Source organism: Exiguobacterium alkaliphilum 12/1 (assembly GCF_000714435.1).
GTDB classification, from domain to species: Bacteria; Bacillota; Bacilli; order Exiguobacteriales; family Exiguobacteriaceae; genus Exiguobacterium; species Exiguobacterium alkaliphilum.
Genome location: NZ_JJMW01000058.1, coordinates 1 through 56,423 on the forward strand (window position 1 = coordinate 1; position 56,423 = coordinate 56,423).

56 protein-coding genes, 1 pseudogene, 2 riboswitches and 2 other annotated features (1 of these 61 running past the window's edge) are annotated in these 56,423 nt (G+C 53.9%); of the genes and pseudogenes, 36 read left to right on the forward strand and 21 right to left on the reverse strand.

Features of this window, described 5'->3' with window-relative positions:
- Together RT52_RS16420 and RT52_RS11470 are read left to right on the forward strand one after the other, a co-directional pair.
- Positions 1–203, forward strand: a pseudogene (locus RT52_RS16420) (UDP-N-acetylmuramoyl-L-alanyl-D-glutamate--2,6-diaminopimelate ligase); the annotation flags it as partial.
- Between the two features lie 96 nt (positions 204–299).
- The gene (locus RT52_RS11470; RefSeq protein ID WP_034807698.1) at positions 300–644 is read left to right on the forward strand and encodes a YflT domain-containing protein; all 345 of its coding nucleotides are present in this window, start codon (positions 300–302) and stop codon (positions 642–644) included.
- A gap of 282 nt (positions 645–926) precedes the next feature.
- On the opposite strand, the gene RT52_RS11475 is transcribed toward RT52_RS11470, so the two are convergent.
- Positions 927–1,922 (reverse strand): MDR family oxidoreductase, encoded by a 996-nt coding sequence (locus RT52_RS11475; RefSeq protein WP_034817668.1) that lies wholly within the window; start codon positions 1,920–1,922, stop codon positions 927–929.
- A 143-nt stretch (positions 1,923–2,065) separates the two neighbouring features.
- Between RT52_RS11475 and RT52_RS11480 the strand changes: the two genes are divergently transcribed.
- A complete protein-coding gene (locus RT52_RS11480; protein ID WP_034807695.1) occupies positions 2,066–2,485 on the forward strand; it encodes a hypothetical protein in 420 nt (139 codons plus the stop codon).
- Positions 2,486–2,503: 18 nt separating this feature from the next.
- Here RT52_RS11480 and RT52_RS11485 read toward each other — a convergent pair whose 3' ends face one another.
- The 3 genes from RT52_RS11485 to RT52_RS11495 all read right to left on the reverse strand — a co-directional run bounded on the left by RT52_RS11485 (position 2,504) and on the right by RT52_RS11495 (position 3,907).
- Positions 2,504–2,713 (reverse strand): hypothetical protein, encoded by a 210-nt coding sequence (locus tag RT52_RS11485; protein WP_034817471.1) that lies wholly within the window; start codon positions 2,711–2,713, stop codon positions 2,504–2,506.
- Positions 2,714–2,801: 88 nt separating this feature from the next.
- Positions 2,802–3,503: an SDR family NAD(P)-dependent oxidoreductase gene (locus tag RT52_RS11490; RefSeq protein ID WP_034817474.1), complete on the reverse strand. Its 702-nt coding sequence runs from the start codon at positions 3,501–3,503 to the stop codon at positions 2,802–2,804.
- An 11-nt stretch (positions 3,504–3,514) separates the two neighbouring features.
- Entirely contained in the window at positions 3,515–3,907 is a 393-nt protein-coding gene (locus RT52_RS11495; RefSeq protein WP_245175530.1) for a GNAT family N-acetyltransferase, read from the reverse strand.
- Positions 3,908–4,051: 144 nt separating this feature from the next.
- Here RT52_RS11495 and RT52_RS11500 point away from each other — a divergent pair, with 144 nt between their 5' ends.
- Positions 4,052–4,966 carry a GGDEF domain-containing protein gene (locus RT52_RS11500; RefSeq protein WP_034817480.1) on the forward strand — a complete coding sequence of 305 codons (915 nt, stop codon included), beginning with the start codon at positions 4,052–4,054 and terminating at the stop codon, positions 4,964–4,966.
- Between the two features lie 8 nt (positions 4,967–4,974).
- Here RT52_RS11500 and RT52_RS11505 read toward each other — a convergent pair whose 3' ends face one another.
- The gene (locus tag RT52_RS11505) at positions 4,975–6,756 is read right to left on the reverse strand and encodes a solute:sodium symporter family transporter (RefSeq protein ID WP_034817483.1); all 1,782 of its coding nucleotides are present in this window, start codon (positions 6,754–6,756) and stop codon (positions 4,975–4,977) included.
- Positions 6,757–6,892: 136 nt separating this feature from the next.
- Positions 6,893–8,251, reverse strand: coding sequence for a magnesium transporter (mgtE, locus tag RT52_RS11510; RefSeq protein WP_034817485.1), 1,359 nt, complete (start codon positions 8,249–8,251; stop codon positions 6,893–6,895).
- A 301-nt stretch (positions 8,252–8,552) separates the two neighbouring features.
- Here mgtE and arcA point away from each other — a divergent pair, with 301 nt between their 5' ends.
- The 8 genes from arcA (at position 8,553) to cydC (ending at position 20,255) form a co-directional block, all read left to right on the forward strand.
- The gene (gene arcA, locus RT52_RS11515) at positions 8,553–9,815 is read left to right on the forward strand and encodes an arginine deiminase (protein ID WP_081852706.1); all 1,263 of its coding nucleotides are present in this window, start codon (positions 8,553–8,555) and stop codon (positions 9,813–9,815) included.
- 17 nt (positions 9,816–9,832) lie between these two features.
- The gene (gene argF / locus RT52_RS11520) at positions 9,833–10,861 is read left to right on the forward strand and encodes an ornithine carbamoyltransferase (protein ID WP_034817486.1); all 1,029 of its coding nucleotides are present in this window, start codon (positions 9,833–9,835) and stop codon (positions 10,859–10,861) included.
- A gap of 49 nt (positions 10,862–10,910) precedes the next feature.
- The gene (arcD, locus tag RT52_RS11525) at positions 10,911–12,386 is read left to right on the forward strand and encodes an arginine-ornithine antiporter (protein WP_034817488.1); all 1,476 of its coding nucleotides are present in this window, start codon (positions 10,911–10,913) and stop codon (positions 12,384–12,386) included.
- Positions 12,387–12,400: 14 nt separating this feature from the next.
- Entirely contained in the window at positions 12,401–13,363 is a 963-nt protein-coding gene (arcC, locus tag RT52_RS11530) for a carbamate kinase (RefSeq protein WP_034817490.1), read from the forward strand.
- Between the two features lie 176 nt (positions 13,364–13,539).
- Positions 13,540–15,882 (forward strand): glycoside hydrolase family 31 protein, encoded by a 2,343-nt coding sequence (locus RT52_RS11535; RefSeq protein WP_034817492.1) that lies wholly within the window; start codon positions 13,540–13,542, stop codon positions 15,880–15,882.
- 121 nt (positions 15,883–16,003) lie between these two features.
- Complete coding sequence (locus RT52_RS11540; RefSeq protein ID WP_034817495.1) at positions 16,004–16,693, forward strand: Crp/Fnr family transcriptional regulator; 690 nt, start codon at positions 16,004–16,006, stop codon at positions 16,691–16,693.
- Between the two features lie 125 nt (positions 16,694–16,818).
- Complete coding sequence (gene cydD / locus RT52_RS11545) at positions 16,819–18,543, forward strand: thiol reductant ABC exporter subunit CydD (RefSeq protein WP_034817498.1); 1,725 nt, start codon at positions 16,819–16,821, stop codon at positions 18,541–18,543.
- Positions 18,540–20,255, forward strand: coding sequence for a thiol reductant ABC exporter subunit CydC (cydC, locus tag RT52_RS11550; protein ID WP_034817501.1), 1,716 nt, complete (start codon positions 18,540–18,542; stop codon positions 20,253–20,255). The genes cydD and cydC overlap by 4 nt, the downstream gene beginning before the upstream one ends.
- Positions 20,256–20,506: 251 nt before the next feature.
- Here the strand turns inward: cydC and RT52_RS11555 are convergent, their stop codons facing one another.
- The 3 genes from RT52_RS11555 to RT52_RS11565 form a co-directional block, all read right to left on the reverse strand.
- A complete protein-coding gene (locus RT52_RS11555) occupies positions 20,507–21,031 on the reverse strand; it encodes a hypothetical protein (RefSeq protein WP_051690351.1) in 525 nt (174 codons plus the stop codon).
- A gap of 145 nt (positions 21,032–21,176) precedes the next feature.
- Entirely contained in the window at positions 21,177–22,247 is a 1,071-nt protein-coding gene (locus RT52_RS11560) for a GGDEF domain-containing protein (protein WP_034817503.1), read from the reverse strand.
- An 82-nt stretch (positions 22,248–22,329) separates the two neighbouring features.
- Positions 22,330–22,665, reverse strand: a complete 336-nt coding sequence (locus RT52_RS11565) for a hypothetical protein (RefSeq protein WP_034817506.1) — start codon at positions 22,663–22,665, stop codon at positions 22,330–22,332.
- Positions 22,666–22,750: 85 nt separating this feature from the next.
- On the opposite strand from RT52_RS11565, the gene RT52_RS11570 reads away from it, so the two are divergent.
- From RT52_RS11570 to RT52_RS11590, 5 genes are all read left to right on the forward strand, one after another.
- Positions 22,751–22,930, forward strand: coding sequence for a hypothetical protein (locus RT52_RS11570; RefSeq protein WP_034817509.1), 180 nt, complete (start codon positions 22,751–22,753; stop codon positions 22,928–22,930).
- 82 nt (positions 22,931–23,012) lie between these two features.
- Positions 23,013–23,963: a peptide-methionine (S)-S-oxide reductase MsrA gene (gene msrA / locus RT52_RS11575; RefSeq protein ID WP_034817512.1), complete on the forward strand. Its 951-nt coding sequence runs from the start codon at positions 23,013–23,015 to the stop codon at positions 23,961–23,963.
- Positions 23,964–23,976: 13 nt separating this feature from the next.
- Positions 23,977–25,269, forward strand: a complete 1,293-nt coding sequence (locus RT52_RS11580; protein WP_034817514.1) for a DUF2252 domain-containing protein — start codon at positions 23,977–23,979, stop codon at positions 25,267–25,269.
- Between the two features lie 56 nt (positions 25,270–25,325).
- Positions 25,326–25,610: a DUF5327 family protein gene (locus RT52_RS11585; RefSeq protein WP_034817517.1), complete on the forward strand. Its 285-nt coding sequence runs from the start codon at positions 25,326–25,328 to the stop codon at positions 25,608–25,610.
- A 104-nt stretch (positions 25,611–25,714) separates the two neighbouring features.
- On the forward strand, positions 25,715–26,083 hold the full coding sequence (locus tag RT52_RS11590) for a rhodanese-like domain-containing protein (RefSeq protein ID WP_034807647.1): 369 nt from the start codon (positions 25,715–25,717) through the stop codon (positions 26,081–26,083).
- Between the two features lie 39 nt (positions 26,084–26,122).
- Here the strand turns inward: RT52_RS11590 and RT52_RS11595 are convergent, their stop codons facing one another.
- Positions 26,123–27,451, reverse strand: a complete 1,329-nt coding sequence (locus tag RT52_RS11595) for an alkaline phosphatase (RefSeq protein ID WP_245175532.1) — start codon at positions 27,449–27,451, stop codon at positions 26,123–26,125.
- 204 nt (positions 27,452–27,655) lie between these two features.
- Between RT52_RS11595 and RT52_RS11600 the strand changes: the two genes are divergently transcribed.
- Positions 27,656–28,288 carry an HAD family hydrolase gene (locus RT52_RS11600; protein WP_034808734.1) on the forward strand — a complete coding sequence of 211 codons (633 nt, stop codon included), beginning with the start codon at positions 27,656–27,658 and terminating at the stop codon, positions 28,286–28,288.
- Positions 28,289–28,324: 36 nt separating this feature from the next.
- Here RT52_RS11600 and RT52_RS11605 read toward each other — a convergent pair whose 3' ends face one another.
- Both RT52_RS11605 and RT52_RS11610 read right to left on the reverse strand, forming a co-directional pair.
- Entirely contained in the window at positions 28,325–29,737 is a 1,413-nt protein-coding gene (locus RT52_RS11605; RefSeq protein WP_034817519.1) for an NAD-dependent succinate-semialdehyde dehydrogenase, read from the reverse strand.
- Positions 29,738–29,850: 113 nt separating this feature from the next.
- Positions 29,851–31,488 (reverse strand): ABC1 kinase family protein, encoded by a 1,638-nt coding sequence (locus tag RT52_RS11610; protein ID WP_034817522.1) that lies wholly within the window; start codon positions 31,486–31,488, stop codon positions 29,851–29,853.
- Positions 31,489–31,582: 94 nt separating this feature from the next.
- Between RT52_RS11610 and RT52_RS11615 the strand changes: the two genes are divergently transcribed.
- The 3 genes from RT52_RS11615 (at position 31,583) to RT52_RS11625 (ending at position 34,584) form a co-directional block, all read left to right on the forward strand.
- Positions 31,583–32,188, forward strand: coding sequence for a trimeric intracellular cation channel family protein (locus tag RT52_RS11615; RefSeq protein WP_034806933.1), 606 nt, complete (start codon positions 31,583–31,585; stop codon positions 32,186–32,188).
- Between the two features lie 13 nt (positions 32,189–32,201).
- Positions 32,202–32,567 (forward strand): DUF423 domain-containing protein, encoded by a 366-nt coding sequence (locus RT52_RS11620; RefSeq protein ID WP_034806934.1) that lies wholly within the window; start codon positions 32,202–32,204, stop codon positions 32,565–32,567.
- A gap of 451 nt (positions 32,568–33,018) precedes the next feature.
- The gene (locus RT52_RS11625; protein WP_034817524.1) at positions 33,019–34,584 is read left to right on the forward strand and encodes a murein hydrolase activator EnvC family protein; all 1,566 of its coding nucleotides are present in this window, start codon (positions 33,019–33,021) and stop codon (positions 34,582–34,584) included.
- An 87-nt stretch (positions 34,585–34,671) separates the two neighbouring features.
- Here RT52_RS11625 and RT52_RS11630 read toward each other — a convergent pair whose 3' ends face one another.
- Positions 34,672–36,045 carry an amino acid permease gene (locus tag RT52_RS11630; protein ID WP_081852703.1) on the reverse strand — a complete coding sequence of 458 codons (1,374 nt, stop codon included), beginning with the start codon at positions 36,043–36,045 and terminating at the stop codon, positions 34,672–34,674.
- Between the two features lie 197 nt (positions 36,046–36,242).
- Positions 36,243–36,472: a binding site (T-box leader), on the forward strand.
- A 47-nt stretch (positions 36,473–36,519) separates the two neighbouring features.
- Positions 36,520–36,749 (forward strand) — a binding site (T-box leader).
- A 55-nt stretch (positions 36,750–36,804) separates the two neighbouring features.
- On the opposite strand from RT52_RS11630, the gene trpD reads away from it, so the two are divergent.
- From trpD to trpA, 5 genes are read left to right on the forward strand one after another with little or no spacing between them, the layout of a single operon-like run.
- Positions 36,805–37,794 (forward strand): anthranilate phosphoribosyltransferase, encoded by a 990-nt coding sequence (gene trpD / locus RT52_RS11635; protein WP_034817527.1) that lies wholly within the window; start codon positions 36,805–36,807, stop codon positions 37,792–37,794.
- Complete coding sequence (trpC, locus tag RT52_RS11640) at positions 37,791–38,552, forward strand: indole-3-glycerol phosphate synthase TrpC (protein ID WP_034817530.1); 762 nt, start codon at positions 37,791–37,793, stop codon at positions 38,550–38,552. Before trpD ends, trpC begins: the two co-directional genes overlap by 4 nt.
- Positions 38,528–39,100 (forward strand): phosphoribosylanthranilate isomerase, encoded by a 573-nt coding sequence (locus RT52_RS11645; protein ID WP_034817533.1) that lies wholly within the window; start codon positions 38,528–38,530, stop codon positions 39,098–39,100. The genes trpC and RT52_RS11645 overlap by 25 nt, the downstream gene beginning before the upstream one ends.
- Entirely contained in the window at positions 39,082–40,263 is a 1,182-nt protein-coding gene (trpB, locus tag RT52_RS11650) for a tryptophan synthase subunit beta (RefSeq protein ID WP_034817536.1), read from the forward strand. Before RT52_RS11645 ends, trpB begins: the two co-directional genes overlap by 19 nt.
- Positions 40,263–41,039: a tryptophan synthase subunit alpha gene (gene trpA, locus RT52_RS11655; RefSeq protein WP_034817539.1), complete on the forward strand. Its 777-nt coding sequence runs from the start codon at positions 40,263–40,265 to the stop codon at positions 41,037–41,039. Before trpB ends, trpA begins: the two co-directional genes overlap by 1 nt.
- A 22-nt stretch (positions 41,040–41,061) precedes the next feature.
- Here trpA and RT52_RS11660 read toward each other — a convergent pair whose 3' ends face one another.
- Together RT52_RS11660 and RT52_RS11665 are read right to left on the reverse strand one after the other, a co-directional pair.
- A complete protein-coding gene (locus RT52_RS11660) occupies positions 41,062–41,505 on the reverse strand; it encodes an Hsp20/alpha crystallin family protein (RefSeq protein WP_034817544.1) in 444 nt (147 codons plus the stop codon).
- Between the two features lie 115 nt (positions 41,506–41,620).
- A complete protein-coding gene (locus RT52_RS11665; RefSeq protein WP_034817547.1) occupies positions 41,621–43,117 on the reverse strand; it encodes a potassium/proton antiporter in 1,497 nt (498 codons plus the stop codon).
- Positions 43,118–43,276: 159 nt separating this feature from the next.
- On the opposite strand from RT52_RS11665, the gene RT52_RS11670 reads away from it, so the two are divergent.
- Positions 43,277–44,212 carry an ATP-grasp domain-containing protein gene (locus RT52_RS11670; RefSeq protein WP_034817550.1) on the forward strand — a complete coding sequence of 312 codons (936 nt, stop codon included), beginning with the start codon at positions 43,277–43,279 and terminating at the stop codon, positions 44,210–44,212.
- Between the two features lie 233 nt (positions 44,213–44,445).
- Here RT52_RS11670 and hemQ read toward each other — a convergent pair whose 3' ends face one another.
- Complete coding sequence (gene hemQ, locus RT52_RS11675; protein WP_034817553.1) at positions 44,446–45,225, reverse strand: hydrogen peroxide-dependent heme synthase; 780 nt, start codon at positions 45,223–45,225, stop codon at positions 44,446–44,448.
- Between the two features lie 334 nt (positions 45,226–45,559).
- On the opposite strand from hemQ, the gene pta reads away from it, so the two are divergent.
- From pta to RT52_RS16475, 3 genes are all read left to right on the forward strand, one after another.
- Positions 45,560–46,549: a phosphate acetyltransferase gene (pta, locus tag RT52_RS11680; RefSeq protein ID WP_034817556.1), complete on the forward strand. Its 990-nt coding sequence runs from the start codon at positions 45,560–45,562 to the stop codon at positions 46,547–46,549.
- Positions 46,550–46,663: 114 nt separating this feature from the next.
- Positions 46,664–46,963, forward strand: coding sequence for a rhodanese-like domain-containing protein (locus tag RT52_RS11685; RefSeq protein ID WP_034806958.1), 300 nt, complete (start codon positions 46,664–46,666; stop codon positions 46,961–46,963).
- Positions 46,963–47,127 carry a hypothetical protein gene (locus RT52_RS16475; RefSeq protein ID WP_034817679.1) on the forward strand — a complete coding sequence of 55 codons (165 nt, stop codon included), beginning with the start codon at positions 46,963–46,965 and terminating at the stop codon, positions 47,125–47,127. Before RT52_RS11685 ends, RT52_RS16475 begins: the two co-directional genes overlap by 1 nt.
- 37 nt (positions 47,128–47,164) lie before the next feature.
- On the opposite strand, the gene folE2 is transcribed toward RT52_RS16475, so the two are convergent.
- On the reverse strand, positions 47,165–48,073 hold the full coding sequence (gene folE2, locus RT52_RS11695) for a GTP cyclohydrolase FolE2 (RefSeq protein WP_034817558.1): 909 nt from the start codon (positions 48,071–48,073) through the stop codon (positions 47,165–47,167).
- Positions 48,074–48,326: 253 nt separating this feature from the next.
- Between folE2 and RT52_RS11700 the strand changes: the two genes are divergently transcribed.
- The 3 genes from RT52_RS11700 (at position 48,327) to RT52_RS11710 (ending at position 50,258) form a co-directional block, all read left to right on the forward strand.
- Positions 48,327–49,157 (forward strand): TerC family protein, encoded by an 831-nt coding sequence (locus RT52_RS11700; protein WP_034806965.1) that lies wholly within the window; start codon positions 48,327–48,329, stop codon positions 49,155–49,157.
- A gap of 101 nt (positions 49,158–49,258) precedes the next feature.
- On the forward strand, positions 49,259–49,828 hold the full coding sequence (locus RT52_RS11705) for a PadR family transcriptional regulator (RefSeq protein ID WP_034817560.1): 570 nt from the start codon (positions 49,259–49,261) through the stop codon (positions 49,826–49,828).
- A complete protein-coding gene (locus RT52_RS11710) occupies positions 49,800–50,258 on the forward strand; it encodes a DUF4188 domain-containing protein (protein ID WP_034817561.1) in 459 nt (152 codons plus the stop codon). Before RT52_RS11705 ends, RT52_RS11710 begins: the two co-directional genes overlap by 29 nt.
- A 32-nt stretch (positions 50,259–50,290) precedes the next feature.
- Here RT52_RS11710 and RT52_RS11715 read toward each other — a convergent pair whose 3' ends face one another.
- The 4 genes from RT52_RS11715 to RT52_RS11730 are packed head-to-tail and all read right to left on the reverse strand — an operon-like array spanning position 50,291 to position 53,256.
- Complete coding sequence (locus tag RT52_RS11715; RefSeq protein ID WP_034806970.1) at positions 50,291–50,824, reverse strand: 1,2-dihydroxy-3-keto-5-methylthiopentene dioxygenase; 534 nt, start codon at positions 50,822–50,824, stop codon at positions 50,291–50,293.
- A gap of 13 nt (positions 50,825–50,837) precedes the next feature.
- A complete protein-coding gene (locus tag RT52_RS11720; protein ID WP_034817563.1) occupies positions 50,838–51,455 on the reverse strand; it encodes a methylthioribulose 1-phosphate dehydratase in 618 nt (205 codons plus the stop codon).
- Positions 51,452–52,102, reverse strand: a complete 651-nt coding sequence (locus RT52_RS11725) for a 2-hydroxy-3-keto-5-methylthiopentenyl-1-phosphate phosphatase (protein ID WP_034817682.1) — start codon at positions 52,100–52,102, stop codon at positions 51,452–51,454. Before RT52_RS11725 ends, RT52_RS11720 begins: the two co-directional genes overlap by 4 nt.
- The gene (locus RT52_RS11730) at positions 52,099–53,256 is read right to left on the reverse strand and encodes a 2,3-diketo-5-methylthiopentyl-1-phosphate enolase (RefSeq protein WP_034817565.1); all 1,158 of its coding nucleotides are present in this window, start codon (positions 53,254–53,256) and stop codon (positions 52,099–52,101) included. The genes RT52_RS11725 and RT52_RS11730 overlap by 4 nt, the downstream gene beginning before the upstream one ends.
- Before the next feature lie 70 nt (positions 53,257–53,326).
- Positions 53,327–53,428: riboswitch (SAM riboswitch) on the reverse strand.
- 204 nt (positions 53,429–53,632) lie between these two features.
- Positions 53,633–53,736: riboswitch (SAM riboswitch) on the forward strand.
- 79 nt (positions 53,737–53,815) lie between these two features.
- Between RT52_RS11730 and mtnK the strand changes: the two genes are divergently transcribed.
- The 3 genes in view from mtnK to RT52_RS11745 are tightly spaced (each overlapping or abutting the next) and all read left to right on the forward strand, a layout consistent with a single transcriptional unit that may run on beyond the window.
- Positions 53,816–54,970: an S-methyl-5-thioribose kinase gene (mtnK, locus tag RT52_RS11735; RefSeq protein WP_034817567.1), complete on the forward strand. Its 1,155-nt coding sequence runs from the start codon at positions 53,816–53,818 to the stop codon at positions 54,968–54,970.
- The gene (gene mtnA, locus RT52_RS11740) at positions 54,967–56,001 is read left to right on the forward strand and encodes an S-methyl-5-thioribose-1-phosphate isomerase (RefSeq protein WP_034817568.1); all 1,035 of its coding nucleotides are present in this window, start codon (positions 54,967–54,969) and stop codon (positions 55,999–56,001) included. Before mtnK ends, mtnA begins: the two co-directional genes overlap by 4 nt.
- Positions 55,994–56,423, forward strand: partial view of a sugar ABC transporter substrate-binding protein gene (locus RT52_RS11745; RefSeq protein WP_034806981.1) — the 5' end (the start) only. The gene runs 638 nt beyond the window's last position; only the first 430 of its 1,068 coding nucleotides appear in the window; its start codon is at positions 55,994–55,996; its stop codon lies beyond the right edge, outside the window. The genes mtnA and RT52_RS11745 overlap by 8 nt, the downstream gene beginning before the upstream one ends.

Genomic DNA, 56,423 nt, shown 5'->3' on the forward strand with positions numbered 1-56,423 from the left:
ACACACCACATGTGACGTTTGAGAATCGGTTAGACGCCCTTAAACATGCGGCGCTACAAGGACTCGACGGCAAACGAGTCGTCGTCGTCGGAAAAGGCCATGACCACATCGAACGTGTCGGGAAGCAATCGATTCCGTTCAACGAATCTGACATTTTGTTGGATGAACTGAAAAAATTGAAGGGCCAAGAACCGGCCGTTTAACGAAACGATGACGCTTGTCATCGTTTTTTAATGTGTAGAAACGATGAAAACAGGAAATACCTATAACTGTAACGCAATTGAAGGAGGAGAATAGACATGTCAGTTTTGTACAAAGAGTTCACAAATGATGAAGAAGTCGTCACCGCCATTCAATCGATGAAAGCAAAAGGGGTTGACGAGTCGCACATTTACGTCATCACCCACGACGATGACCGGACCGATCGAGTCGCCGACAACGCGGACGCGAATACGGTATCGGCATCGGACGTCGGTCTCGGAACGGCAGCGAAAAACTTGTTCCGTAAAAAAGGGGACGAGTTACGTGCCCAGTTCGAGGAACTTGGTTTCTCAGCGACCGAGGCGGATAGCCTTGAGAAGAAGTTGGACCAAGGGAAAGTGATTGTCGTCGTCAAAGACGCGCCGAACGGCTTCACATTATAACCTTTCCTTGAAGCATACAGAGACAGGGCTGAATCCATCGATTCAGCCCTGTCAGTTTGTTGACTAGCAGAATGTTTTCATCCTCTTGGCGCTTTCGCTCGCTATTCCTTTAGGAGTCTTCGGCGCCGTCGGATGAGCGCCGCGAGAGGCTGTCCTTGTGCGGTCTCTCGTCTTTGCATGTCTTCAATTTCATGTCGGGCAGTGCGCCACGGGACCATTGAATCCAAAAGAAGACGAACCAAATCGCATGTCACGATTCGGTTCGTCAACAGCCCTGTTGTATTAGGAATGGAGTCGAACGACCGTCCGTCCGCTCAGTTCGCCGCGTAGCATCGCCTCTGCTTGGCGCGGGACGTCATGGAGCGGAATCTCGTGGACCATATGTTTCAATACCGTCTCGTCAACCAACTCATGGAGTCGTTCCCAAGCGGTCATACGCCGGGAGACGGGCTGCATCACCGAGTCGATTCCGATGAGACGGACGCCGCGCAAGATGAACGGATAGACGGTCGTGTGTAGTTCGTGACCGCCGGCAAGGCCACAAGCGACGACCGTTCCCTCGTAACGGGTCCGGCTCAAAATATTACCGAGCGTCTCCCCGCCGACGGAGTCGATGGCGGCGTCGAACCGTTGCTTGTCAAGCGGCCGGGCTGGGCCTTCGAGCTCGCTCCGAGCCATGATGTTCTCGACGCCGAGCGCCCGTAAATACGCTGGGTCGGTCTTTCCAGTCGAGGCGAGCACGTGATACCCGAGCTTATGGAGGATCGCGATGGCAAAGCTGCCGACACCGCCCGATGCGCCCGTGACGAGCACTTCTTGACCTGGGTGAATCTGTTCATGCTCGAGCGCCTCGACGGCGAATATGGCCGTCAGACCGGGTGTGCCGATCGTGATGGCGTCCCGCATCGACAATCCTTTTGGCAATTTGACGAGCCAATTGCCCGGCACTTGGGCGTAATGGCTGAACCCACCGAAATGACGTTCGCCGATCCCGAACCCGGTCGCGATGACTTCATCGCCCTCCTTGAAGTCGAGATGGTCGGACTCGACGACTTTTCCGACGAACTCACAGCCCGGGATGAACGGGAACTCGTTAATGATCGCCCCCGCTCCGGTCAGTCCGAGCGCATCTTTATAGTTGAGCGCGGAGTAATGGACTTCGACTAGTACGTTCCCATCTTCTTCTCGCGGTAGTGCGTCGCGTTTCACTTCGGTCACTTCGGCATGAAGCCGGTTTTCTTCTCTGTTTAAAACGAGCGCTTGAAACGTGTCATGCATCGTCATTTCCCCTTTCGAATCGTAAGGTTTCATCCTCTACTATGATTCCCGTTCGTAGAAAATATATACACAAATGTTTCGTTCTCACGTGGAGTGGAATGGTATAATGGAATAGATTCAACTAGAGTGAGGAGGAATGTAGCATGCGGCACGATGACTACGAGTTTGACGAAGAAGTAGAAGAAGGCGAACTGTTTAACGTATACGACATTCTACCGCCCGATGGTACGATTCTCGAGATGGCGACTGCCGAAGAGATGGTCCGAGCGGCGGAGCTTGAAGCGAAGCATCACGCGCTTCAACGCATCCAAGACTCAAACTTTCAGTTATCCGGCGTGACGTTCAAAGAGTTACTCACAGAATTCGAACGATATGAACAAGAATCGATGGAATTCTGGACGGGCGTATATAGCCGATTGCGCATTCCATGGGCATGGACGATTCGAATCGACGTGGCCAACGGTCCGATTCACGTCGTCAATGACCGTGATATTTTTATTGATGAAGAAGATTTTGAAGAATACGACTTCGACGATTTCATCGATGACGAAGACGAAGATTGAATCGAAAACGTCTTTCCCTCATTCAGTAGGGAAAGACGTTTTTTTCATGGAGTGGACGTCCGAGCGCATGCGCATGACTTCCGTCGCACCGAACCATAGTCCGACGCTCGAGAGGATGGACACGCCGCTCACCAACGCGCCGACGATAGCTGTGTCGCCAATCATCGTGGACGAGAGAACAAGGCTGAATAAGCCGAAAAACAATAACCCTCCTGCAATCGTCTTCATGACACCATCATCCTTTCTGCTTTTGTCTGACTTCAGTGTAGACGCTTAAGAACAGAAGGGGTGGGTGAATTTTGACCCGGGTTAAAAATTAGACGAGGTCGTAAATCGAATACGTCTTCCCGTTCTCAAACGGCGTATCAATCATATACTCGATCAAGACACGGGCCACGGTTTCCGGAGAACGGAGCCGGCCTTCCGCGACGTATGCCTGAAACTGTTCGACATCTTGGAAAGCGTCTTTTGACGAGGCTCGAATCGTCGCTTGCATCGATGTGTCCATCACGCCCGGATTGAACAAGGCGGCCCGGTGGTGCGTGTCGGTCAGCTCGAGGGCGAGTGTCTCCGTGAAGTGATCGAGACCGGCTTTCGTCGCGCAATACGCGCTCCAACCAGAAATCGGCCGTTTGGCGGCGCCCGACGTCACGTGAATGAACGAGACCGGTAACGTATAACGGAGCACATGGTTGGCGAGGAGCATCGGTGCGAGCAAATTCGCTTGGACGTGTGACATCAATTGGTTGGAGTCTAACTGTCCGACCTGATGAATCGGGTCAATCAGCGCCGCGTTTTGAACGACGAGGAGCGAATCGACGCGTTCGATGAGCGGACGCATTTGTTCGAGCGCGTGGAGTAGACTCACAGAATCGGAGAGGTCGACGCTCACATGGCGGAACGGGGCATCGCCTTGCGTGCGTGAGAAGTTGACGACCTCGTAATCCCGTTTCGATAGTTCTTCGGCAATGGCGCGGCCGAGGCCGCGTGAGGCACCGGTGACGATGGCAAGTTTCATCATTTTTCCTCCTATTCATGTATCGTTTTACGATAACCGTAAAACGGACGGAAGTTCAATTTCTCATAGTACGTCTGCGATGAGGCGCTCGCAAGCATCTCGAGGCGTGTCGTCGGATAACGTGAATGCACGTACGTCAAAAGTTGCTCCCCGAGTCCGAGTCGACGATGTGAGGCGGCGACAAGCAGTTCACAGATGTACAGGCTCACGGCCGTGTCGGTCATCCCCCGGACGTACGCGACGATTAATCCGTCGACCTCGATGACATAGGCCACGTTTGAATGGTCCCAAGCCTGCCTCGTCTCATCCGAACGTACGACGAGCTGTGTCCAGCCTTCTGTCTCGTTTAATGTTTGGATTTGTTCAAAGTCCTTCTCAGTGTAGGGACGAATAAAGTAGCTCACTATAGAAACCTCCAAATGAACTGACGTGGCACATTGATGACAAGATCTTAAAAAATCATTCCCCTAAATAACGGAGGACGCAAGAGGCATAGGCGTGCTCCATGATACGATAGATGAAGATTTTTTAAGACAGGGGTGTACGTCGTGGTCGAGTTTATTTTAGGGATCTTTATCGGGTTAAGTGTAGCATTCATTGTCTATAAAATCCGTCGTCAAGTGAATCAGGCGGATGAACCGATGACCCGATTCACCGACCAAATGAAAGATGTCATTTACGTCTTTGACGTAAAACCGGTCTTTCGGTTTCGTTATATCAGTCCGTCACTTGATGACTATCTAGGAGAAGGGACGGTTGCGAAAAACTATGACGACCCGAATGACTGTTTTCATCGCATTCATCCAGATGATTATGAGCTACTTGTCCAGAAAGTGACAGGGCAGGTTAACTATGAAGAACCGATTTTGCAGCGGTGGCAAACGAATGATGGCCGTTATTTATGGTTTGAGGAGTATGCGACACCGATCTATGAAGGCGAGGAACTCGTCGCTGTGCAAGGCGTCATCCGGAATGTCGAGGCGGCCGTCACGGAACGAGAAGCACTCGTATATGAGAGTCGCCACGATAGTCTAACCGGCGTGTGGAATCGACGGGCGTTCGAAGAGACCGTCGATCGCTTACCCACTGCCTCATCATGCGGCGTCATTGTAATCGATTTAAACGATTTAAAGCAGGTAAATGATACGTACGGGCACTCCGCCGGCGATGTGTTGCTCCAACGAGCGGCACATGTGTTGACACGAAAAAGTCCAAAAGTGTACCGACTCGGTGGAGACGAGTTCGTCGTATTGATGACCGGTTCGGACCAGGAGTTGTCGGAACTTGTTACGGCGATTCATTTCGCATTTAAAGAAGCGGGTATATCGGCTGCGATTGGTTCTTCTTTTACAGAGGACCATACCGATTTCGTCGCCTTATACGATGAGGCGGACCAAGCCATGTATGAACAAAAACGCCGTATGAAACAAAGCAACCTCACCGATCCGGTAATGGATCGGTGAGGTTTTTGTTAACTACCGCTTGCCTCTTCTTCAGTCTCTTCGGTCGTCCCGAGATTGTTCAAGTATGTTTCGTAGCGTGGGAGCCAGAAGCGATACGAGACAAAGACGAGCCCTGCTGTTACGGCAAACAATCCAATCGTTGCCGGGAAGAACCAGCCTGAGACGATCCCGTCCGCGTAGGCGAGGCCAATCGGTGAGAAGACGAAGTAGACGAAAATCATCGATGCGATAAGAAGAATTGACGTCGAGATGGCGTGACGCCACGGCTTGACGCGACCGAGCTCGATACGAATCGGATTCACTGTCATCATCGGGCGAATTTTCGCGAACAAGAGCATAATCGATGTCTCGATGACGAACAAGATGCCATAAATGTGAATAAAGTTAATCCCAAGGTCAAAGCCAAACCACTGCTGCGTGCCCCAGACGAGGAAATAGTAGGTGATGACATGGAATACGATGACGATTTTCGCGGCAATCGGAGGGACACGCTTCACGAGCATCCCAATCAAGACGATGACGAGAATCGGGATGTTGAAGAAGCCGGTGAAGCGGCGAATCAAGTCCCAAAGTCCGTCTGGCGCATACATCAAGTTCGGAGCGACGAAAAACGAAATGAGGGCGACGAGCGTCCCGAACCATTTACTGACGCGAATCAAGTCTTTGTCCGATGCGTTCGGTTTAAACTTCGGTTTATAAATATCGAGTACGAACAACGTGGCGATACTGTTCAGGAGCGAGTTGAACGAACTGAACACGGCCCCGAGCAAGACGGCGAGGAAAAAGCCCATCAGCCACATCGGCAACAAGTCGGCGATCAAACTCGGGTAAGCGAGGTCGGCCTTGTCGACGTTTGAACCGTACAAGTGAAACGCGATAATCCCTGGAAGCAACATGAAAATCGGGACGAGCAACTTCAAGTAACCGGTGAACAAGACACCTTTTTGTCCTTCGGCCAAGTTCTTGGCGCCGAGCGCACGCTGGATGACGTATTGGTTGAGCGCCCAATAAAACAAGTTGGCGAAGATCATCCCGGTAAAGATGGACAAGAACGGGACCGAGTCGTTGCTCGAACCGATGGCGTTCAGTTTCTCTGGGTTCGACGTCGCGATCGTCTTCATCCCATCGACGAGGTTACCGTCACCGAGGGCGATGAAACCGAGCGTCGGGACAAGGAATCCGATGATGATGAGTCCAATCCCGTTCAACGTATCCGACACGGCGACGGCGCGAAGGCCGCCGAAGATGGCATAGATTGCCCCGATTATCCCGATGAACCAGATGACCATCCAGAGCGCCTGTTCGAAACTGACGCCGAGTAGTTCCGGCACATCGAACAGCTGCAAGACGGCGAGGCCGCCTGAATAGAGCATCGACGGGATCGTGACGCACATATAGCCGAACAAGAACAAAAGCACTGTCAGACGGCGGACGTCCTCGTCATACCGTTGGCTCAAAAATTCAGGGATGGTCGAGATGCCGATTCCGAGGAAGCGCGGCAGTAAAAAGAGCGCCATGATGATGGCGGCAATCCCGGCCGTGACTTCCCACGCCATGGCGGACATATTGCCCGCGAACGACTGACCGTTCAACCCGATCAGTTGCTCGGCGGAAAGGTTTGTCAAAAGCAATGACCCTGCGATGAACAAACCGGTCAATCCACGGCCTGCGAGGAAGTAGTCATCGGCGCTGTCGACTTTGCCGCGCGTCATCCGATACGATACGTATGCGACGAGCCCCATGAATAAGGCCCCGGTAATCAATATGTAAGCGACTTGCTGAATGGTCATATGAGAGACCTCCTTCGGTTTCTTCTTATTTATAAGTATTTATTTGTAATACCCATTCAGGCAGGCAATCATTTCCCGTTTTCTCGTCTGTAAACAAAACGTAACAAAAAAAGACACGTGCGCGAGGGCACGTGCCTTAAAGGAACTGGAGCATCGATGTGGCGACGGTGAAGTAGATGATTAACCCGAGGTTGTCCATCAACGTCGTGATGAACGGTCCCGAAGCCACAGCCGGATCGAGTTTCAAGCGATTGATGAGGAGCGGGATGAGTGTTCCGACAATCGTCGCCACGCTCAGTGCGGCGAAAATCGAGATACCGACAATGATACCAATCAAAGCGTTGTCATACAGGAACGTGATGACGCCGAAGATGACGATCATGCAGACGACTCCGAGGATGACGCCGGTCCCGAACTCGCGTCGTACCATCTTCATGACGTTCTTTCGATTGATTGTGCCGAGCGCGATCGAGCGGACGGCGACGACGAGTGATTGGGTGGCCGCGTTCCCGGCCGACCCCATGACGAGCGGCATGAAGACGGCGAGGAGCACGATCGTCTCAAGCGTTTCTTCGAATCCGCCAATCGTCGAGGCGGTAATCATGCCGAGGAACATGAGACTGATAATCCAGGGCGCGCGTTTCTTGGCCGCCTCGACCGGTCCCATATTGATGTCAGATGAACCTTTCGTCGCGGACAGTTCTTCAAAGTCTTCGGTCGTCTCGCGCTCGATGACGTCCATGACATCATCGACGGTGATGATTCCGAGTAGTTTCTCTTCATCGTCGACGACGGGAAGGGCAAGCAAGTCGTACTTTTGGACGGTCCGGGCCAAGTCTTCTTGGTCGGTGAGCACGTTCGCGGAGACGACGCGTCGCCCCATAATGTCGGCGATACGGGCATCGAGCCGTGACACGATCAAATCGCGGAGCGAGACGACACCGACGAGACGACCGGATGCATCGATGACGTAAAGGTAATAAATCGTCTCGGCGTCCGGTCCGAGGTCGCGCAACTCTTCGAGCGTCTCGCCGACGGTCTTATCTGCCTTTAAGACGACGAACTCTGTCGTCATGACGGCGCCGGCCGTGTCGTCTGGATAGCGCATCAAGTCTTTGACTTCTGTGGCCTCGGTCTCATCCATCTGTTCGAACAGTTCGTTCATGAAGTCGTCAGGCAGTTCATTCATCAAGTCAGCCGCATTGTCCGAGAACATGTCGTTCAAGACACGGACCGCATAAGGCCGCGGCATCTCTTGGATGAATTGCTCCTGGTCTTCGAGTTCCAACTTCTCAAATAAATCCGTGAACGCTTCCGGTGTGAGTGCTCGATAGACGAACTGGCGCTCAGGCTGCTCGAGCTCGATAAATAAATCCGCCTGTTCACCAGGGTGAAGGGTAAGGAACAAGTCGCGGAAATCGACCGGGTCCCCCTTTTGAATGAGCGCGGTCACTTGAGCTTGGTGACGCGCATGTTCTGTACGTTCGATTGCCATCGACTCACTTCCTTTTCCGTAGTAGATTCAGGTACGTCCCTATCATACAGGAAAGGAACACAAAAAAAATAATGAATTTATTTCACAATGTATACAGCGATTATACAGAGGTAAGTGATTGTGCATACTTGTGTAATGATTCACAATTGTTTTTTCATTCAGTTTTATCGATCGTTCATTCATCTCGATGTGGAATTCGCCACGGTCCCACCGTCGGACTTACCCGTCCCGATATTGGGTAAGTTGATAATGTAAGGGTAGCAACACACCCGAAACACTAGGAGGAAGCGAGATGATAACGATGATGGATCAACAGACCTCACGGGATACTACGCTCAAACATCCAATCCACGTGTATTCAGAAATCGGTGAACTCAGGACGGTGCTGCTGAAACGTCCGGGCCGTGAACTTGAAAATTTGACCCCCGAATATTTAGAACGACTCCTCTTCGATGACATCCCACATTTGCCGGTCATCCAAAAAGAACATGACTACTTTGCGAGCGCCCTGCAAAACCGTGGCGTCGAAGTGCTGTATTTAGAAAAATTGATGGCCGAGACGTTATCGCTTCCGGGCGTAAGGGAACGGTTCGTCGCCGACATCTTGTCCGAGTCAAAGTCGAACATCAACGGATCGTATGAGACGTTGAAAGAATATTTGCTCGCCTATGACAATGAACAGTTAATCGAGACGGTCATGGCTGGGATTCGCAAGTCGGAAATCAAGCCGGAGAAACGACGTCACTTGCATGAGATGATTGAAGACACGTATCCGTTCTACTTGGATCCGATGCCGAACCTATACTTCACCCGCGACCCGGCAGCGGCCATCGGCAATGGCTTATCAATCAACCGTATGAAAGAGCCGGCGCGGCGGCGCGAATCGTTATTCACGCAATATATCATGAAGTACCATCCACGATTCGCCAAACATGACGTCCCGATTTGGTCAGACCGTGACTACCGGTTCGCGATGGAAGGCGGGGACGAACTCGTCTTGTCTAAAGAAGTCGTCGCCATCGGGATTTCCGAGCGGACGACAGCGCAAGGCATCGAGCGGGTCGCCCTTAATCTGCTCAAGCATGGCGGGACGTTTAAAAAAGTGATTGCCATCGAAATCCCCAAATCGCGAGCCTTCATGCACCTCGATACCGTCTTCACGATGGTCGACCACGACAAGTTCACGATTCATCCGTTCATCCAAGGACCGGAAGGAAAGATGAACATCTTCGAGCTGTCACTGAATCAAGACGGAGAACTTCATATCACGCAACATAGCGATTTGTTACAAGTGCTAAAAGCCGCACTCAATCTCGATGACATCGTTCTCATCCCGTGTGGCGGCGGCGATCCGATCGCGGCGGCACGGGAGCAGTGGAACGACGGATCGAACACGCTCGCCATCGCACCAGGGGTCGTCGTCACGTACGACCGAAACTATGTCTCGAACGAGCTCTTGCGTTCGGAAGGTGTCGAAGTCATCGAAATCATGTCAAGCGAGTTGTCACGCGGCCGTGGGGGCCCACGTTGCATGAGTTGCCCGATTATTCGTGAAGATATTTGACGAGGAGGAACCTGAACATGTCCACAACGTACAATGTTGATTTGGTAGGCCGTCATTTTTTATCACTCAATGCGTTTTCTCCGGACGAACTGAACTACTTGATTGATTTGTCGGCCGCGTTCAAGCGTCAAAAGAAACAAGGCATCCCACATCGCGTCTGTGAAGGGAAGAATGTGGCGCTCTTGTTTGAAAAGCCGTCGACGCGGACACGGTGTGCATTCACGGTCGCAGCCGTCGACCTCGGCATGCATCCGGAATATCTCGGAAAGTCGGACATTCAGTTTGGTAAGAAAGAATCCGTTCGTGATACGGCCATCGTGCTCGGTCGCATGTTCGATGGCATCCAGTTCCGAGGCTTCGCGCATGCGACGGTCGAAGGACTCGCACGTGACGCGGGCGTCCCGGTCTGGAACGGGTTGACCGATTTGTATCACCCGACGCAAATTTTAGCCGATTTCTTGACGGTGAAAGAGCAAAAAGGCGACCTTGCCGGCATTCGGTTCGTTTACGTCGGGGACGGGCGCAATAACATGGGTAACACGTTGTTGATCGGCGGTGCAAAAGTCGGAATGGATATCCGGATTTGTGCCCCGAAATCACTCTGGCCGTCAGACGAGGTCGTCGATTACGCCCGCTCGGTCGCACAAGAGACGGGCGCGCTCATCACCCTCACAGAAAGCGTCGACGAGGCGGTGGCGAACGCGGACGTCATCTATACGGACGTCTGGGTATCGATGGGTGAAGAGGCCGAGTTCGCAGAGCGGATTCAACTGCTCCGGCCGTATCAAGTGAACATGGAGATGCTCGAGAAGACGGGGAACGCAGATGTCATGTTCCTCCACTGCCTCCCGGCGTTCCACGATTTAGAGACAGAGGTGGGCCGGGCCATTTACGAAGAGTACGGCTTGGCCGAGATGGAAGTGACCGATGAAGTATTCCGGAGCCGTCATTCGTTCGTGTTTGACGAGGCCGAGAATCGGATGCACACGATTAAAGCAGTCATGGCGGCGACGCTTGTCGATACAGCGGAATGGCTCGAACGTTGAGGAGAGGGGGGATTTCCCCCCCTTTAATGAAGCGAAAGGGATGAGTTAAATGTCTACGAAATTAGATCATGACTCAAGCGGTTCAGCTGGCGCAAATCCTAGTCCGAAAGACAAACGGTTGGGGCTCGGGGCCCTGACGGCACTCGTCGTCGGTTCGATGATCGGGGGCGGGGCGTTCAACTTGGCGGCCGACTTGGCCCAAGGTGCGAACGCGGGTGCGATTCTCATCGGTTGGGTCATCACCGGCATCGGGATCATCACACTCGGATTAAGTTTCCAAAACTTGACGATGCGGCGACCGGACCTCGACGGCGGGGTGTATAGTTATGCGCGGGCTGGCTTCGGACAGTTCGTCGGATTCAACTCGGCTTGGGGCTACTGGCTCTCCGCCTGGCTCGGAAACGTCGCGTACGCGACACTATTGTTCAGTTCGATCGGCTATTTCTTTCCAATCTTCGAAGGCGGTCAAAACATCGCCTCCATCATCGGTGCGTCCATCATGCTATGGCTCGTCCACTCCCTCATTTTGCGTGGGATTCACGAGGCGTCGATGATCAACATCATCACGACCATCGCGAAACTCGTTCCGATTTTTGCCTTCATCACCATCACGTTATTCTTCTTCAATCTCGACAACTTCACGTTCGACTTCTGGGGACAGGGCGGCTTCTCATGGAGTAGCATCCGCGATCAAGTCGTCTCGACGATGCTCGTCACGCTCTGGGTCTTTATCGGTGTCGAAGGGGCAGTCGTCTTGTCAGGACGGGCCCGGAAGCGCTCGGACGTCGGGAAGGCGACTGTCATCGGTCTACTCGGGACGCTCATCATTTACTTGCTCATCTCGATTATGTCGCTCGGTTTGTTGAATCCAGAGAACGTGGCGAACGCCACGCAACCGGCGATGGCGTACTTGCTCGAGTCGGCAGTCGGTCCTTGGGGGGCGATGCTCATCAACGGCGGGCTCGTCATCTCGGTGCTCGGGGCGTGGCTCGGTTGGACGCTCCTTGCGGCAGAGATTCCGTACGTGGCAGGGAAAGACGGTGTCTTCCCGCGTTGGTTCACGAAAGAGAATAAAAACAACGCGCCGGCGAACGCACTTTGGCTCACGAATGGTTTAATTCAACTGTTCCTGTTCACGTTTCTATTCTCGGACGCGGCGTATAACTTCGCTTTCTCGCTCGCATCGAGCGCCATCTTGATTCCATACGCGTTCTCGGCCTTCTATCAAGTGAAAGTCGCAAAAAATGGCATCGGCTACAACGCCGGTGAGCGTCGGACGCGCGATCTCGTCATTGGGGCGGTCGCTTCCATCTATGGGATTTGGCTCATCTATGCGGCAGGCGTCGATTACTTGTTGTTGACGACGCTCCTCTACGCACCAGGGACGTTGCTCTACGTGAAAGCGCAACGTGAGAACGGGATCAAGTCGTTGACGAAAACAGAATGGACTGTCGCCGGTATGTTGACCGTCCTCGCCATTTTAGCGGTCGTCCGCATCGTCTCAGGCAACATCACAGTCTTTTGATCGGGGGAATGGATATGAAAAAACGACGCGTCGTCATCGCGCTCGGTGGCAATGCAATCCAACAAGGGAAGGATGCGACCGCGAACGCCCAAATGCGCGCGGTCGAGATGACCGCCGACGCGTTGGCGGGTCTAATCGCAGAAGGAATCGAGGTCATCATCACGCACGGCAACGGGCCCCAAGTCGGAAATTTGATGTTGCAACAAGCAGCTTCCGATAGCGAGGCGACACCGGCGATGCCCTTAGACGTCTGTGGCGCGATGACGCAAGGGATGATTGGCTATTGGTTTGAGAACGCGCTGACGAAAGCGCTCCGTAAACATGGACTCGAACGGTCGGTCGCGCCACTCGTCACACGGGCCGAAGTCGACCCGAACGATAGCGCCTTCAGTCACCCGACGAAGCCGATCGGTCCGTTTTATTCGGAGCAAGAAGCGATTCGACTCGAGCGAGAGACTGGCTTCCTGTTTAAAGAGGACGCTGGCCGCGGTTATCGTCGTGTCGTCCCGAGCCCGTTCCCGATTGCGATTTGCGAACATGCCGTCATTCGTGACCTCATCGACAACGGACATGTCGTCATCGCCTCTGGCGGGGGCGGCATTCCGGTCATCGATACACCGGACGGTTATGTCGGTGTCGAGGCCGTCATCGATAAAGACTTTGCCGCCGCAAAATTGGCCGAGCTCGTCGAGGCCGACATGCTCCTCATCTTGACAGCGGTGGATCACGTCTATGTCCATTTTGGGACGCCGGACCAAACGGCGCTCGAAGAGACGACGAAACAACAACTCGAGACGTATATCGCGGAAGGGCAGTTCGCGCCCGGTAGCATGTTGCCAAAAGTTCGCGCCGCCCTCCAATTCGCGGAGACGGGGGAAGGGCGCCTTGCCGTCATCACATCGCTCGATCAGGTCAATGAGGCGGTGCGAGGCCGAATCGGGACGCGTGTTCGCATGGCGGCGACGCTAAAACAATAATCGATTAACCGTGGCCGACCCGGGTCACGGTTTTTTGTGCACCCACATCCTGTCGTTTTCGAAACAGAGACATCGGGAAGGAAGATTGTATGTCGAAACTGACATTGGTATCATTCTTGGTGTAAACGTTTGCACAAACAGAGAGGGAGTGACGAAGAGCGGCAACGCTCGAACCTATGCGCTTATTTGAACAGGATCACGTCTATTCGAAGCAGATGAAACCGAAAGCGGATGAACGAGCCGTCGTGCAGGGAAGCTGTTATCGCTTCACCGTGCTCACGAGCCAATTGATTCGTATGGAGTACGCGGCAGATGGTGTTTTTGAGGACCGACCGACCCAAGTCGTCTGGAATCGCGACTTCGACGTCCCAGATTTTCGGGTCATCGAAGACGAGCACGAACTGCAAATCATCACCGACCACGTCCACTTGTACTATACGAAAGGCCCGTTCGCACCGAACACACTCTATGTCGATGTGAAAGGAAACTTCAGTACGTATTACAGTCGCTATACGTTCAACGGGCCAGAACGGACGCTCAAAGGGACGGCCCGGACGCTCGACCATGTCGACGGCGCGGTCGAACTCGATGAAGGGATCGTCTCAAAACAAGGCTACGCCGTTATTGACGATTCGACATCATTCATCATGACGGACGACCGCTTCGTCGAGCCACGCCGTAAAGACGTCCATGACTTGTATTATTTCGGTTACGGTCACGAGTATCGGCGTGCGCTCCGAGATTTTTATCAGCTGACCGGTCCGACCCCGTTGCTGCCGAGAAAAGCGCTAGGGAACTGGTGGAGCCGATATTGGCGCTACGACGAGACGGAATACAAGGCGCTCATGCGTCGCTTCAAGACGGAGGACATCCCATTTTCGGTCAGCGTCATCGACATGGACTGGCACGTCACCGACATACCGGAGGAGTACGGGAGCGGTTGGACCGGATACTCGTGGAACCGAAACTTGTTCCCGGACCCGAAAGGTTTCTTGAAATGGTTGAAAGAGGAACATCTCCTCGTCACGTTGAACCTCCATCCGGCTGATGGGGTGCGCGCCTTCGAGGACCAATACGAATCGATGGCCGAGGCGATGGGGGTCGACCCGGCGACCGGTGATCGAATCCCGTTCGACTTTTCAAATAAACGATTCATCCAAGCGTATTTCGAACAGATGCATCACCCGCATGAAGCCGACGGGGTCGACTTTTGGTGGATCGATTGGCAACAAGGCTCGACCTCGAAGATGGAAGGACTCGACCCGCTCTGGATGCTAAACCATTACCACGCCGTCGATATCGCCCGAGACGGGAACCGTCCGCTCATCTTCTCACGGTACGCAGGGCCGGGAAGCCATCGTTATCCAATCGGTTTTTCCGGAGACACGCTCATCTCATGGGCGTCGCTCGCATTCCAACCGTATTTCACCGCGACGGCCTCGAACATCGGCTATGGTTGGTGGAGCCATGACATCGGTGGCCACTATCGCGGGGCGAAAGACGACGAACTCGCCGCGCGTTGGGTCGCGTTCGGGGTGTTCAGTCCCATCATGCGCCTTCATTCGACGTTCAGCATCTTCAACGGCAAAGAACCGTGGCGTTTTGGATTAGAGGCCGAACGCTCGATGCAGTCGTTCCTGCGCCTACGTCACCAGCTCATCCCGTACTTATATACGATGAACTGGCGTAACCATATGGAGGCGACCCCGCTCATCTTGCCGATGTATTATGAACATCCGGATGAGGACGCGGCGTATGACGTGCCGAACGAATATTATTTCGGCAGTGAACTGATTGTCGCGCCGATTGTCGAGCCGATGAACAAGGCGCTACACGTCGCCGCCTCGAACGTCTGGTTACCGAAAGGCGATTGGTTCGACTTCTTCACCGGACATCGTTATGCGGGTGACAAGTCGGTCCGTGTGTTCCGGGGAATAGACGAACAGGCCGTGTTCGCGAAGGCGGGAGCCATCATCCCGATGGCCCCGCACCATTCTGGGCGGAACGACACGGACAACCCGGACGAATTAGAAGTGCTCATCTTCCCGGGGGCCTCGAACAAGTTCACGCTTTATGAGGACAATGGGACGGACCGTTCTTATGAGACCGGCGCGTATGCTGAGACGACGTTCACACTCGACTGGGAAGCCCGCCGCCTCGACATTCGTCTGTCTGGAGATGCGACGGTCTTGCCGGAAGGGCGTACGATGACGCTCCTCGTTCGTGGCGTCAAAGCCGAAGGTGCGTACAAGCAGGAGACACAGACGCTCCGTCTAGAGCTCGGAGAAGTTGACCGCGACATGACCGTCGAACTCCCGGTCGACTTGACGAGTAACGACCACCGCCTCGATCGGTTGTACCGTTTCCTCGACCGGGCCGAGATTTCCTATGATTTGAAAGACCGGTTGTATCAGATGTCGGCAGCAAAAACGCGCCTCGAGGCGTGGCTGTTCGATTTGCATGCGCTCGAACTCGAGCGAGATCTCCAAGATGCGATCATGGAACTGATGTTGGACTGAAGAGGGGGCTGTCCCCCTCTTTGTCTTGTCAGAAAACTGTCGGATTTTGAAAGCGTTTACATAAAACGATTTAGTATACTGAAGGGGGAACGATTCGATTGTGGAAAGTGAGGGATGAGACATGTCGCAGCAATGGACGGTTGAGGACTTGAGACAAATCGACGTGTTCAAGCAGTGTGGGAGTCGAGAACTCGAGGCGCTTTTGCCGCACGTCTATCAACGGACATATCGAAAAGGACAGATTTTGTTTATGGAAGGCGACCCGCGGGAGCGCGTCTACTTTCTCATGGACGGTTACGTCAAGCTTGAGCGCCTCCATGAGACGGCGATGTATCAATACGCGGACTACTTGAAGCCGAAGCAGTTGTTCCCGTACAGCGGGATGTTTTCCACGACGTTCTACCGCCACTCCGCGGAGGCACTTACTGATATCACGGTCATTTATATGCCGGCGGACCGATTCGAACAGCTCGTCAAACGAAGTGCGACGATGCTGTTGAATATCGTCGGGCAGATGAACCGGATTCTCGATTTACATGAACGGCGTCTCCAAGAGATTATTACGCCAAGCGCGACGGATCGCGTGCTCAACACGATTCACTACTTGATTGAAGACTTAGGGGAGCGCGAGGCAGACAGCGTCCGTATCCGCTGCCCGTTCACGACGGTCGAACTGTCGCGCCTGTCCGGGACATCACGGGAGACGGTGTCGGGTATTTTGTCGCGGCTACGGAAAGAAGACATCCTGCAATTCGATGCCCGACAACTCGTGACGGAGCATCCGGAATATTTTGAACAAGCGACGCATTGACACCGTACGGACGTACGGTGTTTTTTGCATGCTCTCGTAAGCGAAGCGTTCGCTATGGAGCGATGCATGCGATATAATTAGTGAGAATCATCACAAAGAAATGATGTTATGACTTGTTAGAAAGGATGAACGCAGTGAAACGACTGCAAGCCCTCGCGTTAGCTGAAAAGCGGCACATCATCGGCCTCGTCATCGCGGCCGTCATGATCGGTTTGTCGATTTTAGCCCAAGCCTATTTAATCGTCGACGTCGTCGACCGTGTCTTCTTACAAAATCAATCGTTTGAAAGCGTCCTTCCGGCGCTCGGTTGGCTCGTCGTCGCGCTTCTCGTCCGGGCGTTGTTCGGTTACGTCTCGGGACGCATCGGTGCGAGCCTGTCAGAGAAGGCGAAGCGGTCGCTTCGACGTCAACTCTTGGATCGTTATACGTCGAACCCGGTGGAGACGTCGCTCTCGGGACAATCCGGTAAGAAAGTGAGCGTATACATGGACGCCGTCGACGAGGTAGACGCCTACTTCAGCCAATATTGGCCCCAAGTGATTCAGACGTCGATTATTCCGCTCCTCATTCTCATCGTCGTCTTCACCCAACATTGGATCTCGGGCGTCATCATGATGGTGACGGCGCCGTTCATCCCGATTTTCTTCATCATCATCGGGATTGCGACGCAGAAGAAATCGGAACAACAGATGGAGAAGATGAACCAGTTCTCTGGTAAGTTTTTAGACGTCTTGCAAGGACTGACAACGCTGAAGCTATATGGACGGACGGAGCGAGAAGCGCAAGCCATCGAGAAGAGCAGCCTCGACTTCCGAGACGCGACGATGGTCGTCTTGAAGACGGCGTTCTTGTCCGGACTCATGCTCGAGTTCATCTCGATGCTCAGTACCGGTGTCGTCGCCCTTGAAGTGGCGCTCCAAATGGTCGTCTGGCAGAACTTGACGTTTTTCGCCGGCTTTCTCATTCTCGTCTTGGCCCCTGAATATTACTTGGCCATCAAAGACCTCGGTGGCGCGTTCCATACGGGACGTGGCAGCATGGGTGCGGCCGATCGAATCTTTGAAGCGCTCGACGCCCCGGATGATCGCATCGTGTGGGGTGAGCGCGTGCTGACGAACCGGACCCCTGAGCTTCGACTCGAGGAGGCGTCGTTCCAATATCAGGGCGGTCGCTTCACCTTGCAGCCGCTCAACGCTACGATTCCGGCGCGGTCACATATCGCATTGGTCGGGGCGAGCGGGTCAGGGAAGACGACGGTGTTAAATCTTCTTTCCGGGCTCGTCAATCCCGATACGGGTCGCGTCCTCGTCGACGGGAAGCCGCTCCACTCGTATACGGACACGTCGTGGTACGGCACGGTCGGCTATATCTCGCAGACCCCGTACTTGTTCGCTGGGACGCTCGCTGACAATATCGCCCTCGGCGAGACGGCTGACGAAGCGGCGATCATGCGCGCGGCCGAAGCGGCCGGCCTCGTCGACGTGATTCGCCATTTGCCGGACGGGCTATACACCGAACTCGGTGAGGGCGGCTACGGCTTGTCTGGCGGCGAGCGGCAACGGCTCGCGTTGGCCCGCGCCTTCTTGAAACGGCCGGGCATCATCTTGTTCGATGAGCCGACGACCGGTCTCGACTTGATGACCGAGCAAATCGTGCGCCGCTCGATCGAAGAGTTGTCGCGCGACGCGACGCTCGTCACGGTCGCCCATCGTCTGCATACGATCAAGCAGGCGGATGCGATTTGGTTCATGGACAACGGGACGCTCGTCGCGAGCGGGACGCATGAACAGATGCTCCATGCCCCGGCTTATGCCGACTTATTCACGTTACAGAAAGGAGTGAGAGGATGAGTTCCCTTTGGACGATCACGAAATGGATGATGCGAGAGAAGAAGGATATCGTCCTCTCCATCTTCTTTGGATACGTGGCGGGACTTGCCGCCGTCGCCTTATTCGCGGCGAGCGGATACCTCGTCGCGCGGGCCGGCCTCGTACCACCGCTCTACGCGCTTATGATTCCCGTCGTCTTAATCAAACTGTTCGGTGTCATCCGAGCGAGCGCGCGGTATCAAGAGCGACTCGCCTCGCACCGGGCGACGTTCACCATTTTGAGTGAGCTCCGTGTCCGGTTTTATCGACAGCTCGAACCACTCGTCCCGAATATCTTCGCGAAATATCGAAGCGGTGACTTACTCGCGCGCGTCGTCGGGGACGTGGAGAGCTTACAGAACTACTTTTTACGCGTCTTCTATCCACCAATTATTTTAGTGCTCGTCTTCTTGAGCACCATCTTTTTCGTCACGTACTTCTCAATTTTCGTCAGTCTCTGGATTTTGTTCGGTGTCTTCGTGACTGGCTTCTTGATCCCGGCTTTCTTCGCCCGTGTCCGAGCCCGACACGACCGCAAACTGCGGTCGCTTCGTGGTGATTTGTCGAGCGGGATGACGGAGATGATGTATGGCTATCGTGACTTGTTGCTGCATCAACATCTCGGAAAGACGAAGCAAGACTTGATGGAGCGGAGCGACCGCTACGTGGCGGCCGAGCGTGAAGATGTGACGAGCCAGTTCTTCAACTCCTCGCTCGTCGTCGGTACGTCATTGCTCGTCTCGTGGGGTGTGCTCGCGATTGGTGCTTACTTGGTCGTCGGTGGAGAGCTTGACGGCTTGTTCCTCGCCATGCTCATCATGATGTCGCTCACGGCGTTTGAGAACGCGACGCCGATGGCCGTCTTCCCAGGTCACTTTGCCGACAGCAAACAGGCGGCCGACCGCTTGTTTGAGGTCGTGGCACCGAGTGAAGCAATGGAGCAAGCTGAAGCGGCAAGACGCGACATCTCGCTTCAAGGGGCACCTGAGATTACTATCAGCCGTGTGAACTATCGGTATCCGGACACGTTCCGCGACGTCCTCGTCGACGTCGATGCGGTGTTCCCGAGCGGGTCGAAGACGGCGATCGTCGGGCCGAGCGGCTCGGGGAAATCGACGCTCCTCCAAATGCTCCTCGCTTTCATCCGTCCAGACGAAGGCGACGTCTTCATCGACGAGGCACGACTCGACGACATCGCACAGGCGTCGATTTGGGAGCATGCGAGCGTCGTCCTTCAAGAGAACCATTTCTTCTTCGGGACGGTGCGCGACAATTTGGCGCTTGCCGGTGAACACACGGACGAGGCGATGACGAGAGCGCTCAGTAGCGTCCGGCTCGGCTTCTCGCTCGATGAACCGGTGCTTGAGAAAGGCGCCAACTTGTCGGGTGGGGAACGCCAGCGGCTCGCGATTGCCCGGGCGCTACTCAAAAACGGCTCGCTCTGGCTACTCGACGAGGCGACGTCAGCGCTCGATGCGCGGACCGAGGCGGACGTGTACGCCGAGATGTTCGACACAGCACAGGCTTCGACGCTCGTCATGGTCAGCCACCGTCTGAACGGGCTCGAGGCGTTCGATCAAATCATCGTCATGGAAGCCGGGCGCGTCATCGAGACCGGTTCATTCGATGAGTTGATGCAGGCGCGCGGCACGTTCTATGCGTTGAAACAAATCGAACAAGATGTATTCGCCTAAACGAAAAGCGAGCGGCTCCGTCGGAGAGCCGCTCGCTTTTTCATATGGCAAATCTGGGTGCAACAAATGGTGGTTGTCGCATTGCTTTCAAAAAGAGTGTCGTGGAGGGGAATCCACGTGACGCATGCGTTTGGGGAACGAGCGCGTCAAGCTTTTGGGAGCTACAAGTCGAGTATAAGTGATAACGATTCTCATTGTCAATTAGTAATAAAATAAAAACTGCAACCGAGGTCCGATTGCAGTGTCGAGGGTCAGTTTGACGGGACGCCTTTACTGAGCGTGAACCGGAGCAAGCTGAACAGATAGCGGATATAAAATAACGCGAACGCGTAAAAGACGGCGATAATTGGAGAGGCGATATTGACGCCTGGAATATTCAATAGAAACTCGAAGACGAGAATCGAGAGTAAGAAGACATAGAGGCTTGCATCGAGATAGAGCGGCATCACGTTTCCGCGCTGGTGCCAGAACGTGCGCACGAGCGGAGCGACAATCATGCCGATGATGCGTTCGGCGAACCCGATGCTCAAGACGGCGATGAGGAAAGATGCAACCGCATCGAATCCGATGAGACGCGGGAAGGCGAACATCGAAATGAGCAAGAGCGGTCCGATAAAAATCATCATGGAGATCGAGGTGCGTAAAAAGATGAACAAGTTCCGCTTTAACGTATCGACTCCCCCAAAGAGCGATTGGCGGAACGTCTTACCGCGTTGATAATCGAGGACGAAAGATCCCACGAACATCAACCCAAATAGTGATAACAAGACTGTCATGAAATGTGTTTCCCCTTTTTCTAGTCAAATCGATGATTACAAAAAGCTTACGAACCAAAGTCTAGCCTAGTGTACCGATTCGACCAGGGAAAGTAAAGCAGGAAAACTGATGAACGTGTTAAACTTTTACGAACGCTTTTTGGCTTCATGAAGCCAAAATGAAGCGATTGCGTCCCGATTCTTTTGCGTGATATAACGCTTCGTCGGCATGTTTCAAGACACTGTCGACCTCGATATCGTTCGAATGGCAGGCACCGAGCGAAACGGTGATGTGGAGCGTCCCGGCACTCGTCTCGAACGGGAACGTCGAGACTTTTTCTCGTATAGATTCGGCGAGGCGTGACACCTCGTCTTTTTGGGCGTTCGGCATGATGATTAAAAATTCTTCTCCACCGAAACGTCCGACGAGGTGATCTTCGCGACTCTCGGCGACAAGAAGCATCCCGAGCTCACGCAACACGTCGTCGCCGACGTCATGGCCATACGTATCATTAACGCGTTTGAAATGATCGATATCGACGAGGATGAGCGCATACTCTTCTGCCTCGACCGTCAAGTTTGCCATCGCCTCGTTCAACAGGCGACGATTGGCGATCCCCGTCAAAGCGTCCGTGCGCGCGAGCTGTTGCTGATGCTGGACGTTCTCAAAGTGCCGGCGCAACTCTTGGAGCAGACGATAGGCGGCGCAAGCGCCGACGTACGACATGACGATATAGACGAGTAAAATCGGATAGAACAAGTCGAGTGGCAACGTGTAATAGATTGCCGCACCGAAGACGATGGCGCCGATTGTCGTGAAGACGAGCAACGTGCTCCGCGTGTTATCAAGTTTGAGCCGCAACAGGCTCGCCGGAAGAACGAGCGCGACCATCGTGGCGATCGCCAAGTAAAACCCGACGTACTCGCCGTTCGTGATCATGAAAAAACGACCGATCAAAAACAAGACAGCCGCGACGCCGCCGCTCACCCAACCACCAAACAAGACGGCGAGCGTGATCGGGATGGCTCGTAAATCGATGAGCACCCCTTCGAGATGAAGGGCGTTCCCGAGTAAAATCGTGGCGATGAACGCGCTCTGCACCCCGAGCAGGACACGGGCCTTCAGCGGCGAATGCGGCGTCAGTCGTGGTCGATTCCGAAAAGGTAGGAACGAGATTGTGAACAGCGTGAACAAGATGCATAGGTCGATGAAAAATGAGTTGATGATGGTGAGCATGGACACAGTCCCCCTGTGTGGAAATGGAAATAACTAGTTTAAGTGTAGCATAATTCAAGTGACCGGCATCGTTTCAATCGGCTCACCATTCGCGCCACTCTTCCGTCACGTCGTCGTCGGTCTCGTAGCCGACGAGTGCAGCCGCAGCGACGATGAAATCATACAGTTCCTCGCGTTCCATCGTCTCGATGAAGTAGTCATGTTCCTCATCGAGTTCGTTTAGCCGCAAGACGAGGTCGCGGACAGCCGCTAAAACGCTCGCCTCTGACTTGTCGGAACGGGTGAGCGCGTTCGCGTATTGTCGAAGCGCGGCATCGACGGCGAGGATGGCCGGGAGGGTATAGATGTCATCTCCCTCGTTCAACCGTTCTTCCCAGATGAGGGTCGGGCGGTTCGCCCATAATGTTTCCATGGTCATCTTTGTTGCTCCTTTCAAATCGTCTCCAGCTTTTCTTCTATCCCAGTCGAGATGTTTGGTATGATAGAAAAAAGGGGGACTGTCCGTGCGTTATTGGGATCATTTTAAACGAGCGTTCATTCCGATTGCGCTCATTTTGATTGGACTCGCGATCTTTTATACATTATCGGCACGAAACAACCCGGCGTTGACCATTCTTGGGGCTGTAATCGTCGGTGTGATTTTATTTTTAGTGATGCGGCATATGAACCGCGTCGAGGATTGAAGACGAGAACACGTTCGGGGTTCTCGTTTTTTGTTGCTTCCGCATTTTTTTGGGTACACTACTTAATAAGGAGGGATTGATAATGGCAAAAGCTACGTTTGCGGGAGGCTGTTTTTGGTGTATGGTCAAACCGTTTCATAAATACGAAGGGGTCGAGCGTGTCATTTCCGGTTATACGGGCGGGCATGTTGACAATCCGACGTATCAACAAGTCTGTTCGGAGACGACGGGACATTTAGAGGCGATTGAGGTCACCTATGACCCGGATGTCATCTCGTATGAGGAGTTATTGAAGATTTATTGGCGTCAAATCGACCCGACGGACGGCGGCGGCCAGTTCAACGACCGCGGTGAGTCGTATCGTCCGGCAATCTTCTATCACTCAGAAGAACAGCGAGCGGCGGCAGAGCGGTCGAAGCAAGAAGTCGAGGACTCAGGACGGTTCGACCGACCGATTGAGGTCGAGATTCGTCCGGCGAAGACGTTTTGGGAAGCTGAGGACTATCATCAAGACTATTATAAGAAAAATCCGTTCCGCTATGAGATGTATCGCGTCGGCTCCGGTCGCGCGAAATTCATTAAAGAGGCGTGGAGCGATAAGAAACAGCAGAAAGAATTGAAGGAACGGCTGACACCGATGCAGTTTAAAGTCACGCAAGAGAATGGCACCGAGCCGCCGTTTCAAAACGAGTATTGGGACGAGGAGCGCGAAGGGCTATACGTGGACATCATCGACGGGACGCCGCTCTTCACGTCACGCGACAAGTTTCAGTCGAACTGTGGCTGGCCGAGTTTCTCACGGCCGATTGAAGAGCAACGGCTCGATATGAACATGGACACGTCCCATCACATGGTGCGGACCGAGGTCCGTTCGAAGCGGGCCGACAGCCACCTCGGTCACTTGTTCGAGGATGGTCCGAAAGAGCTCGGGGGCTTGCGCTACTGCATCAATTCGGCCTCGCTCCGGTTCATCCCGAAAGAAGAGCTCGACTCGGCCGGGTACGGGGAGTACAAACACTTATTCGACGCGTGAAGGGGAGAAGGCGATGTTCACTTCAGTCAAGCAACAAATCCGCCGGGAGACGATTGCGACCGTCCTCGACTACTATGATACGACGATTCGACATCTGTCTGAAGAAGCGCGGCGCGAAAAGTACACGAAGATGAGCGTGAGCCCGTTCTCGTTCTTCCGGGGCAGCTCCCACTTGTTTTACTATGACTTCGCGAAAGTTCCGCTCGCGTTTGATACGGGTGACGCGCATCCGACGTTCATCCAAGGGGATTTACACTTCGAGAACTTCGGCGTGTTCGAGGATGGGGCCGGTACGATCATCTATGACGTGAACGACTTCGATGAGGCGTATATCGGATCGTATTTGTTCGACGTGTTACGGATGGCCATTTCGGTCGACTTGTTCGCCGAAGAGGCGGGGTTCGATGCGACGGCGGCCATCGAGTCGTATGCGAAGACGTATGCCAAAACGATCGACCGTTACGCGAACGGAAAAGACGAGGACGTGCAGTTCACGAAAGCGAACACATGCAAGGCGATTAAAAAAATCATCAAAAAGGCAGAGGCGAAAAAGGATGCGTTCATGGCCGAACGGACCGAGGTGCGCGATGAGGAGCGCTATTTCGCGACGAGCGAAGATTTGATTCCGGTAAGCGAGACGATGGCATCGAAGATTAAAGCGGCCTGGCCCGACTATTTGACGTCGTTGAAAGCGGACCATCGCCATCACGCCGACCATTATGAAGTGAAAGACATCGCCATCAAGCTCGATAGCGGGACGGCTTCGATCGGTTTGGAGCGTTACTACATCTTGATTGAAGGGGCGGACGCGGAACATGACGAGGACGTTATCCTTGAGATGAAAGAGGCCCAGTCGGCCGTTCCGTCCCTCTTTCTGCCGACGCACCCTTTGTTCGAGGATGGACTCTCCCATCAAGGGGCGCGGGTGACGGCGGCGCAACGGGCGATGGTGCATAGCCGTGACCCGTATCTCGGCTATTTGACGATCGATGGTCACGAATACTACGTGCGACAGCGTTCGCCTTATAAGCGAAAAGTTAAAGCGAAGCACATCAAGGACGAGGCGTCGCTCATTGAGACGTTGAACGTTCAAGCCGAGATTACGGCCAAAATCCATGCCCGTGTCGACGCAGACGCGAATATTCTCGATTACGAGGCGAGCGAACGGATTGCCGCCGCCATCGGGGACGCCAAACCACTGTTCATCCGACAAATCGCGCGCTGGGCTCGATTCTACGGGAATCAAGTCCGATTCGATTTTGAGGCGTTCCAGACGTGGCTCGATACCCGTGACGGTCAAGCGTGACACTTGCGGGCTTGTCGCGTTTTCCGGCACAATGATGGGGTAAAGGATGTGGACGTATGATTACCGAACAACAACTCATCGCCCAAATGAAACATGTGATGACCGAAATCGAACAGTCGAACGGAGAGACGCAGAAACGGCATGTTGCCAAGCTGATGGGGTACTGCGAACTGTTACTTGCGGATCCAGCAGTCTCGAGCCCTTCCGTCCAACCGTCTGCTCCTGTGACGGTGGCGCCGGCACCGGATCAGCCGCCGCTCGATCGTCAAATGGCGGCTTTCCTCGGAATCCCGCTCGAAGAGGATGAAGAGCCAAAAAACGATTCATTGCTCGACTTTTAAGCTGCGCCTGAGGGCGTGGCTTTTTTTGAGGCGTCTTCATTGACTTATATACCTAAGGGGGTATAATCGAAGTAACAAAACTCATCGATCATGGAGGCGGACATATGCTTGATTTCTTATTTGTGGCGGTAGTAATTGGATTGATTTACGTGTGGTGGTCTAAGCGGAACAGTGTGAAGACGGTGTCGACGGATGAACTGAAGCGCAAGATTGCCGAAGAGCGCAACATCCAGCTGCTCGACGTACGGGAGCCACAAGAGTATCGAGGCGGTCATATTAAGCAGGCGAAAAACGTGCCCCTATCTGGCTTCGGGAACGCGAGCGCGCAATACCCGAAACAGAAAGACCGTCCCGTCTATGTCATCTGTCAAAGCGGGATGCGCAGCCAGCGAGCAGCCGCGATGCTTCAGAAGGCAGGCTATACAGACGTCTATTCGGTCAAAGGCGGGATGAGCTTCTGGCGTGGATCATGAAAAAACCGGCTGAAACCTTTTTCAGCCGGTTTTTGTGTCTCACTTTAATAATTTCATCGCCTGTAAAATATGTTTTGGAACTTCCGTGTTGTCGAGCAGTCCGTTGAATCGCTCTTGTTGCGGCCCGTACGCGTAGAGCGGGACGTCGACGCCCGTATGTTGAGTCGTCGTCCAGCCGACGTATGCCCGCTGACTAATGATTTCATTCAAAGTCATGACACGCTTTGATTCATCCGCCGATCGGATTAGTTCAGCCTCTTTCGGTGTGAGTTTCATCGATGTATACTGCTCGACGACGTCCTCGACGTTTGTCAGCTCATCATTGAACGCGTCGACCATGAAGTCCCCGGTCGCTGTGACAGAGCGGAGTACTTCAGGTTTTGCGATGTATTCGCCGTAACCGCCGACGGACATGCCACCGGTGTCGTGATCTCCGGCCACGACGACAAGCGTCTGTTTGTCCTTCATCGCGAACTGGAGGGCGGCTTTAAACGCCTCGTGGAACGCTTCTGAATCTTTCATCGCCCAAGCGGCATCATGGGCGTGACCGGCCCAGTCGATTTGACTTCCTTCGACCATGAGGAAGAAACCGTCTTGATCTTGTTTGAGTGAAGTGAGGGCCGCGTCGGTCATCTCGGCCAAGCTCGGTTCGTTCGTTTGATCGCGGTCGAGTTCAGGTGCCATCGCATCGTCCGCGAAGAGGCCGAGTAGTTTAGCAGACTTGGCGGCTCTTAACTCGTCTCGGTTCGTCGCATAGGAGTAGCCGGCTTCTTTTGCCTGTTTAATCAAATCCTCTTTTTGTAACCCGCCGTTCGCTTCAGCGGTGAAATATTTTTGACCACCGCCGAGGAGGACGTCGACCTCGAGAGCGTCCATATACTGTTTGGCAATCTCAGCTTCGCTTGCTCGTGAAGCGACGTGAGAAGCGAATACGGCGGGTGTCGCATGCGTGATGGTCGACGTGGCGACGAGCCCGGTCGCTTTCCCGTTCTGGCTCGCTCTCTCGAGCACGGACGTCAACTCGTTTCCGTCTGGGTCCATGCTGATCGTCCCGTTGTTCGTCTTCACACCGGTCGCCATTGCCGTGCCGGCTGCAGCCGAATCCGTCACTTTGGAATTTGCGGAGTAGGTGCGCATCATGCCGGTCAACTGCTTGTCGAGCGCCGTCTCTTCCTCGCCCGCATACCAGCGATAGTTTGTCGCATAAGACGCGGAATAGCCGTCCGGAATCATGAGGATGACGTTTTTGACTGTCCCTTTCCCGTGCTTCCCGTTTGCTTCGGCCGTTTTATGGTTATGTAGCCCGGTTGTCAACGTTCCCGCCGTCAAGCCGAGGGCGAGCGCCCCAATCATCCATGTTCGTTTCATTTGTTTGCCTCCTCGAGTGATGAATCTTACAAACCGAACTATAACGGACGTACATTGCAGTCTCGTTTCCCTGATTTTGAGAAAATGTAAAGACTTGTAGGTCCGAGGTGCATAGGTCGACTTTTGGCCTAGCCACGTTTCTGCTTTAGCTTTTTCGGGCATTCTGCTACGGTAAGGGAAGTAGAAGAGAGAGGGGTAACGATTATGGCAGTGATTTTATTTGATATCGATGGAACGCTTGTCGACACGACCGTTCCGATGACAAAAGCGATTCACGAAGCGCTCGAACAGCTTCCGCATTTACCAAAACCGAGCGAGGAAGCGGTCCGTTCCGGTTATGGGCTTGCCGGGAATGCTTTTTGGGAGCATGTCATCCCGGAAGCGACGATTGAAGAGATTCGTCAAATCCGAAAGCTTCGTCATGAGACGCTCGAACGCGCGATGGAAGGACAGCATGTGTTGTTCGACGGCATCTATGAGATGCTCGAGACGCTCCATGCGGACGGGCACACGTTGACGACGGCGAGCAATTGCGGCGTCCATTATTTGAACTTGATTTTGGACTCGCAACGGATTCGTCCGTTCATGACGGCGCCGGAATGTCTCGAATCGGTGAGCGGGGAGAAGAAGGCGGACATCTTGACGGCACACCGTCTCCGTCATGGGGATGGGAACTACGTTATGGTCGGGGACCGCAAATCGGACGTCGAGGCGGCGCGGGCCCATGACTTCCCTGTCGTCTTGACCGGGTTCGGGTTCGGGAACGAAGAGGAGTGGGCGCTTGCCGATCACGTGATTGAAGCGCCGGCTGATTTACTGGACATCGTAAACGCATGACAAAGACCGGTTGAACAAACGTTCAACCGGTCTTTGTTATAGGCCGAGCGAGATGTACTTCACTTCTAAGAACTCTTCGATGCCGTGGTGACCGCCTTCACGTCCTAGGCCGCTCTCTTTCCATCCGCCGAACGGGGCCTGCGGCGTCGAAGGGAGGCCATCGTTGACGCCGACGATGCCGTATTCGAGCGCTTCGGCTAAGTAGAGCGCCTCGTTGATGTCTTGCGTGAACACGTAAGCGGCGAGCCCGAACGGGGTCGCATTCGCCCGTTCGACCGCCTCCTCGAGCGTATCAAACGAGGCGATTGGGGCGACGGGACCAAACGTCTCTTCGTTCATGCAGAGCATATCCTCGTTCGCATACCGGACGACGGCCGGACGAACGAACAACCCGTCGAGCTGCTCGCCGCCGAACACTTCGCCGCCGCGAATTTGCGCATCTTCGAGATGTTTCATCACTTTGTCGACGGCGGCCTCATCGATGAGCGGACCGATGTCGACGCCGTCCTCGAGCCCGTTGCCGACCTTGAGTTCCTCGACCGCCTCGATGAACTTCTCTGAGAACGCGTCGACGATGGAACGTTCGACGTAGATTCGGTTGGCGCACACACACGTCTGGCCCGCGTTTCGGAACTTCGTCGCGATCGCTTGCGGGACGGCTTTCTCCAAATCGGCTTTCGCGGTGACGATGAGCGGGGCATGGCCACCGAGCTCGAGCGAGATTTTCTTCATCGTGTCGGCGGCGTCACGCATGAGCATCTTCCCGACTTCGGTCGAGCCGGTGAACGTCAATTTCCGGACGCGCGTGTCCTGTTGCCATGCTTTGACGATATCCGAGGCCGTCCCGGTCACCAAATTGATGACACCGGGCGGGAAGCCGGCCTTCTCTGAAAGCTTGACGAGGTCAATCGCGGTCAACGGCGTGGCCGACGCAGGCTTGATGACGACGGTGCAGCCCGAGGCGAGCGCCGGACCGACTTTTCGGGTAATCATCGCCGCCGGGAAGTTCCACGGGGTGATGGCCGCCACGACGCCGACCGGTTGCTTGATGGCGAAGATACGTTTGTTGTTCGCCGAAGCCGGGATCGTCTCGCCGTAGACGCGGCGTCCTTCGGCAGCGTACCATTCGATGAAGCCGTTCGCATAACGGATTTCCCCGATTGCTTCTTTTAGCGGCTTGCCTTGCTCCTCGACCATCGTCCGACCGAGCGCTTCCGCTTCTTCTTCAATCAAGCGATGCCACTTGAGCAAGAGCGCCCCGCGTTCTTCGGCCGTCTTTTGTTGCCACGCTCCTAGCGCCGCATGGGCGGCATCGACGGCGCGCCGGGCTTCGGTCTCACCGCTTTTCGTGACGGTCGCCATAATGTTTCCGGTCGCGGGATTTCGGACTTCAATCGTCTCGTCCGTCTCGACCCATTCCCCGTTTATCCAGTTATGTTCAGCTCGCATCTCGATCTCCCCTTTCATCCTAAGTGCACAATAAGACAGTACCCGTTTTCAAAAAACATACACAATTTTACAAACGGCATACGAAAAACCGCCACGGTGACGTGACGGTTCGTTTAGACGCGGAAGTCTTGGCGGGCCAAATGGCGAATCTTCCGACCGAGGCGTCTGGAGTTGAAGTAGGCGATGACGGCGACGACCCCACCGGACCAGAACAACCACTCGTCGGGACGGATGTATCCTAGCAGACCGACGAGAAGCCCGAGGAGAATCAACCCGGAATTGAACAGCTGACGGTGCAATAGCTCCTTCGATTCGAGCCGACGTTGGAACATTGCTTGTTCAGACAAGCGTTTACGTGTCGGTTCTTTCAAGAAGTTATCAAGCAGTGGCGGCACGTTCAACAATTTTTTGCCGTAGTTGAGGGCGGTCATGACGTACCGGTTTTGAATCGTCGTCCCGTCCGCTTCGAGCCACTGGATGACGATCGGCTTCCCAAGCGTGAAGAGGTCGATTTTTGAGTCGAGGATTTGTAAGATCCCGAGTAACGTCGAGGCGGCCCGACCGAAGAAAGCGAACTCGGCCGGCAGCTGAATCGGCTCGTTTTTGACGAGCAACTGGATGTCTTGCAACACTTTCTCGATGAGCTTCGTGTCGACCGTGTCGATGTCGGTCTCTAAGTAGAACGTGACGGCTTTTTCGAGCGCTTGACGAATGTTATGTTTGTTCGCCGTCGGCAAAAGGAAGCGTAAATCCTCCAAACCGTCGACGACCCCGTCATAATCGAGGGAAATGAACGCCTGCAAGATTTTTCGAATCGTCGCCATGTCTTGCGGTGTCGTCGAACCGACCATTCCGAAGTCGAGCAAGATGATGGTCCCGTCGGCCCGGATTTGAACGTTGCCGGGATGCGGGTCGGCGTGGAATTTTCCGCCGAACAACAGTTGTTCGGCCGCCATCGTAAACAATCGTTCGGCGAGCGCGGAGCGGTCGATGTTGTTCTCTTTCAAGAAAGCGAGGTCGGTGATGCGGCGTGCATCGACCCAGTCCATCGTCAAGACACGATTCGTACAGAGGTGGTCGTAGTAGTCCGGGATGTATACGTCCGGATTTTCAGCATATTTCGCTTTGAAATAGTGCGCATTTTTTAATTCGGTTTGGAAATTTAACTCATCCCCGATGACAAAAATCATTTGGCGATATAAGCTATCTAAGTCGGTCGATTTTGCGAGCGCGGTTCGTTTGAGCATCGTCGTGACGATACGCATCGCTTTGAAGTCCGTCCGGATAATCTTTTCGATGTCCGGGCGCTGGATTTTTAGCGCCACCCGCTTGCCGTTCTCGAGCAATGTCGCGCCGTACACTTCGCCGATTGAGGCCGAGGCGACGGCGTCGACGTCGACGTCTTTGACGACTTGCGTGTACGGGACGCCCCAGTCGGCTTCTAAGATCGCGCGTGACTTCTCCCAGCCGGACGTCGGGACACGGTCGACAAGTTCGGACAGCTCGTTTAAGACGGACGTCGGCAACAAGTCGGCCCGAATCGACAAGAATTGGCCGAGCTTGATTAAGAGGCCTTCTAACCGCAAGGCGTTCCGTTTATACTCGCGGGCGAGGTTGAGCATGAGCGCCTCGTATTCTTCTTGATTCGTCAGGCCTTGCTGTTGCTTGCGCGAGAAGGCGTAAATTTTAATGATGAATCGGGCGAACATTGTGACGATAATCCATATGCGGAACAAAGCGATTCGTTTCATAAAAGTACCGACATCCTTTACAAGCAGTCGCGTGACTGATCTGATTTTTTGTATCTTTACTGTACCATACAATGCTTAGGAGAAAGGGCCAGGGATGTTCATGGAATGGGAATTACTCAACGTCGTCGGAACGGTTGCGTTCGCGGCGAGCGGTGCCATCATCGCGATGGACGAAAAATACGATATCTTTGGGGTTTGGCTGCTCGCGTTTACGACCGCGTTCGGCGGCGGGGCGATTCGAAACGTCCTGCTCGGTAATCCCGTCAGCTTGATTTGGCAACAAAATGATTTGTTTATTCTCTGTTTTCTCGTCGCCTTGCTCATCTTCCTGCTGCCGAGCGTCGTCTTGCCGCACTGGGAACGCTGGGGCGTCATCGTCGATGCGATCGGGCTCGTCGCCTTCGCTTTCCAAGGAGCTCAAGTCGCAATCAAGCTCGATTTACCGTTATCAGCGGCCATCGCGGCGGCCGTGTTGACCGGGGTCGGGGGCGGTGTCGTCCGTGATTTGCTCGCGGGGCGAAAGCCGCTCGTCTTACAGTCGGAAGTGTACGCGATTTGGGCGATCATCATCGCCGTCGTCACGTACTATTTCCGGCTCGAGAGCGGGTTGCCGGTCTATGCGTTACTCATTGTCGTCGCGACCCTTCGAGTGATATCCTACTATCGAAAGTGGAATTTACCAGCACGGCAAGTCAGATAAGGGGGAACGGTTTATGAAAGTCTTACTCATCATCGGCGCGGCGCTCATGGCGCTCGGCGTCGCACTCGGTGCGTTCGGTGCGCACGCGTTAAAAGAACGTCTCACGCCGAACATGCTCGCGAACTGGCAGACGGGTGTGCTCTATCACATGATTCATGCGATCGGCATCATCGCGCTTGCCTCGATATTAATGCGGGTCAGCATCAGTCAGTTTAGTACGGCAGGTTGGCTCATGTTCGCCGGAATCATCTTCTTCTCGGGGAGCCTTTACGTCATGGCGCTCACAGGCATTACGAAGCTCGGTGCCGTCACGCCGATTGGTGGCGTCCTATTCATCGCGGCCTGGGTATTCGTCATCCTTGGCGCCTTGAAGTTGTAATCAAAAATCCACAGTCCGTTAACACGAGAGCGGTATACTTCAACTTGTAAGACCCTCGTGTTCATCACAACGAACCACTCGGTCGTCTTTCACCTTTCCTTCGGGCCGGTGAAAGGCGGCCCCTTTTTACGTTTTCTGGGATTGGCGAAATGTAGAAATCATGAGAAGAAGTTTTTTGAATATAAGGGGAATGTGTCGTTATTTCCAACTATTATTACAAGAACATTTCGAAATAAAACAAATGGAAAAACCGTTGAAATAAAGCGAAAGTGGGCGTACCAAGGGCACACCCACTTTTTCGTCGTAATAAAAGTGAAATATAACTTTAACAGGAAAACATTAAACACTTCGATATAATTAGTCGTGTTGAAACTGAAAAATTAATCGTTTTTGTTACATAGCAAAACGACAGATAAAAGACCGTACGTATAACCTGTTTATTTTAGAAAGGATGTCCGCATTGATCAACTGGAAACGCACCGTCTCGACACTGACGCTCAGCGCCTTGCTCCTCGGATCACACTTGGTGGCCGATGCCTCGACGACAATCAAAGAGAAACAAGAGCAGCAGAAGAAAGTTCAAGACCAACGTAAAAACGTAAAAGACAACCAAGCGAACACGTCTTCAAAAATCCAAGAGAACAATCAAGAAATCTCGAAGGTACAAGAAGAAGTCAACAAAATGGACGCCCAGCTCCAAGATATCATCTATGACGTCGCAGCGAAGCGCCAAGAAATCAAGCGTACCGAGATGAAGATCGAGGACCTTGAGGCGGACATCAAAGCGTACCAAAAGAAGATGGAAGCACAAGAAGCGATGATGCGCGAACGGATGGCCACGATGCAAATCAATGGCGGCGGCTCAATCAACTGGGCCGAGTTCATTTTCGGTTCGAAAAACTTCTCGGATTTGATTACACGCATGATCACGGCCGGAACGATTCAACGAAGCGACCAAGAATTGTTTGACGACTACGAAGCGACACGCCAATCCCTTCAACAGGCACAGGCCGCATTGAAAGAGCAACGTGCATCGCTCTTAGCACAACAGAAAGCGCTTGAAGCACGTCAAGCTGACCTCGAGAAGAAAATGAAACAGCGTGAAGCACGGATTAAAGAACTTGAAGAGAAAAACATCGAGTTCGAGACGCAAATCTTCGACCTTCAAGAAATCGAAGCGACATTGATCGCGCAAGAAGAAGCGATTGCCGCCGAAATCGAGGCACAACGTCGTGAAGAAGAAGAGGCACGTCGTCGCGCTGAAGAGGCAGCTCGTCAAGAAGCAGCGCGTAAGGCAGAAGAAGCGCGTCGTGCCGAAGAAGCCAAAGCCGAAGCGGCTCGTCAAGAGGCAGCGCGCCAAGAAGCAGCCCGTCAAGAGGCTGCACGAGCAGAAGCAGCGCGTCAAGCTGCAGCTCAGCAAAAGCAGAACAATAATAATAGTACCCAGTCGTCAACATCTTCAAACCAAACGACACAAAATGCGACGCCGGCACCAAAACCGGCTGCGCCAGCGCCGAAACCAGCTGCACCAGCTCCAAAACCAGCAGCTCCAGCACCAAAACCAGCACCGAGCACACCGACTGCATCGACGCCAGCGCCAACTGGTGCGATGTTTATCCAGCCTGCGGCAGGACGTTACACGCAAGGATGGGGACCGGCAAGCGGTCAGTTCGGCTACACGTTCCATAACGGTGTCGATATCGCTGGACCTGTCGGAACGCCAATTCGCGCGTCAGCAACCGGTACCGTGATCCGTGCAGGATGGGGTGGGGCTTACGGGAACCACGTCATGATCGCGCACGTCATCAACGGACAAGTGTGGACAACAGTTTACGCCCACATGAACTCGGTGTCTGTCAGCGCCGGACAGCGTGTAACGCAAGGTTCGAACATCGGGACACTTGGAAACACTGGGAACTCGTCAGGCCCGCACCTCCACTTTGAGATTCATAGAGGAAGCTACTCGTACTCGTCATCGAGCGCGGGGAACACGGTCAACCCACGTCAGTTCTTCTAATTCAAGCATAAGAGCACCTGTCGATTGCGATAGGTGCTCGTTTTCATGAAAAAAATCGCTCCTACCATAACCGGTAGGAGCGATTTTTTAGTTCGCCTGTTCGATGTCATCGGATTGGTCATCGGATTGGTCATCGGATTTCCGGAAGCGTTCCCGGACGAAGTAGACGATTGTCAATCCGACCAACCATGGAATCCCAAACTTGAGCAAGATGTCGAAGTCAGTGAACCATGTCGTGATCATCAAGCTAAGGAGCAAGACGGCCCCGAGGAGCGGCAAGACCGGATATCCGATCATGCGGACCGGGAGCTTGCGTCCCGTCCATTTTTTGCGGAAGAACAAGTGAGAGACGAACACCATGAACCATGTGAAGATGGCGCCGAACATCGAGATGCCCATGAGGAACGGGTACGACGTCTCCATAAAGATTTGGAGGAGTGCCGCGAGCACGATTCCACCTGTCGAGACGAAGAGTGCGTACGTCGGGATGCCGTTTTGGCTCACTTTTTTAAACACACGTGGTGCGTCACCCGCCTCGGCGAGCGAATACATCATCCGTGTCGAGGCGTACAACTGCGCGTTCATCGCCGAAAGGGCGGCGATCAAGATGACGAAGTTCAAAATACCGGCGGCGCCAGGTACGTCGAACTGTTGCATGACGAGGACGAACGGGCTTTGGTCGATGCCCGCCTGCTGCCACGGGATGAGCATGAGCATGATCGCAATCGTGACGAGATAAAAGAACGTCAAGCGGAACACGGTCGCCCGTAACGCTTTCGGGACGGCGCGGTCCGGATCTTTCGCCTCGCCCGCCGTGACGGCGACAAGCTCGGTCCCGAGAAAGCTGAAGAGCGAGATGAAAATCGTCACCCACATGCCGTAAAAGCCGAAGGCGAAGAACCCTTCGTCCCCCGTCGTGATCGATTCAATCGGAGAACCGGGCTGACCGAACAACGTGGCCGTACCGAGAATGATGAACAAGAAAATGGCGCTAACTTTGATGAATGATAACCAGTATTCTGTCGTGCCGAACGTGTGGACGTGCCGGGCGTTGATGTAGATGAGCAGTCCACCAAACAAGGCGACCCAGACGAAGCCGTTCACATCCGGGAACCAGTAGCGCATATAGATGGCGATCGCGCTCACCTCGACCCCGATGGCGAGGACGTTGGCGACCCAGTACGAATAACGGACCAAGAAGCCGGCGAGCGGGTGCACGTAACGTTCGGCGATCGTGCCGAACGATCCCGAAGTCGGATGGGCGACCGTCATCTCAGCGAGACAGCCCATGAGTAAGAGGACGATAAACGCCCCAACGGCGTAGCTGACGAGCACGCTCGGTCCCGCCGTCTGGATGGCGAGCCCGCTTCCGAGGAAGAGGCCCGTCCCGATGGCGCTCCCGAGCGAAATCATCGTGAGTTGCCGCGTCGACAGCTCACGTTTTAGTTTGCTTGTTTCCAATTGTCTTATCTCCTTTAGTCGAGTGAAGTGTTGTTGGGGACGACTATAGCAGACGAAAAAAACGTATGTCAACTTGCCTGGTTGCGAAAAACGTCGCCTTTTTCGTGTCACCTTATAGAAGCAAACTTTTTTTGCACGCTTTTGTTTGACAGGGGAGTCCGTCCCCTGTATAGTACGAGTTAACTTAATTGAAACGAACAAAGGCGTTGACGAAGAGAAGTAACGACAGGCCCCGCATGACAGAGAGCTGATGGTTGGTGTGAATCAGTATGTGGGACGTCGCGAATGGACTTCCGAGCTCTAAACCGAAACTTTGAGTAGGCTTTAGCGGGTGACCCACCGTTATCACGGGGAAGCGGATGATCGTCCGTGAAGTGGGTTCTACGGAACCAACGAAGGTGGCACCACGGGGTTACTCGTCCTTCTCATAGCGTAAGCTATGGGTAGGCGAGTGACCCTTTTTTCGTTTCACATAGAAAATCGATGATTGAGAAGAGTAGCATGGAGCAGTCTCGTCCAGAGAGTCAGGGGTGGTGAGATCCTGACCGAGACCTTTATGCGAATGGGCTCATGAGAGCACGTCCGAATGCAGTAGGTCGTGACGGTTTCCCCCGTTATCGGGATACGATGTGATTGCATCGGAAAAAGCGGGATCTACGCATGATCCAACGAGAGGTGGCACCGCGGTCCATACCGTCCTCCATACGACAGACGTCGTATGGAGTTTTTTTGTACCAAAAATTAGAGGAGGAACCATACATGTTGACACGACTACTGACGAACCGAGTGACGGCGACAGAGATGAAACAAGCGGCGGAGGAACTGTTCACGGCGGACACGGCCCGTATCAAAGAAGTGCTACTTACGTTAAAAGCACGGGGCGAGACGGCCGACGAAATGGCAGGGCTCGCCGCCTACATCCGTGAAGCGGCGACCTTCCCCGAGACGACGCTGCCTGTCCTTGACGTTTGCGGGACGGGCGGGGACGGCGCCCATACGTTCAACATCAGCTCGACCGTCGCGTTCGTCTTGGCGGGGCTCGGCATCCCGGTCGCAAAACATGGGAATCGGAGCGTGTCGAGCCGGTCGGGCAGTGCGGACGTGCTCGAGGCGTTAGGTGTCCCCATCGTCCGAACAGCGGAAGATGTACTAGCGGACCTCGAACGGGCGAACCTCAGCTTCTTGTTCGCGCAGCACGTGCATCCGATTATGAAGCACGTCATGCCGGCACGAAAAGAGCTCGCGACCGCCACGATCTTCAATCAAATCGGGCCGCTCACGAACCCGCTCAAACCGAGACGACAATTGATTGGCGTGTATCACCCATCACTTCTCGAGAAGATGGCGACGGCGATGAAGCAACTCGGTGTCGAACGGGGCATGGTTGTACATGGTGCCGGCGGCCTCGATGAAGCGAGCCTCGCCGGCGAGAACGACGTGCTGTTCTTTGATGGAGAACAGACGGCGCGTTATAAAGTCGACCCACGCGACGTCGGGCTGATGCGAGCCCCGCTTTCGGCATTGCGAGGCGGAACGCCAGAAGAAAATGCCGAGACGCTCATCGCCGTGTTGAACGGACAAGAGGGACCGGCCCGAGATGTCGTGCTGTTGAACGCGGCACTCGCATTATGTACGTACGGTACGGTGAAGACGCTTCGCGAAGGCGTCGCCGAGGCGATTCGTAGCATTGATGAAGGTCATGCACTCGGCGTGCTTCGCCAACTACAACAAACGGAGGTTCGACTATGAGCTACTTGACGAAAATCATCGGAACGAAGATAGAAGAAGTAAACGAGATGAACGCGATTGACGTCGTTCGGACCGAGCCGATTCGACTGCTCGACCTGATGCGAGACGGTTTTCATGTCATTGCGGAAATCAAACGGGCGTCTCCTTCAAAAGGATTGATTCGAGAGGAAGTCGATGTCGCGGAACGGGCCAGAGCGTATGAGGCGGCCGGGGCGACAATGATTTCCGTCTTAACCGATGCGACATACTTTAAAGGATCGTTTCATGATTTAAAGACCGTTGCGGATGCCGTTGAGATTCCGGTCCTCTGTAAAGACTTCATCATCGATGAACGACAGCTCGACCGGGCGAAAGCGGCTGGCGCGAGTGCAGCACTTCTAATCGTCGCGGCGTTACATCCGAGTCGACTCGCCACGCTCACAACATACGCCCGAACGATTGGCCTCGATGTTCTTGTCGAAGTGCATGATGAGGCGGAGCTAGAGATAGCACTCAGACTCGAGAACGTCTTGATTGGGATCAACAATCGCAACTTGAAGACGTTTGAGGTTACGCTCGATACGTCAATCGAGTTGATGCAAAGATATCTAGACGTCACGTTCGTCAGCGAGAGTGGTGTCGACCGAAAAGAAGCGGCGGAACGTCTTCATGCGGCCGGTGCGCGCGCGATTCTCGTCGGGGAGGCGCTCATGCGTGAAGAAGACCCGACGTCGCTCATCAAGGAGTTGACGGCATGTTCGTTAAAATATGTGGAGTGAAGACCGAAAGCGCCGTCCGTGCTGCAGTTGAGGCGGGTGCCGACGCAATTGGTTTCGTCTTCGCCGATAGCTCGCGGCAGATTGACGTGGAGACGGCAAAGCGGTTACGGCGGCATATCCCGGAATCGGTGCGTGTCGTCGGCGTGTTCCTCGACCCGACGCTTGAAGAGGTCGAGACGGCACTCACGAGCGGATTAACCGATATTCAGTTGCATCGTCGCACGATACCGCTCGAAGCGTTCCGACGTTTCGGATTGCCGATTATCGAAGCGGGAGATGGGACGGAAGCGGATCTCATTTTATTGGATGCCCCCGTTCCAGGGAGCGGACAAACGCTCGATTGGGAGACATTAGGACGCCCGAGTCGACCGTTTTGGCTCGCCGGAGGGCTTGACCCAGATAATGTCGCCACGGCGATTCAAATCGTAAGACCAGATGGGGTCGACGTCTCGAGTGGTGTTGAGACGAATGGAGAGAAAGATCTTGAGAAGATTCGCACGTTCATCAGGCGTGCCAAGGAGGAATTTACATGTACAACCAACCAGTGAACGGGAAGTTTGGCCCGTATGGCGGAAAATATATACCGGAGACGCTCATGCAGGCGGTCGAAGAGTTAGAGGTCGCTTATGAAGAAGCGCGGCAAGACCCCGCGTTCCATGAGAAGTTCGACGAGCTTCTAAGCGAGTATGTCGGACGTGAGACCCCGCTCTACTATGCCGAGAATATGAGCCGTCGCCTCGGGACGAACGTCTACTTGAAACGGGAAGATTTGAACCATACCGGGGCCCATAAAATCAACAACACGATCGGCCAAGCGTTGCTCGCCAAACGGATGGGCAAACAGAAGATCGTCGCCGAGACTGGGGCGGGACAACACGGTGTCGCGACCGCGACGGTGTGCGCGCTACTTAACCTCGAATGTACAATCTTCATGGGCGAGGTCGACGTCGAGCGTCAACAGTTGAACGTGTTCCGGATGGAGCTGCTCGGCGCGACGGTCGTACCGGTCAAATCGGGGAGCCGAACGTTGAAGGATGCGGTGAACGAAGCGCTCCGTTACTGGGTCAAACACGTCGACGATACGCACTACGTCATGGGCTCCGTGCTCGGACCACACCCGTTCCCGGCGATGGTACGGGATTTCCAAAGCGTGATTGGCATCGAGACCCGTCGTCAAGTGCTCGACAAGACCGGTCGCCTGCCAGACGCGGTCATCGCTTGTGTCGGCGGCGGCAGCAATGCGATGGGGATGTTTTATCCGTTTTTGAACGACGAGGCGGTCGCTTTATACGGCGTCGAAGCGGCAGGGAGCGGGATCGACACGCCGGAACATGCGGCGACGCTCACGAAAGGTGAGGTCGGCGTGCTGCACGGGTCGCTCATGTACGTGCTTCAGGACGCAGCCGGGCAGATTCAAGAAGCGCACTCGATTTCAGCCGGGCTCGATTATCCTGGCGTCGGTCCGGAGCATAGTTTCTTGAAAGATATCGAGCGGGTCCGCTACGCCGCCGTCACAGATGACGAGGCGCTCGCGGCTTGCATGTCGCTCAGCCGGAACGAAGGCATCATCCCAGCGCTCGAGTCGTCCCATGCGCTCGCGTATGCCGAGACGCTCGCTGAGACGATGGCGGAGGATGACATTCTCGTCATCTGCTTATCGGGACGAGGAGACAAAGACGTACACACGATTCGAGAAAGGGTGACAGGATGATGCGATTAGATGAAGCGATTCGGAAGCGGAGTGAAGGGACGGCGTTCGTCCCATACATCATGGCGGGCGACGGGGGACTCGACAACTTGATTCCGACGATTGAACGGCTTGAAGCGATGGGGGCGACGGCGATTGAACTCGGCATCCCGTTCTCGGACCCGGTGGCGGATGGTCCGATTATCGAGGCGGCCGGCATGCGTGCCCTCGCCGAAGGGGTGACCCTCGCCCAAGTACTTGACCGTTTAATAGAAGGAACTGGACGTTTTTCCGTCCCAATCGTTCTCATGACCTACTTGAACCCGGTGTTCCGTTTAGGTGTACAGCCGTTCTTCGAACGAGCGGCGGCAAGTGGTGTGACCGGGGTCATCATCCCGGATTTACCGTTTGAGGAGAGTCTCGAACTGTTCGCCGAGACGGATCGACACGGTGTCGCCGTCATTCCGCTCGTCACATTAACGAGTAGCGCGCAGCGGGTCGAGACGATATTGAATCAAGCCGAGGGGTTCGTCTACGCGGTCACGTTGAAAGGGACGACAGGAAAGGCGGATGTGTTCCCGGACGAATTGCTCGGACATTTACAGGCGCTCACGGCTCGTTCGCCAGTGCCGGTGCTTGCCGGGTTCGGCGTTCATCTGGCCGAACAAGTCCGAGTGCTCGGAGAGGCGTGTGATGGCGTCGTCGTCGGCAGTTTTATCGTCGAGGCACTCCACGAAGGACGAGACGAGGAAGTGGCCGCGTTGATTCGAGCGGCGAAAACAGTGGACACAAAAAGGTAAGGTATGTGCCGAGGCACAACCCTTACCCTTCGATTTCAATCGTACGTGTCGTCGACCCATCATCGGCTTTTGGAATCGTCAAATGCAACACGCCGTCAGCGAGCTTCGCTTTGATGCCATCCTCTTTCACGTTCGGCAGATAGAGTGAACGTTGCATGGAGGTGACACGGCGCTCCCGATACACATAATCTTTATCTTCTTCTTTTTCTTCGCGTTGATCGACCGATAGGACGAGATAGTCTTTGTCATAACGGACGTGGATATTTTCTTTCTGAATGCCGGGCATCTCAGCTTCGATGACGTATTGACTTTCTTGGTCTTTGACGTCGAGTTTGAACGAGTCGAGGAACGAGGTCGCCCCTTCTTTTGGGTCGAACAACTGATTCATCCGTTCAAACATATCGCCGAACAAGTCTTTGCGGAGCCGATCGAGTTCATTCTTTCGAAATGGGGTCAAGTCAAACATATAAATCCCTCCTCCATAAAAAAAAACGACATAGTAGAAGTGTTGTCACTTCTACTATGTTCGTTTTTTTATGGTCTAAACCCGATTCACGTGACGAAATGATGAAAAGAAGTCGTCATAACTCGACACGTTCGAGTCCGTCCTCTCCGAACTTGCGGTCGAGTTGGTCATGGCGATACGTCGAGGCGAGGACGTATAACAAGTCGCCCGGCTCGATTTTCGTCTGTCCGGTCGGTGGGATGAGGTAGTCCTGACGCACGATCGCATTCACGACCGTATTCGGTGGAAGCGTGATGTCGGCGAGCGTCTTCCCGATCATCGAAGACTCTTCTGTCGCGACATACGGGACGAGTTGGTGCTGCGATTGTTTGCTTGAGACGAGCGCAATCGAGTACGGGGACCGAATCTTATCTGGTCCAAGTAAGTCGAGTTTTGTGGCGAGCGGCATGAGCGTCGTCCCTTGAATCAATGCACTCGTTACGACGACGAAGAAGACGGCGTTGAAGATGAGCTGGCTGTTGTCGATCCCAGCGATGAGCGGGAATGTCGCAAGGACGATTGGGACCGCTCCCTTTAATCCGGCCCATGAGATGAACAGTTTCTCTTTATGATTGAACGCCATGCCGATTGTCGACAAGTAGACGGCGATTGGACGTGCGACAAACATGAGAATGAACGAAATGAGCAACCCTTTCCAGATGAGTTCAGGGTCGAGCAACTGTTTCGGGAAGACGAGCAACCCGAGGATGACGAACATGATGATTTGCATAATCCAGGCGAGCGCCTCGGAGAATTGGACAATCGTCACTTCGTGGGCCGTATGGGCGTTTCCGACGATCATCGCGGCGATATAGACGGCGAGTAGTCCGCTACCTGCAAAGTATGCGGCGGCACCGTATGTCATAAACGCCATCGAAATCATGAGAACCGCGTGCAAGCCACTCGAATCGAGTTTTAGATGGTTCAACATGAGTCGTGACACGTTTCCTAACACATAACCGAGCAATGCACCGACAATGATTTGCAAGATGAACATCCAAATCCCATCCCAGATTGTCGTATCAGGCTTCATCATGAAATCAAGAGCGAGAATCGTCAAAAACATCGCCATCGGGTCGTTCGTGCCGGACTCGGCTTCGAGTGTCGCACCAACGTTCGGTGCAATGTTCTTTCCTTTGAAGGCGGCGAAGACGGCCGCAGCATCGGTTGAACCGATAATGGCGCCAAACAGGAAAGCTTCAATCCAATCGAAACCGAATACGAAACGAACGGCAACCGCGACGACACCGGTCGTGAGCAAGACACCGATTGTTGCGAGCGAGGCAGACGGGGCGAGGACGCTACGAATCGAGGACCATTTCGTCTGCAGTCCCCCTTCAAACAAGATGACGATGAGCGCCGCGACCCCAATCATTTGGGCGAGACCTGTGTTGTCGAAGAAGATGAGACCTGTGATATCACTACCGATCACCATGCCGATTCCCATAAACAAAATCAGGGCGGGGAGACCGAAACGGGTTGACACGCGCGTGGCGAGAACACCTGCGACAAGGAGCAGGCCGAACAATAAAATCAAACTATCCGTACTTAAAACCGAACCATTCAAACACATCACTTCCTTATAAATTTTGTCGCTTTTCCCAATTATTATTAGGTTCATTATACCATGAAATCGTTATAAAATAAGAAATAACGCATCTATAGTTATGCGCATTGGAATAATCAGATATAGCATGGTAAAGTGAGGATACGAAAAAAAGGGGAGGTACGTATGGCTAAAATTCATGTGTTACACGAAAACAATGAGTGGACGAACCACCTCGTCAAACGACTCGACGAGTTGGCGTTACCGTATGAGTTATGGCATTTAGACGAAGGGATGGTCGACATCGAGGCGACGCCGCCCGAAGGGGTGTTCTACAATCGGATGAGCGCCTCCTCCCACACACGGGGGCATCGTTACGCGCCTGAGTTGACGGAAGGGGTGCTCGCTTGGCTCGAGGCGAACAATCGGACCGTCTTTAACGGGACGCGCGCCATCCGTCTCGAAGTGAGTAAAGTGAATCAATACACGGCGCTTCGACGCGAAGGGATTCGTGTTCCGAAGACGATTGCGGCAGTCGGCAAAGCGCAAATCATGAACGCGGCGGAGACGCTCGGGATGACCCCGTTCATCACGAAACATAACCGGGCAGGGAAAGGGCTCGGTGTCCAACTGTTCCATTCGATTGAGGCGCTACGTGAGTATGTATATGGACCAACTTTTGAAGACTCGGTCGATGGCATCACGTTGATTCAACAGTACATCGAGGCGCCGCAGCCGTTCATCACGCGTTGCGAATTTATCGGTGGCAAATTTGTCTACGCGGTGCGCGTCGACACATCGGAAGGGTTTGAATTGTGCCCGGCGGACGCGTGCTCGATTGAGGATCAGTTCTGCCCGGTCGGCGAGACACCACCGGCGAAGTTTGAGATTGTCGAAGGGTTTACGCATCCGATTCTTGCGCAGCTCGAGGCGTTCCTCGCGGCGAATGAGATCGCCGTCGCCGGCATCGAGATTATCGAGGACCGAGACGGAAACGTTTACGCCTACGATGTGAACACGAACACGAACTATAACTCCGACGCCGAGGCGAAGGCGGGCACGTATGGCATGCTCGAACTCGCGACGTTCCTCGGGGATGCGCTTCATGCGAAGACAAAATAAAGGGTCAGGCTTTCGCCTGACCCTTTCGCTGTGTATGTTTTAATTGTTGTTCAAATCGAAGTTGGACTAGCTCGGCAGTCGGTGCCATTCGCTCAATAAACGAATCTAAACGTTCCGCAGTGTCTCGATCTGATTCCTTGAACACGCGCATCGTTGTTCACCTCATTGATCATTATTTATGGAGTTGCCTCTATAAACAAAGATTCCCAAGTGAACGTTTGCATAAACCTCGATTACCCGAGGAATGTGCCGAGTTCTTCTTTTGGTAAGATGTTCCCGACGTAGAAGTCACCGAACTCGCCATACTTGGCACTGACTTCGTCAAAGCGCATCTCATAAACGATTTTCTTGAACTGGAGGGAGTCTTCGGCAAACAACGTGACGCCCCATTCCCAGCCGTCGAACCCAGTCGAGCCGCCGATGAACTGTTGGATCTTGCCGGCGTAGCTGCGGCCGATCATACTGTGGCGGTACATGAGATCTTTCCGCTCATCCATCGACAACGTATACCAGTTGTCGCCGTCGCGGCGGGCCTTGCTCATCGGATAGAAGCAAACATGCGCCGTTTTCGGGAGCGTCGGGTAGAGACGCGACCGGATGTGCGGGTTCTCGTATGGATCCCCGTCTCCTGAACCTCGGTACATCCCGAGTTCGATGACCGAGACGTACGAGTACGAAGGAATCATATAATCGTAGAGTCTCGTCTTCCGGAGCGCGAGTTCGACTTGTTCAAGTTCTTTGAACGTCGGACGGAGTACCATCAAGACAACGTCCGCCTTTTGTCCGAGAATCGAGTAAAACGCATGGCTCCCTTCTTCGCGCGCCTCCACGTCCTCGAGCGAGGCAAGGAAAGCAACGAACTCGTCAATCATCTCTTGGCGAGCAGTCGCATCAACGGTTTTTAAACGGGTCCAATCAATCGTACGGAAATCATGGAGCGTATACCAGCCATCCAAAGTGGCGGCGGCATGCTGTGTCTCTGTAGTGGGTGTTGGTGCAGGGCGTTCAGACATAAAAAAACTCCTTTCAGGAACTTAGGCTTCGCTGTTTATTTTACCATAGTCGCTTCACGGCCTGGCAAGTTTGACGTCACGTGTGAGCGTAATCACACGTGAGACCGGGTAAAGGGAAGACGACACAAAAAAAGAAAACGGCTTCACATCTACCTGTATCAGTCATTTCTGTTTGACTGTTCTATTCGTATAATGATTGATTTCAAGCGATTTATGACGAAACGGGCAGAATAGTTTATTTTAAAAAAGGTCCTGTGTATAATTGAAATCGCATAAAGATAACAGTCGGTCACAAAAACGTGACACTTACTTCAAAAAAAGGGGTTCATTCGTTATGAAACTATTTGATACGTTGAAACAAAAAGTCAGCCCAATCCGTCCTACAATCGTCTTGCCAGAAGGTGTCGACGAGCGTGTGCTCGGCGCCGCGGTCCGTTTGAAGAACGACGGCATGGTCGAACCGATTGTCATCGGACCAAAAGCTGAACTAGAAGCGGTCGCGACGAAGCACGGCTTTGACATTTCGCAGTTGACGCAATACGATCCGGCAACGTATGAAGACATCGAGACGCTCGTCGAAGCGTTCGTCGCGCGTCGTAAAGGCAAAGCGACACCAGAACAGGCTCGCGAATTGTTGACGTCTGACGTGAACTACTTCGGGACGATGCTCGTCCACACAGGCAAGGCAGAAGGTCTCGTCTCGGGTGCGATGCACGCGACAGCGGACACGGTCCGTCCGGCCCTTCAAATCATCAAGATGCAAGAAGGTATTAAGAAGACGTCTGGCGTATTCATTATGGTACGCGACAACGAGCAGTATGTCTTCTCAGACTGTGCGATCAACATCGCCCCGGACGCGGCCGACCTCGCGGAGAATGCGTACTTGTCAGCTTTGACGGCGAAGACGTTCGGCATCGAGCCACAAGTCGCGCTCCTCAGCTTCTCGACGAAAGGTTCAGCGAAGTCGCCTGAAACCGAGAAAGTCATCGAAGCGACACGTCTCGCGAAAGAGAAGGCTCCTAACCTTCCAATCGACGGTGAGCTTCAGTTTGATGCCGCGTTCGTCCCGAGCGTCGCAGCGAAGAAGGCACCGGGCTCTGACGTGGCCGGTAACGCCAACGTCTTCGTCTTCCCGAGCCTTGAAGCCGGGAACATCGGCTACAAGATGGTTCAACGTTTCGGCGGGTTCGAAGCGATCGGACCAATCCTTCAAGGACTCAACAAGCCGGTCAACGACTTGTCGCGCGGCTGTAACGAAGAAGATGTCTATAAATTGACGCTCATCACAGCAGCACAAGCCATCGACGAACGCAACGAAGCGTAAGTCAAAAAGCATCCTTCCTGAGCGGAGGATGCTTTTTTCAGGAGCAAGAAGCGTTTGTATGAAGAAAGTCTGAGGTAAACTAGTAGAGGATAACATTGAAAAGGGGGAACCAATATGCAACATATCCATGCAACCGAATTACGTGAGAAGCTCGAGAACGGCGAATCGCTCCACATCATCGACGTACGCGAACAAGACGAGTATGACGCAGGTCACATCCCGCACGTCCCGCTCTATCCGCTGTCCGAGTTCCCGGAAGTGACGGAGAAGCTCGCCAAGGACAACGTCTATCACATCATCTGTCGTTCGGGCGGCCGCAGCGTGACAGCAGGCGACTATTTGGAGTCTCAAGGTTATAAGGTCGTCAACGTCGAGGGCGGTATGCTCGCCTGGGACGGTGACATCGAAGCGTGATGCTTGAGAATCCATGGGTCGTCATTCCACTCCTTATCGCGCTGTATTTGACCGTGTACGCGTTCGTCAAACGGCTCGATTGGGCCAAATGGCGTCTCGTCTGGGCGGTATGGGTCATCTTGATTGTGATTTTGTTGACGATTCGGCTCATCCGGAGCCTATGAAAAACGAGTGAAGCCGATGGGGCTTCACTCGTTTTTTTTAGTTCTCGCGCTTATCGAACGTGATCGAGGCGATCGCGTCGTGTTGGTGAATCGATTCTTCGTTCCGGCACTCGACGAAGAAGTTGACGACTTGTTTCATCTCATACAAATCGGCTGCGATCAAACGGACCATGTCTTCGACGAAGCGTGGGTTCTCGTAAGCGATCTCTGTCGCGCGCTTCTCGTCTGGACGTTTGAGGACAGGGTGAAGCGGTGCTGAGGCGTTTGACTCGGCTGCATCGAGCAACGCGACGCGCCAGTCGAAACCGTCGAGCGATGTCTCGTCGAGGCCGGCCTCGATCGTGATGTAGCCGCGTTGGTTGTGGGCACTGTATTCACTGATTTCTTTTGAGCATGGGCAGAGCGTTGTCACGTTGATGACGAGCCCGACCGTGACGCTCGCTGTGCCGGTTTCGAGGTTATACGACACGCGGTGCATGACGTCGGCGTTCATAAGCCCGCTGAGACCGGTCGCCGGTGCTTTTCGGCTGAAGAACCACGGGTAGCGGATTGTGAGCTGACCTTCCGTTTGTTCCATCCGCTCGGCAAGTTCTTGCGCGAACTCGATGAGCGACGCGTTCGATACGGTCCAACCTTGGTTATGGTATGCGTCGAGTTGCTCGGTGAGACGCGACATGTTGATGCCTTTCCGGTCTTGGACGAGTGACGTCGTCAATTCAAACGTCGCGACCGTCGCTTGAATCCCGTCCGGCGTCTCGATGTTGACCGGGTGCTTTACGTTTGAGATGCCGACGCTGTCGAGCGCGAACAAGAAGTTTTTTGGTGTGTTTTGTAGATCGACCATTTTATCTTTTTCTGTCGGTTTCGTTCCTTTGATCGGTGGGACCGAACCGAATAATTTATGTCGTTCTGCTTTAGTAGGTAAAGCGACATGGCTTGTAGACATAATCGGATTCTCCTTTTTGAGAGGGTGGGGACCACCACTCGTTCTTGTTAGGATTTTATCACGAAACGTACGTGAACCGGGTATCAATTTGCTCTAGGAACATGCTTTGAACCTGTTTTTAGTGAGAAACTTCATAGTGTGAAAAAATAACGATTGCTTTTAAAAAGAAATCGGAATAGAATGTTCTCGTGAACTTAAAAAAAACAGTCACTATTAAATATGAAGGAACACAACAAAAAGGAGATGGATTTACATGGATTGGCAGTTAATTCTGCAGTATGCTTGGATTGTCGTCGTCCTCATCGGTCTTGAAGGGCTATTATCTGCAGACAATGCGCTCGTCTTGGCTGTCATGGTCAAACATTTGCCGCGCACGGAACAAAAGAAAGCATTGTTCTACGGCTTGCTTGGAGCGTTCGTATTCCGCTTCCTCGCACTGTTCCTTATCTCATTCTTAATCAACGTCTGGCAAGTGCAGGCGCTCGGGGCCCTCTATTTGATTGGGATGAGTGCGAGACATCTGTATATGACGTACAAGGCGCGCCACATGGCGCCGCATCAAGACCTGGCGGCAGAGGCGAAAGCCGAGACGGCCGTCACCGAGAAACCGGTCTCGCGCAAAGAGTTTTGGTGGACGGTCGCGAAAGTCGAGTTCGCGGACATCGCCTTTGCGGTCGACTCGATTTTGGCGGCGGTCGCGCTCGCGGTCAGTCTTCCGGCGCTCGGTCTCGGTGAAATTGGTGGCATCGACTCCGGTCAGTTCTTCGTCGTCTTGCTCGGTGGTCTCATCGGTGTCGTCTTAATGCGTTTCGCCGCACGAATCTTCGTGAAACTGTTGCACCAGCGTCCGACGCTCGAGACAGCAGCCTTCATCATCGTCGGTTGGGTCGGGGTGAAGCTGACGGTTCTCGTCTTGGAGCACGAAGGCTTCAAACGGTTAATCGAAGGAACACCGATCGAATTCATCGGACTCCCGCACGGGTTCGTCCACTCGACCGGTTGGACGCTCTTCTTCTGGTCGGTCATGGTCGCCATTGCCCTTTGGGGTTGGTTCTCTTCGAAACCGTCGGCGGTCAAGCATTGAGTCAACATGTGTCTCTTCGGAGGCACATGTTTTTTGTTTGATCGTTTCATGACCGGGTATGTATCAAATAGATAGTATCTTTTTGATATAGGAGATGACGCATGCCACGCGAAAACTCGACACGATATGCCCTGTTAGGATTATTGACGACATCTTGCCGGACCGGTTATGAGATGAAGCAGATGATTGATCACAGCTTAAACCACTTTTGGAAAATTAGCTTCGGGCAAGTTTATCCGACGTTAAAAGCGTTAGAACAAGACGGGCTGATTGTACTGTCAAATGAAGAAGACGATCGAAAAGCGTATGAACTGACCGAGTCAGGCGAGACAGAGTTACGTCGTTGGCTCGAGGAGAAGCCGGAAGAACTACCGGTTCAACGAAATGAACTGTTGCTTAAACTGTTCTTTGCGAGACACGAACCTTTAGAAGAAACGATTGAAAAGATTACCCATCATGAAGCGTTATTACGTGGACGATTGGAGACGTATGAAGCGATTGAGACGATGATTCGCTCGAGCGAAACACAGTCACCGGACGCGATGTATTGGCTGATGACGCTTGACTATGGAAAGACTCAGACCCGTGCCCTCATCGAATGGTGTGAACGGACAGTGCGGATGATTGAAGGGGGAACAGACGATGAAACGGAAAATGGCCGTACCGAATGAAGACGTCGTCGTATTTGTCATCGGAATCCGAGTGAACCGGTTGCGCTCGATTCGAAAGTGGTGGCCCACGTTTAACGCTATGCCAGCCATGTTGAAAGAGCTGTATGCCCATTCGGATTTAGGGTTCCTGTCACATGAGACGAGCATCGGATGGCGTTCGATTACACTCATTCAATATTGGCGCTCGAGCGAACAGTTACTTCAATACGCTCACAACAATCAGCATATGAAAGCATGGAAAGCGTTCAATCAAAAAGCACGGTCAAGTGAAGTCGTCGGAATTTTTCACGAGACATACGAAGTGAAAAACTACGAATCGATGTACGTGAATCTTCCGACACGTGGATTAGGAAAAGCAATTGGTGAAATCGATGTCTCGAAGATGCGCGAGTCGGCAAGGGAGCGATTGGCTGAGCGTGAAGCCAAATAAAGAAGCGGACGAATCACTCGTCCGCTTCTTTATTATGCGTTTACGTTTTCTTTCTCGTAAATCGGCACCCAGCCTTCCGTCGTCACGAAGATTCGGACGGCGACGACTTTGCGGTCGTCTTGGAGGGTGAAGTAGTGTCGTGTGTTCACCGGAACCGAGATGAGATCGCCCGGGTTCAGTTCGATGTTGAAGTAGCCACGCTCGGCGTCATCGATTGCGAAGATACCGTGGCCGCTGACGATGAAGCGAACTTCGTCGTCCGTGTGGTGGTGTTCTTTTTGGAAGTTGACGAGTAATTCGTCCAAGTTCGGCGTCGCATCCGAAAGCGAGATGACGTCGGCCGTCTCATAGCCACGGCGTTCCGATACATCTTTAATCTCGTCACGGAACGTCGCGAGAATCGCCTGTTTGTCCTCGTCCGTCAACTGGTAGTTCTCTTGCAGGTTTACTGGGAGCTTGTTGATGTCCCACTGTTCATATAGAATGCCGCGTGACTCTAAAAAGGCGCTCACTTCAGTTTGGTCGACGTGACGTTCTTCGGTTTGTTGGAAATAGATTGTAGCCATGGATGGTTCCTCCTTATGAATGGACGCCTAAGGCGCGTAGTTTTAACGTGTAGCTGAATAAAAACTCATATGCTTCTAAATAGCGTTTCGTCGCCGCCGGTGTCTCGCCCCAGACGGTGATGCCGTGGTTGCGGATGAGGACGGCACCGGCGCTTGAACGGACATGAGGGGCGAACGCCGCGGCAAGCGTCGGGATGTCGGCATGGTTGTCGATGATCGGGACACGGACGATAGCATCTTCTTCCCAATAATCGAGCGCCTTGATGATCTCTTGACCGGTGAAGACGACCTCGCCTCGAGCGGCATAAAGCTCGGAGATGACGTTGTTGTCAATCGTATGGACATGGAGCGAGCACGTTGCTTCGGTCCGGTTGAACACCTCCACGTGGAGCAACGTCTCGGCGGACGGTTTTCCTGTCTGTTCGCCGATCAAGCGTCCGAAAGCATCGACGAGGACGAAGTCGTCCGGTGTTCGTTTTCGCTTGTCACGTCCGCTCGCAGTGACTAAAAAGGTGAGCGGGTCATCTTCGACGCGAATCGCCAAATTCCCACTCGTTCCGGGGAACCAGTCGCGGGCGGCGAGCTCATCTTTAATGTCGGCTAGTTCGAGCCAACGGGCGGTCACACTCATACGGTCACCTCCTGCAGATGATGGGTGATGTCATGGAACGTCTCGAACGGGGCGAATGGGATGCCTTCCGCCTCGCAGAGCGTGATGAGTTGTCCACGGGCATAGACGAAGTCCGCCCGTTTCGCAATCTCGAAATCGGTCACCGAATCCCCGATGACGATCAACCGGTCATTGGAATCGACGATGCGGCGGGCGATCGTCGGTTTACAGCAACCGCAATCGTTCGTGCACTGATCGTCACACGCGTGTGGCCACGCGACGGTCACGGTCTCACCCGAGAAGTCGGCGACGTTACAGAAAATATGTTCGGAACCGACGAGGCCGTCTAAAATTGGTTGAACGAAGAAGTCCATCCCGCCGCTGACGACGTCAAAGTGCCATTCGTTTTGACGCACGTCGGCCAAAAAGGCAGTAAACCCAGGGCGTAACGCGATACGTTCCACCAAATAGTCTCGATATGCGGTACGTTCGCTACTTGGCAACAAGTCGAACAGTTGGCCGACGCCGGAGCGAATCGAGATGTCTTGGGCGAGGATCGCGTCTTTCAGCTCGACCCATTCGGGAGGAGCGAACGCCTTCATCAAGGCGATGATGTTGTCCTCGGCCGTGATGGTCCCGTCGAAATCGCAGAGGATATGGACCGTCATCGCGTCGTCCACGCTTTCAATGCCGTCTCGAGCTCGGTCGTCTGGCCGTCTCGTTGCCCGAGGACGTGCGCGATGGCCTGTTTGAACGCCCGGGCCCCGGCTGCGGCGCCGTCTGGGTGTCCGTGGATGCCACCACCGGCATTGATGACGACATCGGTTCCGAAATCACGGATGATGTCGGGAACGAGCCCTGGATGAATCCCGGCTGACGGGACCGGGAGAATCGCTTTTCTTTCGCTCGGTTCCGCGCTTACATCGCGGATGAGGAGCGCCTCGTCACGCGGCGTCGCGAGCGATCCATACGGCGATGGAAAGAGCGTCAAGTCGGCACCGGCGAGTCGAGGAAGCTTCCCGAGTAGGAGTGCATGGCTGATTGAACCGGTCAAGGCGCCGGCGAACGCCGGGTGCGCTAAAATCGGCACGTTCACGTCCGGGTCTTTCGCCAGCTCACGCAAGGTATCGAGCCCGTATGTATAGACGTTGAAGAGGAGGGCCGTTGCCCCAGCGTCAATCAACCGTAGCGCTTGGTCACGTAACGTGAACACCGGTCCGCTTAGCGTGACGGCGTACAGGGCACGTTTTCCGGTCGCCTCGTAATGCTCGTCTAAGACGGTGCGGCCGATCTGCGCCCGCTCAAGTGAAGGGGTGAGCGGATTGTCATATAAAATCTCGTCGTCTTTGACGATATCGATGCCCCCGTCGAGCTGGTCACGGAGCTGTGCTTCTAAAAAGGTCAAGTCTCGGCCGATGACCCCTTTGAAGATGCTCATGACGAGTGGCCGGTCGTAGACGCCGAGTAGCTGACGGACGCCTTCTGTCCCGAACTTGGCGCCGGGAAACGTGTCGCGCAACGCTTCAGGTAAATCGAGGTCGACGAGCCGAACCGAGTCGTCGAGTGATAGCTTTCCGAACGTCGTCGTCAAGATGGATGAGAAGTCCGCACTGACGTTATGGAGCGGGTAGCGGATTTTGAAGCGGCTCGTCGTTTCCGTATGTGACGTCGAGACGACTTCGGCGCGATACGCTTGTAACTGTGCTTGTTCTAGGTGTGGTAAGTCCGTCCACGTGCCGACGGTCAACTCGAGCGCGATTTTCGCGGCGAGGTCGGCCACGCGGTCCGTACGGTTAATTTCATAAGTGGCGATGATGCCCATGTTCGTTCCTCCTTCCGGTCAAACAAAAAATGACCCCATGCCGAGGCAAGAGGTCATCATAAAAAATGAACTCTTATCTCTCAGCGTCTGCTGCAAGAATTAGCACCGTGCCCAATCGGGTCGGTTGCTGCGACATCATCGGGCTTGTCCCTCCGTCTGCTCTTGATAAGAATATGATTTGAAGTTGTGAAATTTAATTGAATTTTTGCACAGAATCGTCACAGCGTCAATTCCTTTTTTTGAAAATTTTTTATTTTAGAAATTTGTTTCCATATATGCAAACAAAAAGTGACTCGATGCTCAAAAAAACAGCGTTGACAACCAGGGCGTCGACTCCGTAATATTCAGCTCATAGTCACACAAATCGAATAACACACTCTTATCGCGAGTTGGCAGAGGGAATTGGCCCGATGACGCCGCAGCAACCGACCAGTACGGCACGGTGCTACATCCACCAGACGAATGTCTGAAAGATGAGAGGAACAACCAATCTGGCTGTGCCTCTTTCTCGCGGAGAAAGGGGCTTTTTTTGTGGAAATCATCGAAAGGGGAAATAGACATGGCATATCAACCATTTACCGAACAGACGGTCGTCGACCACGTCCGGGCACTCGGACTGATTGAAGAAGGAGGGATCGCCCAATGCGAAGAGATTGGGGACGGAAACTTGAACCTCGTCTTCCGCATCCGTCAAGGCGAACAGCGTCTTATCGTCAAACAAGCGCTCCCGTATGCGAAAGTCGTCGGGGAAAGTTGGCCGCTCACGCTTGAACGGGCCTGGATCGAGCAGCTCGCGTTGCGTCAGTTCGCAGAAGTCGTGCCACGTTTCGTGCCGAACGTGCTCGGGAGCGACCGGACGCTCGCGTACACGATTTTAGAGGACTTGTCCGATTATGAAATCGTCCGCACCGGTTACCTCGAAGGGAAGACGTATCCTGAACTGGCCCGTCACGTCGGTGAATTTTTAGGCGAGACGTTGTTCGCCACGTCCGACTACGCGGCCGGTCCAATCGAGAAGAAGCGGAAGGAACGGGAGTATTACAACCCGGAGCTGTGCGACATCACGGAAAAGCTCATTTTCACCGATCCGTATAAAGACGCCGAGTCGAACAATATCGAGGCGGCGCTGCGTCCTGACGTCGAACGCCTCTGGCATGACAAGGCGCTCAAAGTCGAGGTGGCGAAACTGAAAGTCGGATTTGTCACGAAACATGACGCCTTGCTTCATGGCGACTTACATACAGGAAGCATCTTTGCGACGACGCAGGAGACGAAAATCATCGATCCGGAGTTCGCATTCTACGGACCGTTCGGCTTCGACGTCGGACAGATTATCGCGCATTTGACGCTCGCCACGTTCCACGATCCGCTCAAGCGATTCGAACGGTTCACGGACGTCCTCACGGTGTGGGAGACGTTTGAGAAGACGTTCCGCCACAACTTCACGAACGCCGTCGAGCCGTTCGACACGGAAGGATATGTCGACGACTTGTTACAAACGATTTTCGCCGACACGGTCGGCTATGCCGGGTGCGAACTCATCCGCCGCGCCATCGGCCTCGCCGGCGTCGCAGACCTTGAGACGTTACCCGAAACGACACGTCTCGAGCGGAAACGCGATGCGCTCGCGCTCGGTACGGCGCTCATTAAAGAACGTCACGAAGTTGACTCGATTGACGACCTCGTCACCTTGTTATCGGGGGTACGCGTATGACGGTGCAAAACATTCGCTTTGACGTCTCGACCAATGAGTTGATTCTCTTAGACCAGACGCTCCTTCCGCATGAGGCACGTTACGTGACGATCGAGACGCTTGAAGAAGCGGAGCACGCGATTGAGACGCTCCAAGTCCGAGGCGCACCGGCGATTGCGTATTTCGGGGCGTTCGTCCTGGCGAAAGAGGCAGAGCGTCTCGTCGACGACCCAGATTTCACGCGTCGTCTCGAGATTGTCGGACGCCGTTTGATCGCGACACGGCCGACGGCGGTCAATTTACAAAATGTGATCGAGTCGCTTCTCGAATTGAACAGCGGGGACGATTTCGAACAGATTGCCGGGGAAATAAAACGGCGCGCGGTCGCCCTCTATGAACGTGACGTCGACACGTATCGATCCATCGGAGAGCACGCACTGACCGTGTTGCCTTCAGGCGGGAACGTCTTGACGATCTGTAACGCCGGCGCCATCGCGACGTCGCGTTACGGGACGGCACTCGCACCGTTTTATGTTGGGAAAGAGCGCGGTGTCACGTTCAACGTCTTCGCCTGTGAGACCCGTCCACTTCTGCAAGGGGCACGCCTCACCGTCTGGGAACTCGACCAAGCGGACATCGACGTCACGCTCATCACCGATAATATGGCCGCGTGGACGATTCAAGCGAAAGGCGTCGACGCGATCATCGTCGGAGCCGACCGCATCACGCGGACGGGACACGTCGCCAACAAGATTGGGACGCTTCAACTCGCCGTGCTCGCCAACCATTACGGCATCCCGTTCTATGTCGCAGCACCGCATTCGACGTTCGATTTGATGGCGGACGATGCGATTGAGATTGAGGAGCGGGACGCGAAAGAAGTGACACACATCGGTGGCCAGCCGACGGCACCTGTCGGCATCACGGTCTTCAATCCGGCGTTCGACGTCACACCACCCGAGCTCATCACGGGGCTCATCACCGAGGCGGGCGTGTTCGAGGCGAACGAGACGGCTATCACACATCATGTAGGGGGAACGATTCATGTCTAAAAAACTATTGATTTTACTATTCACGTTCGTTTTGGCGCTCGTCGGTTGCACGAACGAACAAGCAGCCACGCCGAAACCGACCGAGAAGACACCGGAAACGAAACCGGTGTCGGCCTCGAACGGGACATTGCCGAAAGACATCGACGTCGCCCTGATCATGCAAATGTCGATTGGGACGTTCTCGTCGCAGTACATAAACGGTGTGACCGAACAAGTCGAATCGTTCGGCGGCAACGTGAAAGTGTATAACGCCGACAATGATTTGTCGAAGATGGCGAGTTATGTCGACACGGCGACGACGCAAGGTGTCGATGTCATCTTGATTGATCACGGGCGCGCCGATGCGTTGAAAGAACCCGTCCAACGCGCGCTCGACAAAGGCATCAAAGTCGTGGCGTTCGACAACGATTTGACGAACGAAG

Excerpts from the sequence above, each read along its gene's own strand:
- trpC (WP_034817530.1), top strand. The coding sequence starts at position 37,791 with ATGAGCTACTTGACGAAAATCATCGGAACGAAGATAGAAGAAGTAAAC.
- folE2 (WP_034817558.1), bottom strand. The coding sequence starts at position 48,073 with ATGTCTACAAGCCATGTCGCTTTACCTACTAAAGCAGAACGACATAAA.
- RT52_RS11600 (WP_034808734.1), top strand. The coding sequence starts at position 27,656 with ATGGCAGTGATTTTATTTGATATCGATGGAACGCTTGTCGACACGACC.
- RT52_RS11475 (WP_034817668.1), bottom strand. The coding sequence starts at position 1,922 with ATGCATGACACGTTTCAAGCGCTCGTTTTAAACAGAGAAGAAAACCGG.
- RT52_RS11615 (WP_034806933.1), top strand. The coding sequence starts at position 31,583 with ATGTTCATGGAATGGGAATTACTCAACGTCGTCGGAACGGTTGCGTTC.
- RT52_RS11595 (WP_245175532.1), bottom strand. The coding sequence starts at position 27,451 with ATGAAACGAACATGGATGATTGGGGCGCTCGCCCTCGGCTTGACGGCG.
- RT52_RS11560 (WP_034817503.1), bottom strand. The coding sequence starts at position 22,247 with ATGCTCACCATCATCAACTCATTTTTCATCGACCTATGCATCTTGTTC.
- RT52_RS11730 (WP_034817565.1), bottom strand. The coding sequence starts at position 53,256 with ATGGGCATCATCGCCACTTATGAAATTAACCGTACGGACCGCGTGGCC.
- RT52_RS11535 (WP_034817492.1), top strand. The coding sequence starts at position 13,540 with ATGCGCTTATTTGAACAGGATCACGTCTATTCGAAGCAGATGAAACCG.
- RT52_RS11605 (WP_034817519.1), bottom strand. The coding sequence starts at position 29,737 with ATGCGAGCTGAACATAACTGGATAAACGGGGAATGGGTCGAGACGGAC.
- RT52_RS11490 (WP_034817474.1), bottom strand. The coding sequence starts at position 3,503 with ATGAAACTTGCCATCGTCACCGGTGCCTCACGCGGCCTCGGCCGCGCC.
- trpA (WP_034817539.1), top strand. The coding sequence starts at position 40,263 with ATGCGATTAGATGAAGCGATTCGGAAGCGGAGTGAAGGGACGGCGTTC.
- RT52_RS11660 (WP_034817544.1), bottom strand. The coding sequence starts at position 41,505 with ATGTTTGACTTGACCCCATTTCGAAAGAATGAACTCGATCGGCTCCGC.
- RT52_RS11485 (WP_034817471.1), bottom strand. The coding sequence starts at position 2,713 with ATGAAGACGATTGCAGGAGGGTTATTGTTTTTCGGCTTATTCAGCCTT.
- arcA (WP_081852706.1), top strand. The coding sequence starts at position 8,553 with ATGATGGATCAACAGACCTCACGGGATACTACGCTCAAACATCCAATC.
- RT52_RS11625 (WP_034817524.1), top strand. The coding sequence starts at position 33,019 with ATGTCCGCATTGATCAACTGGAAACGCACCGTCTCGACACTGACGCTC.
- RT52_RS11715 (WP_034806970.1), bottom strand. The coding sequence starts at position 50,824 with ATGGCTACAATCTATTTCCAACAAACCGAAGAACGTCACGTCGACCAA.
- cydD (WP_034817498.1), top strand. The coding sequence starts at position 16,819 with ATGAACGCAGTGAAACGACTGCAAGCCCTCGCGTTAGCTGAAAAGCGG.
- trpB (WP_034817536.1), top strand. The coding sequence starts at position 39,082 with ATGTACAACCAACCAGTGAACGGGAAGTTTGGCCCGTATGGCGGAAAA.
- msrA (WP_034817512.1), top strand. The coding sequence starts at position 23,013 with ATGGCAAAAGCTACGTTTGCGGGAGGCTGTTTTTGGTGTATGGTCAAA.
- arcC (WP_034817490.1), top strand. The coding sequence starts at position 12,401 with ATGAAAAAACGACGCGTCGTCATCGCGCTCGGTGGCAATGCAATCCAA.
- hemQ (WP_034817553.1), bottom strand. The coding sequence starts at position 45,225 with ATGTCTGAACGCCCTGCACCAACACCCACTACAGAGACACAGCATGCC.
- RT52_RS11590 (WP_034807647.1), top strand. The coding sequence starts at position 25,715 with ATGCTTGATTTCTTATTTGTGGCGGTAGTAATTGGATTGATTTACGTG.
- RT52_RS11685 (WP_034806958.1), top strand. The coding sequence starts at position 46,664 with ATGCAACATATCCATGCAACCGAATTACGTGAGAAGCTCGAGAACGGC.
- RT52_RS11645 (WP_034817533.1), top strand. The coding sequence starts at position 38,528 with ATGTTCGTTAAAATATGTGGAGTGAAGACCGAAAGCGCCGTCCGTGCT.
- argF (WP_034817486.1), top strand. The coding sequence starts at position 9,833 with ATGTCCACAACGTACAATGTTGATTTGGTAGGCCGTCATTTTTTATCA.
- mgtE (WP_034817485.1), bottom strand. The coding sequence starts at position 8,251 with ATGGCAATCGAACGTACAGAACATGCGCGTCACCAAGCTCAAGTGACC.
- mtnA (WP_034817568.1), top strand. The coding sequence starts at position 54,967 with ATGACGGTGCAAAACATTCGCTTTGACGTCTCGACCAATGAGTTGATT.
- RT52_RS16475 (WP_034817679.1), top strand. The coding sequence starts at position 46,963 with ATGCTTGAGAATCCATGGGTCGTCATTCCACTCCTTATCGCGCTGTAT.
- RT52_RS11470 (WP_034807698.1), top strand. The coding sequence starts at position 300 with ATGTCAGTTTTGTACAAAGAGTTCACAAATGATGAAGAAGTCGTCACC.
- RT52_RS11710 (WP_034817561.1), top strand. The coding sequence starts at position 49,800 with ATGAAACGGAAAATGGCCGTACCGAATGAAGACGTCGTCGTATTTGTC.
- RT52_RS11725 (WP_034817682.1), bottom strand. The coding sequence starts at position 52,102 with ATGACGGTCCATATCCTCTGCGATTTCGACGGGACCATCACGGCCGAG.
- RT52_RS11540 (WP_034817495.1), top strand. The coding sequence starts at position 16,004 with ATGTCGCAGCAATGGACGGTTGAGGACTTGAGACAAATCGACGTGTTC.
- pta (WP_034817556.1), top strand. The coding sequence starts at position 45,560 with ATGAAACTATTTGATACGTTGAAACAAAAAGTCAGCCCAATCCGTCCT.
- RT52_RS11720 (WP_034817563.1), bottom strand. The coding sequence starts at position 51,455 with ATGAGTGTGACCGCCCGTTGGCTCGAACTAGCCGACATTAAAGATGAG.
- cydC (WP_034817501.1), top strand. The coding sequence starts at position 18,540 with ATGAGTTCCCTTTGGACGATCACGAAATGGATGATGCGAGAGAAGAAG.
- RT52_RS11610 (WP_034817522.1), bottom strand. The coding sequence starts at position 31,488 with ATGAAACGAATCGCTTTGTTCCGCATATGGATTATCGTCACAATGTTC.
- RT52_RS11505 (WP_034817483.1), bottom strand. The coding sequence starts at position 6,756 with ATGACCATTCAGCAAGTCGCTTACATATTGATTACCGGGGCCTTATTC.
- RT52_RS11705 (WP_034817560.1), top strand. The coding sequence starts at position 49,259 with ATGCCACGCGAAAACTCGACACGATATGCCCTGTTAGGATTATTGACG.
- RT52_RS11555 (WP_051690351.1), bottom strand. The coding sequence starts at position 21,031 with ATGACAGTCTTGTTATCACTATTTGGGTTGATGTTCGTGGGATCTTTC.
- trpD (WP_034817527.1), top strand. The coding sequence starts at position 36,805 with ATGTTGACACGACTACTGACGAACCGAGTGACGGCGACAGAGATGAAA.
- RT52_RS11585 (WP_034817517.1), top strand. The coding sequence starts at position 25,326 with ATGATTACCGAACAACAACTCATCGCCCAAATGAAACATGTGATGACC.
- arcD (WP_034817488.1), top strand. The coding sequence starts at position 10,911 with ATGTCTACGAAATTAGATCATGACTCAAGCGGTTCAGCTGGCGCAAAT.
- RT52_RS11620 (WP_034806934.1), top strand. The coding sequence starts at position 32,202 with ATGAAAGTCTTACTCATCATCGGCGCGGCGCTCATGGCGCTCGGCGTC.
- RT52_RS11580 (WP_034817514.1), top strand. The coding sequence starts at position 23,977 with ATGTTCACTTCAGTCAAGCAACAAATCCGCCGGGAGACGATTGCGACC.
- RT52_RS11565 (WP_034817506.1), bottom strand. The coding sequence starts at position 22,665 with ATGACCATGGAAACATTATGGGCGAACCGCCCGACCCTCATCTGGGAA.
- RT52_RS11665 (WP_034817547.1), bottom strand. The coding sequence starts at position 43,117 with ATGTGTTTGAATGGTTCGGTTTTAAGTACGGATAGTTTGATTTTATTG.
- RT52_RS11480 (WP_034807695.1), top strand. The coding sequence starts at position 2,066 with ATGCGGCACGATGACTACGAGTTTGACGAAGAAGTAGAAGAAGGCGAA.
- RT52_RS11700 (WP_034806965.1), top strand. The coding sequence starts at position 48,327 with ATGGATTGGCAGTTAATTCTGCAGTATGCTTGGATTGTCGTCGTCCTC.
- mtnK (WP_034817567.1), top strand. The coding sequence starts at position 53,816 with ATGGCATATCAACCATTTACCGAACAGACGGTCGTCGACCACGTCCGG.
- RT52_RS11670 (WP_034817550.1), top strand. The coding sequence starts at position 43,277 with ATGGCTAAAATTCATGTGTTACACGAAAACAATGAGTGGACGAACCAC.